General features: G+C 65.2%; 54 protein-coding genes and 1 pseudogene (1 of these 55 cut by a window edge). 20 read left to right on the top strand and 35 right to left on the bottom strand.

From position 1 onward, the window contains the following. Positions 1 to 261: 261 nt before the first annotated feature. From LH400_RS22230 to LH400_RS22250, 5 genes and pseudogenes are all read left to right on the top strand, one after another. Positions 262 to 1,216, top strand: a pseudogene (locus LH400_RS22230) (IS256 family transposase); the annotation flags it as partial. Positions 1,217 to 1,304: 88 nt separating this feature from the next. Beyond that, entirely contained in the window at positions 1,305 to 2,204 is a 900-nt protein-coding gene (locus LH400_RS22235) for a LysR family transcriptional regulator (RefSeq protein WP_229155660.1), read from the top strand. A gap of 159 nt (positions 2,205 to 2,363) precedes the next feature. After that, the gene (locus tag LH400_RS22240; RefSeq protein WP_229155661.1) at positions 2,364 to 3,077 is read left to right on the top strand and encodes a C40 family peptidase; all 714 of its coding nucleotides are present in this window, start codon (positions 2,364 to 2,366) and stop codon (positions 3,075 to 3,077) included. 278 nt (positions 3,078 to 3,355) lie between these two features. Beyond that, positions 3,356 to 3,541, top strand: a complete 186-nt coding sequence (locus tag LH400_RS22245; protein ID WP_229155662.1) for a hypothetical protein — start codon at positions 3,356 to 3,358, stop codon at positions 3,539 to 3,541. A gap of 14 nt (positions 3,542 to 3,555) precedes the next feature. Further along, entirely contained in the window at positions 3,556 to 3,993 is a 438-nt protein-coding gene (locus tag LH400_RS22250; RefSeq protein ID WP_229155663.1) for a hypothetical protein, read from the top strand. 93 nt (positions 3,994 to 4,086) lie between these two features. Here LH400_RS22250 and LH400_RS22255 read toward each other — a convergent pair whose 3' ends face one another. Next, on the bottom strand, positions 4,087 to 4,704 hold the full coding sequence (locus LH400_RS22255) for a trypsin-like peptidase domain-containing protein (RefSeq protein WP_229155664.1): 618 nt from the start codon (positions 4,702 to 4,704) through the stop codon (positions 4,087 to 4,089). A gap of 211 nt (positions 4,705 to 4,915) precedes the next feature. Next, positions 4,916 to 5,500, bottom strand: a complete 585-nt coding sequence (locus LH400_RS22260; protein WP_229155665.1) for a sigma-70 family RNA polymerase sigma factor — start codon at positions 5,498 to 5,500, stop codon at positions 4,916 to 4,918. A gap of 259 nt (positions 5,501 to 5,759) precedes the next feature. Between LH400_RS22260 and LH400_RS22265 the strand changes: the two genes are divergently transcribed. Next, a complete protein-coding gene (locus tag LH400_RS22265; RefSeq protein ID WP_229155666.1) occupies positions 5,760 to 6,605 on the top strand; it encodes a carbohydrate kinase family protein in 846 nt (281 codons plus the stop codon). A gap of 465 nt (positions 6,606 to 7,070) precedes the next feature. On the opposite strand, the gene LH400_RS22270 is transcribed toward LH400_RS22265, so the two are convergent. Beyond that, positions 7,071 to 7,577 (bottom strand): P-type ATPase actuator domain-containing protein, encoded by a 507-nt coding sequence (locus LH400_RS22270; RefSeq protein WP_229155667.1) that lies wholly within the window; start codon positions 7,575 to 7,577, stop codon positions 7,071 to 7,073. Position 7,578: 1 nt separating this feature from the next. Here LH400_RS22270 and LH400_RS22275 point away from each other — a divergent pair, with 1 nt between their 5' ends. From LH400_RS22275 to LH400_RS22285, 3 genes are all read left to right on the top strand, one after another. Next, positions 7,579 to 8,088, top strand: coding sequence for a hypothetical protein (locus LH400_RS22275; protein ID WP_229155668.1), 510 nt, complete (start codon positions 7,579 to 7,581; stop codon positions 8,086 to 8,088). Between the two features lie 149 nt (positions 8,089 to 8,237). Then, entirely contained in the window at positions 8,238 to 8,468 is a 231-nt protein-coding gene (locus LH400_RS22280) for a hypothetical protein (protein WP_229155669.1), read from the top strand. A gap of 91 nt (positions 8,469 to 8,559) precedes the next feature. Next, a complete protein-coding gene (locus LH400_RS22285) occupies positions 8,560 to 9,813 on the top strand; it encodes an MgtC/SapB family protein (RefSeq protein ID WP_229155670.1) in 1,254 nt (417 codons plus the stop codon). A gap of 88 nt (positions 9,814 to 9,901) precedes the next feature. Here LH400_RS22285 and ppsA read toward each other — a convergent pair whose 3' ends face one another. The 7 genes from ppsA to LH400_RS22320 form a co-directional block, all read right to left on the bottom strand. Beyond that, positions 9,902 to 12,322 (bottom strand): phosphoenolpyruvate synthase, encoded by a 2,421-nt coding sequence (gene ppsA / locus LH400_RS22290; protein ID WP_229155671.1) that lies wholly within the window; start codon positions 12,320 to 12,322, stop codon positions 9,902 to 9,904. 131 nt (positions 12,323 to 12,453) lie between these two features. Continuing rightward, a complete protein-coding gene (locus LH400_RS22295; protein WP_229155672.1) occupies positions 12,454 to 13,044 on the bottom strand; it encodes a hypothetical protein in 591 nt (196 codons plus the stop codon). 58 nt (positions 13,045 to 13,102) lie between these two features. Continuing rightward, positions 13,103 to 13,399: a hypothetical protein gene (locus LH400_RS22300; RefSeq protein WP_229155673.1), complete on the bottom strand. Its 297-nt coding sequence runs from the start codon at positions 13,397 to 13,399 to the stop codon at positions 13,103 to 13,105. A gap of 2 nt (positions 13,400 to 13,401) precedes the next feature. Next, complete coding sequence (locus tag LH400_RS22305) at positions 13,402 to 13,608, bottom strand: hypothetical protein (protein WP_229155674.1); 207 nt, start codon at positions 13,606 to 13,608, stop codon at positions 13,402 to 13,404. Positions 13,609 to 13,949: 341 nt separating this feature from the next. Continuing rightward, positions 13,950 to 14,540 (bottom strand): hypothetical protein, encoded by a 591-nt coding sequence (locus LH400_RS22310; protein ID WP_229155675.1) that lies wholly within the window; start codon positions 14,538 to 14,540, stop codon positions 13,950 to 13,952. A 253-nt stretch (positions 14,541 to 14,793) separates the two neighbouring features. Then, on the bottom strand, positions 14,794 to 15,414 hold the full coding sequence (locus LH400_RS22315) for a YeeE/YedE thiosulfate transporter family protein (RefSeq protein ID WP_229155676.1): 621 nt from the start codon (positions 15,412 to 15,414) through the stop codon (positions 14,794 to 14,796). A 6-nt stretch (positions 15,415 to 15,420) separates the two neighbouring features. Beyond that, positions 15,421 to 16,083, bottom strand: coding sequence for a YeeE/YedE thiosulfate transporter family protein (locus LH400_RS22320; protein ID WP_370638458.1), 663 nt, complete (start codon positions 16,081 to 16,083; stop codon positions 15,421 to 15,423). A gap of 452 nt (positions 16,084 to 16,535) precedes the next feature. Between LH400_RS22320 and LH400_RS22325 the strand changes: the two genes are divergently transcribed. Next, positions 16,536 to 17,372 carry a universal stress protein gene (locus tag LH400_RS22325; RefSeq protein WP_229155678.1) on the top strand — a complete coding sequence of 279 codons (837 nt, stop codon included), beginning with the start codon at positions 16,536 to 16,538 and terminating at the stop codon, positions 17,370 to 17,372. Positions 17,373 to 17,516: 144 nt separating this feature from the next. After that, positions 17,517 to 18,026, top strand: a complete 510-nt coding sequence (locus LH400_RS22330) for a cation-transporting P-type ATPase (protein ID WP_229155679.1) — start codon at positions 17,517 to 17,519, stop codon at positions 18,024 to 18,026. A gap of 869 nt (positions 18,027 to 18,895) precedes the next feature. On the opposite strand, the gene LH400_RS22335 is transcribed toward LH400_RS22330, so the two are convergent. The 5 genes from LH400_RS22335 to LH400_RS22355 form a co-directional block, all read right to left on the bottom strand. Next, complete coding sequence (locus LH400_RS22335; RefSeq protein WP_229155680.1) at positions 18,896 to 19,180, bottom strand: copper-binding protein; 285 nt, start codon at positions 19,178 to 19,180, stop codon at positions 18,896 to 18,898. A gap of 33 nt (positions 19,181 to 19,213) precedes the next feature. Continuing rightward, positions 19,214 to 19,702 carry a cupredoxin domain-containing protein gene (locus LH400_RS22340; protein WP_229155681.1) on the bottom strand — a complete coding sequence of 163 codons (489 nt, stop codon included), beginning with the start codon at positions 19,700 to 19,702 and terminating at the stop codon, positions 19,214 to 19,216. A 45-nt stretch (positions 19,703 to 19,747) separates the two neighbouring features. After that, positions 19,748 to 21,139 carry a multicopper oxidase family protein gene (locus LH400_RS22345; RefSeq protein WP_229155682.1) on the bottom strand — a complete coding sequence of 464 codons (1,392 nt, stop codon included), beginning with the start codon at positions 21,137 to 21,139 and terminating at the stop codon, positions 19,748 to 19,750. Positions 21,140 to 21,156: 17 nt separating this feature from the next. Continuing rightward, positions 21,157 to 22,611, bottom strand: a complete 1,455-nt coding sequence (locus LH400_RS22350) for a TolC family protein (RefSeq protein WP_229155683.1) — start codon at positions 22,609 to 22,611, stop codon at positions 21,157 to 21,159. Positions 22,612 to 23,014: 403 nt separating this feature from the next. Then, complete coding sequence (locus LH400_RS22355; protein ID WP_229155684.1) at positions 23,015 to 23,344, bottom strand: hypothetical protein; 330 nt, start codon at positions 23,342 to 23,344, stop codon at positions 23,015 to 23,017. 221 nt (positions 23,345 to 23,565) lie between these two features. Between LH400_RS22355 and LH400_RS22360 the strand changes: the two genes are divergently transcribed. Further along, positions 23,566 to 24,042 carry a hypothetical protein gene (locus LH400_RS22360; RefSeq protein WP_229155752.1) on the top strand — a complete coding sequence of 159 codons (477 nt, stop codon included), beginning with the start codon at positions 23,566 to 23,568 and terminating at the stop codon, positions 24,040 to 24,042. 409 nt (positions 24,043 to 24,451) lie between these two features. On the opposite strand, the gene LH400_RS22365 is transcribed toward LH400_RS22360, so the two are convergent. The 10 genes from LH400_RS22365 to LH400_RS22410 all read right to left on the bottom strand — a co-directional run bounded on the left by LH400_RS22365 (position 24,452) and on the right by LH400_RS22410 (position 37,375). Beyond that, positions 24,452 to 26,971, bottom strand: a complete 2,520-nt coding sequence (locus tag LH400_RS22365) for a hypothetical protein (protein WP_229155685.1) — start codon at positions 26,969 to 26,971, stop codon at positions 24,452 to 24,454. Continuing rightward, positions 26,968 to 27,498, bottom strand: coding sequence for a PadR family transcriptional regulator (locus tag LH400_RS22370; protein WP_229155686.1), 531 nt, complete (start codon positions 27,496 to 27,498; stop codon positions 26,968 to 26,970). The genes LH400_RS22365 and LH400_RS22370 overlap by 4 nt, the downstream gene beginning before the upstream one ends. Before the next feature lie 54 nt (positions 27,499 to 27,552). Further along, entirely contained in the window at positions 27,553 to 27,714 is a 162-nt protein-coding gene (locus tag LH400_RS22375) for a hypothetical protein (RefSeq protein WP_229155687.1), read from the bottom strand. Beyond that, positions 27,711 to 28,403 carry a hypothetical protein gene (locus LH400_RS22380; protein WP_229155688.1) on the bottom strand — a complete coding sequence of 231 codons (693 nt, stop codon included), beginning with the start codon at positions 28,401 to 28,403 and terminating at the stop codon, positions 27,711 to 27,713. Before LH400_RS22380 ends, LH400_RS22375 begins: the two co-directional genes overlap by 4 nt. Next, positions 28,397 to 31,387 (bottom strand): UPF0182 family protein, encoded by a 2,991-nt coding sequence (locus LH400_RS22385; protein WP_229155689.1) that lies wholly within the window; start codon positions 31,385 to 31,387, stop codon positions 28,397 to 28,399. Before LH400_RS22385 ends, LH400_RS22380 begins: the two co-directional genes overlap by 7 nt. Beyond that, positions 31,384 to 32,739, bottom strand: coding sequence for a DUF2254 domain-containing protein (locus LH400_RS22390; RefSeq protein WP_229155690.1), 1,356 nt, complete (start codon positions 32,737 to 32,739; stop codon positions 31,384 to 31,386). The genes LH400_RS22385 and LH400_RS22390 overlap by 4 nt, the downstream gene beginning before the upstream one ends. Then, entirely contained in the window at positions 32,736 to 33,935 is a 1,200-nt protein-coding gene (locus LH400_RS22395; protein ID WP_229155691.1) for a hypothetical protein, read from the bottom strand. The genes LH400_RS22390 and LH400_RS22395 overlap by 4 nt, the downstream gene beginning before the upstream one ends. Before the next feature lie 774 nt (positions 33,936 to 34,709). Continuing rightward, positions 34,710 to 35,321 carry a pseudaminic acid biosynthesis-associated methylase gene (locus tag LH400_RS22400; RefSeq protein WP_229155692.1) on the bottom strand — a complete coding sequence of 204 codons (612 nt, stop codon included), beginning with the start codon at positions 35,319 to 35,321 and terminating at the stop codon, positions 34,710 to 34,712. A gap of 35 nt (positions 35,322 to 35,356) precedes the next feature. Next, complete coding sequence (locus tag LH400_RS22405) at positions 35,357 to 36,970, bottom strand: hypothetical protein (protein ID WP_229155693.1); 1,614 nt, start codon at positions 36,968 to 36,970, stop codon at positions 35,357 to 35,359. Positions 36,971 to 37,084: 114 nt separating this feature from the next. Then, on the bottom strand, positions 37,085 to 37,375 hold the full coding sequence (locus LH400_RS22410; RefSeq protein ID WP_229155694.1) for a hypothetical protein: 291 nt from the start codon (positions 37,373 to 37,375) through the stop codon (positions 37,085 to 37,087). Between the two features lie 334 nt (positions 37,376 to 37,709). Between LH400_RS22410 and LH400_RS22415 the strand changes: the two genes are divergently transcribed. Next, positions 37,710 to 37,856 (top strand): lmo0937 family membrane protein, encoded by a 147-nt coding sequence (locus LH400_RS22415; protein WP_229155695.1) that lies wholly within the window; start codon positions 37,710 to 37,712, stop codon positions 37,854 to 37,856. A 338-nt stretch (positions 37,857 to 38,194) separates the two neighbouring features. Here the strand turns inward: LH400_RS22415 and LH400_RS22420 are convergent, their stop codons facing one another. From LH400_RS22420 to LH400_RS22450, 7 genes are all read right to left on the bottom strand, one after another. Next, positions 38,195 to 39,412, bottom strand: a complete 1,218-nt coding sequence (locus tag LH400_RS22420) for a site-specific integrase (RefSeq protein WP_229155696.1) — start codon at positions 39,410 to 39,412, stop codon at positions 38,195 to 38,197. A gap of 589 nt (positions 39,413 to 40,001) precedes the next feature. After that, a complete protein-coding gene (locus tag LH400_RS22425; protein WP_229155697.1) occupies positions 40,002 to 41,027 on the bottom strand; it encodes a P63C domain-containing protein in 1,026 nt (341 codons plus the stop codon). 354 nt (positions 41,028 to 41,381) lie between these two features. After that, positions 41,382 to 42,248, bottom strand: coding sequence for a hypothetical protein (locus tag LH400_RS22430; protein WP_229155698.1), 867 nt, complete (start codon positions 42,246 to 42,248; stop codon positions 41,382 to 41,384). A 66-nt stretch (positions 42,249 to 42,314) separates the two neighbouring features. Then, on the bottom strand, positions 42,315 to 42,770 hold the full coding sequence (locus tag LH400_RS22435) for an HIRAN domain-containing protein (RefSeq protein ID WP_229155699.1): 456 nt from the start codon (positions 42,768 to 42,770) through the stop codon (positions 42,315 to 42,317). Further along, the gene (locus tag LH400_RS22440) at positions 42,767 to 42,967 is read right to left on the bottom strand and encodes a hypothetical protein (protein WP_229155700.1); all 201 of its coding nucleotides are present in this window, start codon (positions 42,965 to 42,967) and stop codon (positions 42,767 to 42,769) included. Before LH400_RS22440 ends, LH400_RS22435 begins: the two co-directional genes overlap by 4 nt. Continuing rightward, on the bottom strand, positions 42,964 to 43,368 hold the full coding sequence (locus LH400_RS22445) for a hypothetical protein (RefSeq protein WP_229155701.1): 405 nt from the start codon (positions 43,366 to 43,368) through the stop codon (positions 42,964 to 42,966). The genes LH400_RS22440 and LH400_RS22445 overlap by 4 nt, the downstream gene beginning before the upstream one ends. 341 nt (positions 43,369 to 43,709) lie before the next feature. After that, the gene (locus LH400_RS22450; protein ID WP_229155702.1) at positions 43,710 to 44,426 is read right to left on the bottom strand and encodes a hypothetical protein; all 717 of its coding nucleotides are present in this window, start codon (positions 44,424 to 44,426) and stop codon (positions 43,710 to 43,712) included. A 391-nt stretch (positions 44,427 to 44,817) separates the two neighbouring features. Between LH400_RS22450 and LH400_RS22455 the strand changes: the two genes are divergently transcribed. The 4 genes from LH400_RS22455 (at position 44,818) to LH400_RS22470 (ending at position 48,596) form a co-directional block, all read left to right on the top strand. Further along, positions 44,818 to 45,399, top strand: a complete 582-nt coding sequence (locus LH400_RS22455; protein ID WP_229155703.1) for a hypothetical protein — start codon at positions 44,818 to 44,820, stop codon at positions 45,397 to 45,399. Between the two features lie 275 nt (positions 45,400 to 45,674). Continuing rightward, positions 45,675 to 46,004, top strand: coding sequence for a hypothetical protein (locus tag LH400_RS22460; RefSeq protein WP_229155704.1), 330 nt, complete (start codon positions 45,675 to 45,677; stop codon positions 46,002 to 46,004). 255 nt (positions 46,005 to 46,259) lie between these two features. Continuing rightward, a complete protein-coding gene (locus LH400_RS22465; RefSeq protein WP_229155705.1) occupies positions 46,260 to 46,622 on the top strand; it encodes a hypothetical protein in 363 nt (120 codons plus the stop codon). Positions 46,623 to 47,726: 1,104 nt separating this feature from the next. Next, entirely contained in the window at positions 47,727 to 48,596 is an 870-nt protein-coding gene (locus tag LH400_RS22470; RefSeq protein WP_229155706.1) for a hypothetical protein, read from the top strand. Between the two features lie 519 nt (positions 48,597 to 49,115). Here the strand turns inward: LH400_RS22470 and LH400_RS22475 are convergent. Then, positions 49,116 to 49,505, bottom strand: a complete 390-nt coding sequence (locus LH400_RS22475) for a response regulator (RefSeq protein WP_229155707.1) — start codon at positions 49,503 to 49,505, stop codon at positions 49,116 to 49,118. Further along, positions 49,505 to 50,944 carry a sensor histidine kinase gene (locus tag LH400_RS22480; protein ID WP_229155708.1) on the bottom strand — a complete coding sequence of 480 codons (1,440 nt, stop codon included), beginning with the start codon at positions 50,942 to 50,944 and terminating at the stop codon, positions 49,505 to 49,507. Before LH400_RS22480 ends, LH400_RS22475 begins: the two co-directional genes overlap by 1 nt. 421 nt (positions 50,945 to 51,365) lie before the next feature. Here LH400_RS22480 and LH400_RS22485 point away from each other — a divergent pair, with 421 nt between their 5' ends. Beyond that, positions 51,366 to 52,997 (top strand): ABC-F family ATP-binding cassette domain-containing protein, encoded by a 1,632-nt coding sequence (locus LH400_RS22485; RefSeq protein ID WP_229155709.1) that lies wholly within the window; start codon positions 51,366 to 51,368, stop codon positions 52,995 to 52,997. A 7-nt stretch (positions 52,998 to 53,004) separates the two neighbouring features. Here the strand turns inward: LH400_RS22485 and LH400_RS22490 are convergent, their stop codons facing one another. Next, a complete protein-coding gene (locus tag LH400_RS22490; RefSeq protein WP_229155710.1) occupies positions 53,005 to 53,913 on the bottom strand; it encodes a LysR family transcriptional regulator in 909 nt (302 codons plus the stop codon). Positions 53,914 to 54,021: 108 nt separating this feature from the next. Between LH400_RS22490 and LH400_RS22495 the strand changes: the two genes are divergently transcribed. Continuing rightward, on the top strand, positions 54,022 to 55,506 hold the full coding sequence (locus LH400_RS22495; RefSeq protein ID WP_229155711.1) for an aldehyde dehydrogenase family protein: 1,485 nt from the start codon (positions 54,022 to 54,024) through the stop codon (positions 55,504 to 55,506). 175 nt (positions 55,507 to 55,681) lie between these two features. Beyond that, on the top strand, positions 55,682 to 56,421 hold the 5' portion of the coding sequence (locus LH400_RS22500; protein ID WP_229155712.1) for an alpha/beta fold hydrolase. It continues 343 nt past the right edge of the window; only the first 740 of its 1,083 coding nucleotides appear in the window; the start codon lies at positions 55,682 to 55,684; its stop codon lies off the right edge, out of view.

The raw sequence follows: 56,421 nt of genomic DNA on the forward strand, positions 1-56,421 counted from the left end.
CCGGTCCGCGGGAAGAGCGATTCCGCCGGTCGGGAGGCGCCAAGACGTATATTCTGGAGTGCAAGCATTCCCGCGAGAGCGAAAGCTCGCACCGCGCGAATCTACAGAGGAAGAAAGTGGTGGGTGATGTAGGGATCGAACCTACGACCCGCTGATTAAGAGATAGCGGCTTGCCTTCCAGCGCCATCTTCGACGCCGTCGTTAGAACGCTTCAAGCACCTGTTTCAATTGCCCTTCCCGCCGATTTCTTACATCTTTATCACGAAGAGCCTCGATGCGCTGCTGCCGATCCTGTATCTGCGCGGGATCTCGACTGGCGACTTTCAGGAAGCCCTTGCGGCGCTGCTCGGCAAGGACGCGCCTGGCCTCTCACCCTCCGTCATTTGCTGCCTGAAGGACGACTGGCAGGGCGAATATGACCGCTGGCAACGCCGCGATCTCTCAGTGCGCCGCTACGTCTACATCTGGGCAGACGGTGTCTACCTCCAGGTCCGCATGGAAGACGCAGCCGCCTGCATGCTGGTCGTCATCGGCGCGACGCCCGAGGGCAAGAAGGAACTCGTCCGCTTCCAGGTCGGCGTCCGCGAGAGCGCCCAGAGCTGGCGGGAACTGCTCGTCGACCTGAAGGCCCACGGCCTTTCCGTTGCCCCGAGATCGCGGTCGGGGACGGCGCCATGGGCTTCTGGAAGGCGCTCGACGAGATCTTTCCCAGAACGAGGCATCAGCGCTGCGGGGTCCACAAGATCGACAACGTCCTCAACAGGGTGCCGAAGTCGGTACAGCCGAACATGAAGGTCGACCTTCGAGATCCGCGACGCGCCGGACCGGGCGGACGCCGAGGCGGCCATCGCGGTCTTCCAGGAGAAATACGGCACCAAACACCCCAAGGCCGTCGAATGCCTCGTCAAGGACCGCGAGCCGTTCCTGGCCTTCTTCGACTCCTGAGCTCGTCGAAGGGCCGGCCGAGCATTGGGACCATTTACGCACGGCCACCCCCATCGAGAACGTCTTTGCCACTGTCCGGCATCGAACGGTGCGGATGAAGGGTGCCCTGTCGCATAAGACCGCGCGGCTGATGGTCTTCAAGCTCGTCATGGCCGCCGCCAAGTACTGGCGAAGGCTGAAGGGCGAAAATCGCTTGCCGATGGTCATCGCAGGCGTCAAGCTCACCGACGGCGTCGCGGTCACACCGGACGCCGATCAACGCGCCGCCTGATCGACTCCATCACCCAAATCCGGCCATAGCTCCAACAATTGCACCCCAGTTTATGGAAGTACGATTGTGTTAAAGTCGGAGAGCGACTTTGAATATTGAACATCTGCGGGATTTTCTCTGCGTCTGCGAGACGATGAACATGACGGCGGCTGCCGCACGACGTCACACCACACAGTCCAATCTCAGTAAGCGACTCCGTAGCCTTGAGACCTCAATCGGTCAGGATCTCATCGATCGAACCAGCCGGCCTATGACATTGACCTCCGCCGGCGAGAGCTTCGCCAAGCGGGCGAGGCGAGCTCTCGATCAACTGGAAGGTCTGCGGATCGACGCACTGCCCTGGTGGGTAAGCGAAGGCGCCTTGCGGATTGCGATGCCGCATGGCGCGAGCGTTGACGTTTTCCCGCATTTCAAGTTGAGAGTTCAGGAAAAGCTGAACGGGACGTACCTCATTCCCTTGATCGCTAACGAGGATACGGCCGCGCAGATGATCTCCCGCTCGCAATGCGATCTCGCGCTCGTTCACCACCACGAGACGGTCGCTCATGCGGACGGTCTTGCCGTGTTCAAAGGAGCGAAAATCGCCAGCGACCGGCTTGTCTTGGTCAGACCGGGGCAAGGTCAGGCGCGCTCGGACGAGCGCTGCTTCATTCCGCACCGGGGTACATATCTTGGAAGAGTCTGGCAGGCTGCCGGATCGGCCACGCGCAAGCCCGAGATCGAACTGGGCATGGCGGTCGATATCAGAGCGAGTTGTCTCTCCGGCGCAGGGGCCGGTGTTCTGCCCTTCAGCCTGATCGAAGCCGACGTCGCGCTCGGCCGTCTCCTGATCGAGGACGACGTTTTGCCGATCGACTACGACTTGGTGCTTTACTGCGCGCCCGAGGCGAGCCCGAAGGCGCGGGAGCTTTGGCAGGCGATCGAACAGGATCCGAACCGGGCGCTCGCCCCGTCTTCGCGCCGGACGGGCGACATCAGTCCCGTTTGAACTTCTGTCAGTCGAACAATGACTTGGACGCGCTTCAGACCCCCCTGCTAAAGCGCGTGGGCCATCGCCTCTGTGCTTAGCTCCATGCGGCAGAGTTGCGGCCGGGCGAGAGCGAGCGTCGCGGAGAACCCGAAGCGGCGAAACGGAGGGAACGAAGCTTTGCATCCATGTGTCATACGAACGGCGATCGCCATCCTGTCGCTTCTGTCCTGGATGGCCCCTGCAAGTGTAGCGTCCCAAGAGCGTCCGGTTTCGGATTTCACGGATTGGGCCAACGGACAACTGATCTTTGAGGATGATGGACGCGCTATCTCCAAGGCGCTGAGAGCGGCTACGGGCCGGCCCTATACCCATGTCGGAATGGTTCGCATAACCGGCGGCGGAGCGGTCGCTCTCGACACCAATCCTAGCCTATGGGAGAACTTCGTCGAAGAATTTATCGCCAAGGCCGTCAGTGGCCGCTATGCCGTTTACGCGCTGCGCGGCCTGTCGACGAATGCGGCCTTCACGCCGCCGCGTGTCGCCAATGGCTACCTCAACACCCCGGACGATCCGTATCTGAGGCCGGGCCGCTCCGAACTGTCCGGCGTCGAACTGGCCAGGCTCTCCTTTGCAGCCTTGGGCATCAAGCTCGGAAAGACGACAACCTTCGGAGGTCTGGCAGTGAAAACACCTGCAATCCGAGACTGGTTCCACGGGGTTTGGCGGAATCATCCGGACTGTAAAGTGCGACATGCCAGCGAGACGGCGTGCTGGGACATCGTTCGTCGTCAGTCGGTCATAACCCCCGCAAGTCTTGCCGAAGATCCACATCTCGTCTGCGTATGGTCGAATTTCGAGGCCGATCGAAACCTGTGTCCGGGGCCGCGATGATACCGGATACCGTAAGCGGACCAACAGAGATCGAGCCGCATGCGCCGGTGGCGGTGGCGGTTAGACCGGTAGCCCCATATCCGCGGGCAACGGCACGGGCGGTATTCGGCAAGTTCATCGGTGCGAGCGCCGCCGCTTCTCTGCTTGTCGCCTCGTCTCTCTCCACGAAAGCCGAAACGAACCGAACACAAGGCGGCAATGCACACTTCAAGAGCGTGCCGGGCCCGACGCCAAAGCCGGATCGAAAGAGCCCGGTCCCCGGGGAGGGATGGATCGGCGTGGCGCTGACCACCGAAGCGGGAGACCGGATCGGTATCGTCGAGCGGATTGAGCGGCGCCCTGTTGGCGGATCGCAGACGGAAGTCCTTGTCCGACAGGCGGACTGGACGCTTCTCGGCATCGACATCAACCGCGTCGCCGTGTCAGGCAATCATCTCGTTTTCGTCGATCGGGAACCGGAGTGATGCGGGCTCGACGTTTGACTGCGCTGGTTGCGCTCAAGCCTACTTCAGCGGCAGTCCTTTTCGCGGTCAACGGCCTGTCGACGCTTGAAGCCTCGGCGGCGACAGGCTCGGGCAGCGGGCTCTTCGAGGTCTCGCAACGGCTTGTGTCGGCCTACAACCGTGGAAGCGCCGACCGCATCCGCCGCCTGATGTCGCCTGAACTGAAATCGAGATATTCCAATGCCGCCGTTCTTGATGTGATTGCTCAGTGCAAGCGGCGACAAATGCCGCACATTGTTCGAACCAGCCTGCCGGTCTCAGGGGGGAGAACCTATGGCTTCTTCGCGGTCTACGGTGATGACATCACATCGTCGATGATCCTGGAAGTGGATCAGCAGGATCGGATTGTCTTCTGGAAGATGGAGGACGACCCCTTTGGAGGGGACTTCAGCTGCTCGTTCAAGGAATTCTGACAATTGGCAGTTGGTGCCAGGCCTTCAAATGCGGTCGAGGCCCTCCTTCCCCATGTCGGTCAGGATGGACCGATAGCGGAATGGCATGCCTGGCTAGAGCCTCCGAGCGCGATGGCCGCCGCCGGCGAAGAGACAGGCGCCCGCCCCTGTCGCCGCACCGGCGGCACCGTCGAGATCGACACGTGCACCTCCGGAGCTTCCCGGGTTTATGGACGCATCGGTCTGGATGAACTTCTCGTAGGAATCCAGTCCAAGGTCGGCCCGGCAAAGAGCGCAGACGATCCCGAGCGTGGCACTCTGGCCGAGGCCGAAGGGACTGCCGACGGCGATCACATAATCGCCGACGCGGAGTTGTCCGGAATCGCCGAATGGAATCTCAGTCAGACCATCGGCCTCGATCTTGATGACGGCAAGATCGGTTTCCGGATCCGACCCGACGATTTCCGCCTGTACCGCTCGACCGTCGGAGAGGACAACAGCAATGACGATTGCCCGGTCGACGAGGTGACTGTTGGTGAGGATAAATCCCTTCGCCGCATCCACTATCATCCCGGACCCCACGCGCTGCGTCGGATAGGTCTGCGGCGGGGAGTTTTCCGGCAGATCAAAGAACCGGAGCAGGAGTGAATCGGCCGGCATCGGGCTTTCTGCGGAGGCTCCCTCGCTCACGGCATCGATGCTGACGACGCCGGGCAGAACGCCTTCGAGCATCGGCGCGAGCGTCGGCTGGACGAGACGGTGGGCGACGGCAGGCGGTTCGGCGCTCGCGATCCATGCTGGCGCCGCCGCCGCAAGGACAACCGCAGCGAGGAAACTGCGACATAGCGCTGTCATCCAACGACCCTTTCAGGGTGCGCGTGTGCCGCCTTGGCAGGGCATTCGCGATCATGGCCTGGAGCGAAGAAGCTCCGGCGAACGATGATCAGGCCGTTCCGGCAGCGGCGACCATGCCCGCCACAGCCTGCCGACCGTTCTCCAGACGCCGGCGAGCCCGGCCGGTGCGTAGTGCGGCCGGGCCGCGGAGCTGGAGCAGTTGCGCCAGCCGGTCACGGGCGCGGCTGACGCGGCTCTTCATCGTGCCGGCGGGGCAGCCGCAGATCTCGGCCGCCTCCTCATAGGAGAAGCCCGACGCGCCAACGAGGATCAACGCCTCGCGATGGTCGACAGGCAGAGTCGCGAGCGCCGTATGGAAATCGGAGAGGTCGAGCGCGCCCTCCTGGCTCGCTCGGACCGTCAGCCGTCCCGCCATCTCTCCGCCGATGTCCGCGACTTCCCGCCGCGACTGACGCAGTTGATCGTAGAACTCGTTCCGCAGGATGGTGAACAGCCAGGCCGTCAGGTTCGTCCCCGGCTCGAAGCTTGCCTGGCAGCCCCAAGCCTTCACCAGCGTCGCCTGCGTCAGGTCGTCGGCGCGGCTCGCGTCGCCCCGCGCCAGCCCGTACGCATAGGCTCGTAGGCTCGGAATGGTTGCGAGAAGCAGGTCCTTGAAATCGGCTGGCGCGGTCATGACTGACATTCTCCAAGCATCCGAGGTCGGGGAGCGCGACGGCGCTTCATTTCGCGCCGTTGAGGAAGACGGTAAGGCTTTCTGCCGGGCGGACTTTGACGCGCATCAACTTCCCGCGGCAAAAGAACGCGGGCAGCCTGTGGTGGCTCTCCATCACCGTTGCGATGCCGGCAACGGCGCCATCGATGATGGTGTCGATCCGGGAGGTCCGCCCGGCGATCAGGCCTCCGCCGCAAACCCGGAGACGAAAGGAACGCCCATGGCGCACGTCCTGGTGATCGGAAGCGCGAATGTCGACCGGATCTGGCGGCTCGACGAGCCGATCACTGTTGGCGGCCGCTTCACCTATCGCGAGATGCAGACTCGCTGCGGCGGCGGCGGCTTCAACACGGCGGCGAGCCTCGTCGCTCTCGGCCACACCGTTACCCTTTGCACGAGGCTGTGCGACGACGCCCTCGGTCGTGCCACCCTCGAAACGCTCCGCGCCTTCGGCATCGGGACAGAGGCGGTGCGCTGGGAGACCGGGTCGACACGGCCGCTGCAGATTCTCGTCGAGCCCTCCGGCAACCGGACCATCGCCGCGCCTGTGGCGGCGGAAAGCCATACGCTTGCCGAACTGCCGCCGGTCGCGGCGAACATTGCCTATGTCAATGTCCGGCGCGCCGATCCGGCTCTGCTGACGGAACTGTGTTCGCGCATGCCCGTCGTCGCGCAGATGCCGCTGGAGAGGGGCCAGCGCCGGCCGAGCCATGTCCTCATCGGCGCAGCCTCCGACCACGCGGTGGTGAGCCGGGAGGCCTTCGTCGAAGCGCGCCGGATAGCCGGAGATGGGCTTTCCTCCTTTATCTTGACCGGGGGAGCCGGCGCCGTCCGCCTCTGGAGCGAGGGCGGGGAGACACGAATCCCGGTGCCGCCTCTGCCAAGGGCGCCGGCCGATACGACGGGCGCGGGCGACGCGTTCGTGGCGGGATTGATCGACGCGCAGCTGACGGGCGCATCGCCAGTCGACGCGGTTGGCCCTGCCAACGCCATCGCCGCCAGATACCTCACCGACCGCGACGGCTTCTGGGGCGGATCGTCCATGCTGGCGGCGGTGGACGGCTGAAGTCTTGCGGTCCGCAAGGGGCTGCGGAGCGGGACCGGTGCGGCAAGCTCAGACGCCGATTGCGCTGCGCACGGCCTCCGACAGAAGCGTGCCCCAGGACCAGACCAGGGAAGACGACGAGGGCCGCCATGAGCGCCACCGTCAGCCCAGCCGGCACCGCCCTCCCCGCGATCCGCCGGCGCAGCCTCAGATGCAGCGGCCTTGCCAGCACCGCGAGGACGAGGGCCCAGACGATCGCCGGCAGGAACGGCACCGCCAGCAGGAGGCAGAGGTAGAAGCCGACCATCCCGGCTGCGATCAGGATCAGCGTCGAAAGCGTCTTCGGAGGAGGCGTATCGCGATCAAACACCGGCCCCACCGCGGCTCTTCCGGTTCCGGTTTGCGCCGAGGCGCGGTAGCACCGACTTGGCCAATCCTGCGTTCCCGCCGTCAGGCTTGCGAGCGAGCCGCGAGCGCAGCAGCTTGTCAGCCTCCATGACGAGGAGCACCGACAGCGCCAGCAGCACAAGCATCAGCCATTCCGACAGCGGCAGTGGCGAGAGCCCGAGGAGATTGCGCAGCCGGCAGGTGTCTCACGATCACGTTGCGGCGCGCCATACGCCGGGTGGCGATCGACAGGGCAATGGTGACCGCGACCGGCAGGCCTTCGGAGATCACCGAGACCGCGAGCGCGATGGGGACGATGAAGGTCTCGCGCAGCGTTGCTCCGGCGCCGAGCTGCAGCGCGATAACCGCCAGAATGAGGCCGAACGAGACGATCCCGAGGATCTGGGTGAAGCGGTCTAGGCGCCGCGTCAGCGGCGGCGCCGCGGCCGGTGCCTGCAGGGCGCCGGCGATGGCGCCGAGTTCGGTCCGGCTGCCGGTGGGCGACGACCAGCGCCCGCGTGCGGCCACGCTGAAGGTGGAGCCGGCAAACAGCATGGTCAGCCGCTCGGCGAGCGGCGTGTCGGCGGCAAGGGCTCCGTCCGCCACCTTGTCGACCGGCAGCGACTCGCCGGTGAGCGAGGATCGTCGGCCTGGACCTTGGCGGCGTCGAGGAGGCGCAGGTCGGCCGGAGCCCGATCGCCGCCTTCCGCGGCATGCGGCCGAGCAGCGCCGCGAGTTCGCTCCCGGCCCGCCGTTGCGCAAAGGCTTCCAGCGCCCCGCCGCCGGAAGACATCAGGGCGATCATGACGCCTGCCAGATACTCGTCGAGCAGGAGGGCGCCGCCCATGGCGAGAGCCGCGATGACGTCGAGGCCGAACTCGCCGCGTCTGAGGCCGACCAGGATCTCTCCCAGGAGATGGACGAGCACGAGCACGGTTCCCGCGGCCCACCGCGACGCGTCAAGTCCCGCACGATCGGCGAACCAGAAGAGCCCGCCGCTTGCGAGCGCCGCCAAGGTGATCGGCAGGAGCAGGGTCTTCGTGAAGGCGCCGAAGCGCCGCAGGACGGAAGGTTCGGAAGATGGCACGCGCAGACCCCTTCTTTGGAACGACTGTAATTCGTCCGCGCGATGCGCCTTGATCGGACGCAGTTCCTTGCCTCCACCGGTCCCGCGTTGATGTGGATCAATGCGGGACCGGCGGGTTCGAATTAGGGATCGAGCACACCCGCAGCCGATGCTCGCCCGCCGCAGATGGAGCTTGTCAGATGCGCGAACACTTCACCGTTCCCGATCGTCAGGCGAAGTTGGACCTGATGAGGGTCGGCGTGACGCTTGCCCTTCGGTGCGCCGATTGCGAGCGGCTGTTCGGCGTCGACGATGACTCGGCGGGTCGGCTGCGCAACTTCGCCCGCGGGCACGGCTGCACCTTCGCCCACATCCCTCAAGGCGCTGCTTTCTTCCGCATTCTGTTGCCGTCCCACCTCGCGGAGGGGTAAGCGGCTTGCGAGGCAACAAAGGCTGGGAAGCGGGCCGGTCGTCATTCGAGCCTACCCGTCCGGCCCGCCAGCCCGCCCGAAGGCCGTCCACATGAACGACCTCGATCTCCTCAGCCGCCTCGCCGTGTCGCTGTCGATCGGGCTTCTCGTCGGCCTTGAGCGGGGATGGCAGACCCGCGAGGAGGAGCCGCATCTTCGCGCCGCGGGCCTTCGCACCTTCGCACTGACGGGGCTGCTGGGCGGGATCTGCGGCGCCGCCGCCGCAGCTTTGTCCGCGCCGCTGGTAATTGGCCTCGGCTTTCTCGGATTCGCCTTCGCCTTCACCACCTTCCATGCGCTGGAGGCGCGGGCGAGCCGCAACTTCTCCGCCACGTCGGCGGTCGCCGGGCTCTTGACCTTCGTCCTCGGGACCTACGCGATCATCGGGTCCGTCCCGGTCGCGGCAGCGGGAGCCGTAGCCATGACGCTGCTCCTGGCGCTGCGCGAGCCCTTGCACCGTTGGGTGCAGGCGCTCTCCTGGACGGAGATCCGCGCCGTCCTGACGCTCCTCGCGATGACCTTTCTCCTGCTGCCGATCCTGCCCGATCGGAGCGTAGATCCGTGGGGCGCGCTCAATCCGGCGCGGATCTGGATGCTGACCATCTTCATCGCGGCGCTCTCCTTCGGCGGCTACGTCGCGATCAAGGCGCTCGGGGACCGGCTGGGCGTCCTCATTGCCGCGGTCGCCGGCGCCATGGCGTCGTCCACGGCAACGACGCTGACCCTCGCCCGTCTCGGATGCGAGCGGCCGCATTCGGCCGGGCTGATTGCCGCCGGAATTCTGATCGCCGGCGTCGTGATGACGGCGCGGATCATCATCGTCGTCAGCGTTATCGACCGTGACCTGCTGTTTTCCATTGCGCCGGAGCTTGCCGTTCTGTCGGTGGTCCTCGTCGCATTCGCGGTCGTGCTCCTGTTCCGGAACCGGGCGGCGGAGAAGACCGAGCTCAAACTTTCCAATCCTCTGCAGCTGGGCGCAGCCATGAAGATGGCGGGCTTCATCGCGCTGATCCTGATAGCGAGCGTGCTGATGCGGCAGGTGCTCGGCAATGCCGGTATCCTCGCTCTCGCGGCCGTGTCTGGTCTGGCGGATGTCGACGCGATCTCGATTTCCATGGCCGAGCTAGCTTCCCGCCCGGGCGGCCGCGGCGTCGCCGGACAAGCCATCCTCATCGCCGTCAGCGTCAACACCGCGGTCAAGGCGGCGATGGCGCTCTGGGTCGGCCGACGACCGGTCGGCATCCCCGTCGTCGCAGCCAGCGTCCTCGCGGTCGTCACGATGGCTGTCACGGCAGTCCTTTTCTGACGCCCTTCCACCTGCGCGATCAGATTCCGTATTCCAGGTTCATGCACCCGGTCGCAGCGGCTAGGCCATGGTTCGGCGCCGGCTGCGCTCAGGCCGACTTCAACGGCATCGGCGCCTCGCGCTGTCGCGCCTTCTCCGCTTCCGCCCGGGCGACGTGATCCTTCACGGCAAGAAAGCTGTCGGGCGTCACCGAGATCGAGTCGATGCCGCATTCGACGAGGAAGGCGGCGAAGCCCGGATTGTCGCTCGGCGCTTGGCCGCACAGCCCGACCTTAGCGCCCGCCGCATGCGCGGCGGTGATCAGGCTTCGGATCATCCACTTGACGGCCTCGTCCTCCTCGTCGAACAGCGTCGAGAGAAGATCGGAGTCGCGATCGATGCCGAGGGTGAGCTGCGTCAGGTCGTTGGAGCCGATCGAGAACCCGTCGAAGCGCTCGGCAAAGCCCTTGGCGAGAATGACGTTCGAGGGGATCTCGCACATCACGTAGACCTCCAGCCCGTTCTCGCCGCGAACCAGCCCGTTCTCGCGCATCACGGCAAGCACCTGGTCGGCCTCGGCAAGCGTGCGGCAGAACGGGATCATCACCACGACGTTGTCGAAGCCTATCTCCTCGCGCAGCCGCTTGATGGCCCGGCATTCCAGTGCGAAGCCTTCGCGATAGCGCGGCGAATAGTAGCGCGAGGCGCCGCGAAAGCCGAGCATCGGGTTGGCCTCCTCGGGCTCGAACTCCCGGCCGCCGATGAGATGCGAGTACTCGTTGGTCTTGAAGTCGCTCATCCGCACGATGCAGGGCGCCGGATGGACCGTCGCTGCGATACGGGCGAGACCCCGGGCAAGCCGATCGACGAAGAAGGCCGGCTTGTCGTCATAGCCGCGGGTGATCTCGGCGATCTCCGCTTGCGCCGCGGCGTCGGCGACCCGTTCGGGATGGATCAGCGCCATCGGATGAATCTTGATGGCATTGTTGATGACGAATTCCATGCGGGCGAGGCCGACCCCGTTCGCCGGCAGTCGCCACCAGCGCATCGCCGCGTCCGGGTTGGCGAGGTTGAGCATCACATGCGTCCGGGTCGCGACAACCTTGTCGAGGTCCAACTCCTCGACCTGGATCTCGGCCGCGCCCTCGTACACGAAGCCAGTCTCGCCTTCGGCGCAACAAACCGTCACGTCCTGCTCGTCATGCAGGATCTCGGTCGCGTTGCCGGTCCCCACGATCGCCGGCAGACCAAGTTCGCGGCTGACGATGGCGGCATGCGAGGTGCGCCCGCCGTGGTCAGTGACGATGCCCGCCGCGCGCTTCATGATCGGCACCCAGTCGGGGTCGGTGATCTCGGTGACGAGCACCGAGCCCTCGACGAAGCGATCGATCTCGCTGGCGTCGCGGATCAGGCAGACCGGTCCCGAGACCGCGGCCTCGCCAATCGACAGGCCCGTACAGAGCGCGCGACCATGGGCGCCGACATGGTAGCTCTTCAAGGCACCGGCCCGGCGTCGCGACTGCACAGTCTCCGGCCGCGCCTGGACGATGAACAGCGACCCGTCGCGCCCGTCCTTGGCCCATTCCATGTCCATCGGGTAGCCGTAATGCGCCTCGATGGTCACCGCCCAACGCGCCAGGGCGAGAATCTCGTCGTCCGAAAGGACAAAGCTGCGGCGTTCGGCGAGCGAGGTCGGCACATTCTTTACCGGCCGCTCCCCGCCACGCGCGTAGATCATCTTCTTTTCCTTGGCACCGAGCGCCTTATGGATGATCGGCTTCAGCTTGGGGTCGTCGAGGAACGGCTTGAACACCTGGAACTCGTCGGGATCGACGGCCCCTTGCACGACGTTTTCGCCAAGCCCGAATGCGGCGTTGATCAGGACCACCCGATCGCAGCCGGTCTCGGTGTCGAGCGAGAACATGACGCCGGAGCCCCCGAGATCGGAGCGCACCATGCGCTGCACGCCGATCGATAGCGCGATCTTCATGTGGCTGTAGCCCGTGGCCTTGCGGTAGCTGATCGCTCGGTCGGTAAACAGCGAGGCGTAGCAGCGCCGGCAGGCGTCAAGCACTGCGTCGGCGCCGGAGATGTTGAGGAAGGTCTCCTGCTGGCCGGCGAAGCTCGCATCCGGCAGATCCTCGGCGGTCGCGCTGGATCGCACCGCCACGTTTACGTCGTCCGTCCCGGAGCGGCGCCCAAGTTCGGCATATGCCGCCCGGATCGCAGCCGCAGATTCGGCCGGGAAGTCGCCGCGCAGGAATGCTGCGCGGATAGTCCGCCCGGCCTCGGCGAGCGGGATCTTGCCTGCAGCCTCGTCGGCAAGGACGCCCGCGATCATGTCGGCGAGCCCGTTGGTTTCAACGAAGCGGCGGAACATCGCCGCCGTCGTCGCGAAACCCGGAGGCACGGCAACGCCCCGCGACGCCAGCGTGCGCACCATCTCGCCAAGCGACGCGTTCTTGCCGCCGACTTTCGCGACGTCATGACGGCCGGTCTCTTCGAACGAAAGGATCTCACTGTCGGGCATGGTCTGCCTCCTACCGATTTGCCTCAAGGTCTTCGCCTGCGCGATGGCGCCGTGGCCGCGAAGCCGATGCTCTGGAGAGCAGGAATGCTCTTAGCCTCGCCCTTCCGCTCCGCTGCTTGCGCGGCCCGGGCCTACTTGAAGCCGCCCTCGAACCCGCGGATGACGCCAAGGATTGCAGCGTTGATCGCAATGGCGGGCGTCGCGCCGAGACCGGCGCCTACCGTCTCCTCGTCATCCCGCCCTTCCCGCAGGATGCAGCTCCACTGCGCCCCGCCGAGCGTCGTGCCGTCCAGTTGAAGGTTCCAGCCTGGAAGGGCCTTGACTGCCAGTTCGATCGCGCCATCCGTCGACGCGAGCGCGCGGCTTGCATCGGCCGCAGTCTCGACTGGCCGCACATGCTCAGCCAAAGCAGCGCGCAGGTCCCGCGCCAGCGCCTCGTCGGTTTCCGCGGCTTCCTTGCAGCGCAGGATCAGGATGTCGAGGTCGTTGGCCATGATGGGCTCCCGGCTAAAGTCGTCGGTCCGAAGCGGATTGTCGATCTGCGCAGAGAATGAACGAGACTTCGCGCTGCCGAATTGATCTGGCGCAACCGGCTTCCGGTCGATCGGGACCTGGCGGGCGTCCGGGCCAGCCGGCGCGTGCTCGGCGAGCGGTCGGCTGTCCTTGGTCAGCCGGTTCAGCGATCGGCTCGAAGTCCCGCGATCCCGCTTCAGCCGGTCCATCCGGTGGCCACCTCCGTCGCACCGCTTATGGTCCGAGTTTCGACCCCCAGCGCGGACACTAGCCCGCCTTGTGCGGCATTTCACCCTGAAAGGATTCCGACGCCCCCCCCCCGATGGCGATCACTTCGGGGCCGGCGCAGCGTAGCGCCGCCAGACGGCCTTGCGCATGCGTCGGCGGCTCTCCTCCGCCGGCAGGACGTTGTCGGCTTCGATCCGTTGGGCCCATGATCGCCACGAACTCGCCTTCCCTGAGATGCAGGGTCACGCCCCGTAGGGCGCTGACGGCGGCTGTCCCGCCCCCGTAGATCTTGGCGAGATCCTGGAGCCGGATCAGTTCGCCCGGCGTGCCGTCCATCGTCAACTCCCCTCGACCGAGCCGACGACGAGGGGATCGCCCTCACCGATGTCGCCGCCGACGATTTCGGTCCAACTGCCGTCGGTGAACCCGACGGCGACCACGACCGCCTCCGGCTGACCCTGCCGGAGAACGAAGACGCGCCTTTCGTTGGCGACCGCCTTGTCGGCCGTCTCGGGCTTTGAGGTAGCGCCGGGGCGCGGCATCATCCGCAGGAACAGTTGCCTTTTGTCGGACGTCGTCGCCTCTTCGGGCGGCGCGTAGCGCAGCGCGGCGGGAGGTCCGGCCGGAGCCGTTCAGCTCGAGGACAGTTTCGATCTCGGGGGTCGGCGCGAGCATCTGGCGTTGATCTTCAGTCGTTGCTCAAAGTCAGATTTTTTGCGTGCCGGCCCCCTTCACTGGCTCAACGCGTCCGCACCGTACGCGGCACGCGATCGAGACGCTGCTGGCTGTGGGCTCGCCCTGGAGGCTGGCCGAGCATTTAACGCCATACCGGCAGACGGACGGAGCGGGACATCGCCGATGCTTCGCGCGTCAGTCCCGCTCTCAGTCAATGCGGACCGCCCGCGGTGCTTGGGCTGAAAGCGGGTGCATCGCTGGCGGGGAAAGACTCCGCACCCGCCTCGTCGATGAGGTCGTCGATTCGCTGCCTCATGGCGGCGCCTTCTCGTGCCGCTGTCGTCAGTTCATGGACATGGACGTCCTGGCCGCCGGCCTTCGTGAGTATCGCAGTCGCGCGTTCGGCATGGGCGTCGTCACGCAGATGCACCCAAAGAAGCAGGCCACCGGCCGCGACCTGTTCCTCGATGCGCTGCAGGTGGCTCCTCTCGATCATGCGATCGAGCAGCAGGCCGAGCGAAGCGCAGACATAGCCGGATGCCGCCGCAGCCGCGATGGCGGCACCTAATGTGCCCCCCGAGGCGAGGATTGCGCCTGCGGTGGCCACGGATCCGACATAGATGAGGATGCCCGCCACCGCGCCCTCGGCGTCGCCGATGGACTCGTTGGCGACGTACGCGACGACCGGCACGGCGGCGTCGTCCTCCAACTCCCGCACCGACCGATAGCCATGACCGAGCTTCTCTTCGACCGTGGCCCGGCTCGCCAGAAGGCTGAGATCGGCGCGGTCGAACCCGGACATCAGGAGTTCGTCGATGGCGTTCTGGAACTGCTTGGCGTCATGAAAGACCCCGACAGCCTCGCGAACCGCGTCAGTCATCCTTACTGCCTCCCTGGAAGACCGGGTGCGCAGACACTGTGGTCATGCGCCGGGTCTCGTTGTTCGCCATCGCCCGTCCCGCGGCAACTCGTCGCCGGCACCGCACGCGGTCGCTTGGCGCGCTCACCTCATGGCGGCACCGTGCCGACAACGCGAGGCGGTCGATGAGCGTCTGTTATCCTGCCAATCCTGCACGGGTTCGGACACCGGGATCTCGACCGGCCGGGCTCGTCTTTCCCCGAATCCGATCGGGAATGAGGTAGGCGACCCCGATCAGCACCAGGCCGAGCACGATGCCAAGCACTTCGCCCGAGGCCTGTAAGACTGCGGGATAGCTGGTGCCGGCAATTGCGCCGATCGTCGTTTTGCCGCCGGCGATCGGGGCAAGAACACCGGTCGCCGCCACGCCGGCGTAAGTCGCCATATAGGCCGCTGCGCCGCCCAGTCCGCCAATCACGAAGAACATGGCATCCTTACGTCCCGTTGCCGCTGCGGCAAGGCCCGTCCCTGGGCAATAGCCGGCAACGGCGAAGCCGAGGCCGAGAAGCGCGCCGCCGGCGAAGACGCCGAAATAGGCCGTCTTGACGCCAAGGTGGGCTGGATCAATGAGGCCGGCCAGCAGACCGGCGAACATCAGTACGGAAGCGACGCCGATCGCGAGAAGGATCGTCTTCATCAGGTGCATCCGGCTCAGACGCAACATCCCGATGATGTAGTCGGGGTTGGTGGCGCCTATCCGGTCGAGCGCGAAGCCGAAAGCGGCGCCCAACACGATGGCGAGAATGATCATTGTCATGACAGGTCAAGCCTCTCTGCGGAATAGGGCGATCGCGGCCGGAATGCCCACGACGAAGACGCCAGCGGCGAAGATGTAACCGGACAAGGCGGTCTGCATCATGCCACTCATCATGTGCCCGCTCGTGCATCCGCCGGCGAGCCTCGCTCCGTAGAGAACGACGAACCCCGCGCCGAAGCTGGCAACGTATCGCTTCCACGCCGCATCGCCGAAGTTGGCCCGCCAGATCGCGGGCATGGTCCGATCCGCCCGCGGGACGCCGCCTCGCACGAGAGCCGAAAGCCCCGCTCCTGCGATGATCGCGAGCACGAATACGAGCCCGTAGTTGAGCGGCTTTGCCACCTCCTCCGCATAAGCCCCGCCGCTCTTGTTCAGGTAGGCATTGGTGCTCGCGAAGTCGGCCTCGTCTCCTGGCGCCGGCGTGACGATCGACGGGTCGACGGCGTTCCAGAGAATGCCATCGACGATTACGAATTGTGTCGAGACGCCAATTGGCTTGACGAGAGCAACGGCGGCAAGGAAGACGAGGCCAAGCAGGATGCCTCCGGATTTCCAGGAAAGTACCATCGGGCTTACGCCTTCTTCCAAGTTGAAGCGAACTCCCCCAACTGCAGGGCAGATCGTGATCCGTCGCCCGGCCCAATCGCCGCGCTGGCGCCCGGAGTCCACCTGTAGATGCAGGAAGCCATGAGGATCCCAGCACCGCTTTGATCGGGATCAAGTCGGAGCGGATTTCGCCCGGACCGGCGTCCATTCTCGCAATGGTCCTTGTCGCCTGGCGTGACCGCGCCGCCTCGGACGGGGCCGCGCTCGGAGAAATTGTCACTGTCGCCTGTTTGGAAGCACCTCATGTTGAAGGAAGCAGTGGCACCTGTGGCCCCGATGGCGTTCGACCCCGAGCGGGTCTGCATCGAGCAAAGATGCGGTCAACTCGGTTATTCCGGCGATGATAGAAGATCACTGCGACTGTAGACGCCGCTGGCGCCTCATCCCGCGCTGCCGGAAGGGTCCGTCTGGCGCCCTTGATCCGGCGCAATCCCATTTCGACCCGACGTTCGTAGACTGGCTTGCGAGCAAAGCTGAGCGGACTGATCGCCCGGCGTGATTGAGGAGGAATGACCATGCGATTCAGGACGGTACTCGGCGTCATCGGGACCGGCGGGACGGACTGCGATATTCAGGCGGCGCTCCGGCTGTGCGAGCAGGACGGCTCGCATCTGTCGCTCCTCCTCGTCGGCGAGGCGCCGCCGCCGCCCGTCGAGGAATATGCCGCCGTCGCGGACTATTGGGTGCAGGCGCGCGAGGAGGCGGCGAACGCACTCGGGGAGCGCGCCGAGGCGGTGAAGACGATCCTCGCCGGAAGCGACCTCTCCTCGGACCTCGATAGCGTCCTTGCCGAGAGGTCGGCGATTGCTGCAACGGTCGGGCTCCATGCCCTTTATGCGGACCTCATCTTCGTCGGGCCAGAGCTCGCGCCGACGGATTGGCACCTCAAGCGAGCCACTCTGGCGGGCGCGCTGTTCGAGGCCGAACGGCCGGTCCTGATGGCGCCCGAGAAGGGCGAGGCAACGCTGCGGCCGAAGCGCGTCCTCGTCGCCTGGTCGTCGCATGTCGAAGCCTCCCGGACCGTGCGCGAGGGCATCGAGATCCTCGCCGCGGCCGAGGCCGTGCACGTTACGATGGTCGATCCGCAGGCGAGCGAATGGGCCAATGGGCCTGAACCGGGAGCGGAGATCGCGACCTATCTCGCCCGCCATGGTGCCAGGGTCACGGTCGACCGTCTGCCGAGCGGCGGCAAGCCTGTCGCCGAAGTCCTGCGCCAGCATGCGACGGACTGCGGCGCGGAGATGATCATGATGGGCGCCTACGGGCACTCTCGCCTGCGCGAGTGGGCCTTCGGCGGCGTCACCCGGTCGATGGTCGAGAACCCAACCCTGCCGCTGTTCCTGGGACGATAGACGTTGCCGCCGCGCCGGGGCTCCGTCGGCTCATTGGAACCTGTCTCGGATCCCTCCCCGCAGGCTGCCCGGCCGGACGCCAGCCTGACGGACCGCCAGCCGCCGCGGAAGCAGCCCCTTTCTGGAGCTGCACCGCCCAATCTGTTGACGGAACTTGGCGGGACATCGATCGGCCTCAGCTCAAAGGAAGCGGCCGATCGACTGAAGCGGCACGCCGCCAACCTTGGCACCTCCCGCGAGACGCAGAGCGTCACCAAGCTGCTTCTCCGGCAGGTGGAATGCCCGTTGGTTCTCATTCTCCACTTTGGATCCTGCATCTCGTTGATCCTTCGCGAATGGGCCGACGCCGTCATCATCCTCGCCATCATTGCGGCGAGCACGATGCTCGGCTTCTTTCAGGAGTTCCGCGCCTCTCGTGTGATCGCACAACTGCGTCAACGCCTGGCGCTGAGCGCCCGCGTGCTTCGCGAGGGAACCGAGACCGAGGTGCCAGTCGCGGACAAAGTGCCGGGAGACATCGTGCTTCTGTCCGCCGGCAACCTCGTCGCGGCGGACGGGCTTATACCTCGCAGCAAGGGACTTCCTCGTCTCAGAGGCGAGCCTCACCGGCGATTCTTTCCCTGTCGAGAAGCGGCCAGGCGTCGTCTCGCCTGATGCGCCGCTCAGCGAGCGACGCGTGATCGGCGCGATGCTCCCGAACCATTCGGACAGTCCGCTCACGGACCTCCGGCGAATATCTCTTCGATGTCGGTTGCGTCATGATGATGGTCATGATCGGCATGGGCCTGTGGATGCCGGTCCGGATGCTGGTCTGGGGTGGCTGAGGATCGGCGTTCGAACGCTCTGCCAGTAGCGGAAATTCGGTGCGAAATCGTGTCGGCTTGCGACTGCCTCCTCGAGCCCCGGCCATTCTTCCCGCGTTGATATCGAGGGGTATCAGGCAAGCCGATTTGCCAAGGAGAGAGCTATGATGATGGATCAGCACGCGGATTACATGGGCTGGATGCCTCTCGGCATGGGGGTTTTGGGCCCTTCTCGTCTTGGTCATCCTTGTCGTTGTGATCGCGGCGCTGGTGAAATACCTGCGCCGCTGAGCGTAAGGGATCAGAAGATGCCGTTCGCCTTCTGGACCTCGCGGACATAGGCGACGATGTCCTCGACCTGGCGCTGACTGACTCCCTCGACCCGCGGCATGTTTCCAAAACGCCAGTGTCGACATCGACGGCCAGACGATCGCCTGCGCGAGCCCGAAGGACCGGACCCGGCGCGGTGCCGTTGAACGACCAGACAGGCGTTGGGCCTGCGGATCTCTCGGGTACGATCTGTGTCTGGCCTGGGGCTGCGACGAGACGGCGCCGCGGCGCGGCGGATGCGGCCGGTAGGGCGTGGCAAACATCGCGGCCGTTCCCAGCAGGAAGCTCCGGCGACTGATCGGAAGGGTCAACGGAGATTTTCCTATGGCGACGGACGGGTTGCGTGAGCGGAGCCCCCGAACGGCTGTGGCCGCCCGGCGGGAACGCTGCTTATTTCATTTCGATGACGGTCAGCTTGCCGCGGATCCGTTCCGCAACGAACTCGATCGCCTGACCTTCCTTTGCCTTTTCCAGCATCGACGGATCGGCGACAACGAACACCATCGTCATCGCCGGCATGTCGAGATTGGCCAGTTCCTCATGTTTGATCGTCAGCTTCTTGGCCCTGGCATCGACCTTCTGGACGGTGCCCTTGGTGTAGTCGGCGGCGAAGGCCGGCAGGGCCAGAGGGAGCGCAACGAGCACCAGGGCGAGGGATTTCGCGAATTTGGGCATGGATCTCTCCTGCGAATTTGTTCGGGTCGGCAGTTATTCGGCGGCAACGGTCAGCGGACCGTGCATGCCGGATTCGTAGTGGCCGGGGATCAGACAGGCGAACTCGAAGCTGCCGTCATTCGTGAAGGTCCAGGCGATCTGGCCGCTCTCGCCGGGCTCCAGGCGCACGGAGTTCGGATCGGCGTGCTCCATCTCCGGGAACTTCTCCATGAGCGCCTTGTGCTCCTGGATCATCTCGCGCCCGTCCATGACGAATTCGTGTTCGATCTCGCCATCGTTGCGGATGTCCAGAAGTATGGTCTCGCCCCGCTTGACCGCGATCGACGACGGCTCGAACAGCATCTCGCCGTCGTCGGTCTCCAGCATCCGCACGGCAATGGTTCGCTCCGCTTCCGCGGGCTCCGCCGGCTTGCCGAGCATCATCTCATCGTGGTGCCCCCCAGAATGGCTCCCGGCCGCCAGAGCGGTGGCTGGAGCAAGCGGCAACACGGCGGCGAGCAGCAGCATCGCAAGTTTGCGCATGAATGGTCCTCTCTGATTGTGGTTGGTGTCCCTTGCCTCCCGGCCTCAATGGCCGGAATGATCGCCGCCAGCCGGCATGACGCGTCTGGCGGATGGCGTGTGGGGGAGTGCAGCACCGTCGGCGCTGCCAGCCGGCGCGACAGGTGCTTCCGGGAGTGATCCGGTCCATTCGTACGCCACCGTTCCGGCGGGAAACTCGTAGTCGCCCGGATCGGCATAATCGTCGGCCGCAATCCCGTTCCGGACCTTCATCACGGTGAACATGCCGCCCATTTCGAGCGCCCCGAACTGCCCCCAGCCGGCCATCATCGGGATCGTGTTGTCCGGCAGTGGCATCGCCATCTCGGCCATTTCGGCCATCCCGGTTTCGCCCATCGGCATGTAGTCCGGTTGGATCTGACGGATCTTCGCTGCAACCTTGGCCTTGTTGGCGTTCATCGGCGTCGGGATGTCGTGCCCCATCGCGTTCATCGTGTGGTGCGACTTGTGGCAGTGCAAAGCCCAGTCGCCCGGATAAACCGCGTCGAACTCGTAGGCCCGCATCGCACCCACGGGAATGTCGATCGAGACCTCCGGCCAGCGTGCCTCGGGCTTCACCCATCCACCGTCAGTGCAGGTCACCTCGAAGTCGTAACCGTGCATGTGGATCGGATGATTTGTCATCGTCAGGTTTCCGACCCGCACCCGTACCCGGTCGCCGGTCGACGCAACGAGAGGTGCAACATCTGGAAAAACCCGGGCGTTGATCGCCCATAGATTGAAATCGGTCATCTCCATGACCTTCGGCAAATACGCACCGGGATCGATGTCGTAGGCCGACAGCATGAAAACGAAGTCCCGATCGACCGGCATGAAGGCCGGGTCCTTCGGATGGATGATGAACATGCCCATCATCCCCATGGCCATCTGGACCATCTCATCGCCGTGCGGATGGTACATGAAGGTCCCGCTTTTCATGGCGTCGAACTCGTAGACGAACGTCTTGCCCGGCGGGATTCCCGGCTGGGTCAGGCCGGTCACGCCGTCCATGCCACAGGGCAGGATCACGCCGTGCCAGTGAACGGTCGTGTGCTCCTTCAACCGGTTCGATACGAAGATCCGCACCCGGTCGCCTTCGACGCATTCGATGGTCGGTCCCGGCGCCTGGCCGTTGTAACCCCACAGATAGGCGGTCATCCCCTCGCCCATCTCCCGCTCCACCGGTTCGGCAACGAGGTGGAACTCCTTGACGCCGTTGTTCATGCGAAAGGGCAGCGACCAGCCGTTCAGCGTCACCACGGGATTGTAGTCCGGCCCGGCCGTCGGCATCAGCGGCGGCTGGGTGGCCGCCGTTTCCATGATCGGCGCTTCCGGAAGCCCCATGGCCGACGTCTTCGACCAGGCGGCGACGCCTGCAAGAGCCGCTCCGGCTCCAATGAATTGTCGTCTCGAAACCATCGTTCAGATCCTTTCGATCAATGGTCGCCAAAGGCGGACGCCATCTCGGCGCTACCAGCGGCTTCGGACGCATCTTCGCCACCGCCGTAAACGGCCGCGGTGAGGGCGGCGTCGGCGAGGTGGAATTCGCGCTTTGCGTTGAGGGAGAGCAGGATCGCGTCGAGCTTCGCCCGCGTATCGACGAGGAGATCAAAGGTGCTCGTGATCATCCCGTTGTAGGTGAGAAGAGCTTCCTTCTCGATCGTCGTACGCAATTGCACGACGCGAGAGCGGTAGTGGCGAGCGATCTCGCTGCGACCGCGATAGGCCTTGTAGGCAGCTCGTGCCTGGGACCGGATGTCGACCGCTTTGGCTGCCAACTGGTTGGCTGCCTTCAGGTACTGGAATTCCGCCTTTCGAAGTCGAGCCTGCCCACTGTCGAAGATCGGGATTTCGAGCCCTACCTCCACGGATGCGGACACGACGTTCTTTGCCGCTTCGGATCCGTCGTCGCGTTCCTCGATCTCGCGTTCGACTTCCACGCCAGCAGCCAACTCGAGGTCGGACACATATCGCGTGGCCTTGGTCAGGCCGTAGGACCGTGCAAGCGCCTCGAGTTCGAGACGCGCGACCTGAAGGTCGACGCGGTTGCGAAGAGCTTCCGCCTCGATGGCGTTGAAGCCCTTCAGCTTGCCGGGGAGTCCGGGCAGAGCGTTCGGAACCTCGAAATCGAGATTCTTCCCCCATACGCCCATTACCCGGGAGAGCTTCTCCTTCGCCAGTTGCGCGGTCAGTCGCGCTTCGGCCGTCCGCCCGGTCAATTCAGCATAGAAGGCCTGTTCGCGGGCCTGCTCGACCTTCGGCATCGCTCCGGTCCGACCCAGTTCGCTGGCCAGTTCCGCGGCAGCGTCCGCGGCGACCTTCGCACGGTTCAGAAAGGCGACCGTCTCCCAGGCCGCGACAGCTTCGATCCATGCCTCACGCGTTCTGGCCGCAAGCGCCAGCGTTGCGTCGACCGCCCGCAATTGCGCCTGGAGGACCCGAACCTCCGCAACGTCGAGGCGCTGTTCCCGGGTCAGCATCCGGATAATGTTGGTGGCGATCAGCCCCTCGATCGTCCGTCCGACACCAATCCCGCTGTAGGAGAGCGAAAGCCTCGGATTGACGGGGAGCCCTTCCTGCCAGAGTTCGGCAACCGACAATCCGACCTCTGCATAGTCCGCCTGCAATGTCTTGTTGCTGAGAAGGGCGACCTGCACGGCCGCGTCGGCGCCGATATATTTCGCCGCGAGCAGGTTCCGGACCCGCTCATTGGCCGCCGCAGCCTGCGCCTGATTTTGGACCCAGACCGTTTGCTTTCCCAGACGACGTCCGGCGTCTACCGACACGACACTGAAGCCGAGATCCGGCTCGAATGTCTCCGAAGCCGCGACGCAGCCGGACATGATCAGCGGCAGGAGAATGACGCTGCTCACCTTGAACAGCGGCCTCATCGTGCCGGCTCCCGGCCGGCAACGGGGGATATGTCCAGGCCAGTACCGCGCCAACCGTCCGGCTCGCGGACAGTGCGATGGGTATAGGCGCCGACGACGGAAGCACGACTGGGTGTTCCGCCAAGGATGCTCGGGTCCTCAGGCGAGGGGAATACGGTTGTTTCGGGCAGACCCCGAGCAGCGTCCGCACAGCCCGCCAGAAGCAGGCCGGGCAGGATGCCGGCAATGATGGAGAATCTCATTGTTGAACCTGAACGCCACACCGTTCGCAGCGAGATGCGCCTCGCGGCATCGGTCATGGAGGAAGAGGATCAGGCTTCGCCGTGGGCAAATTCCTGACGTCCACGCTTGCGACCAAGGGATGGCCGGAAGACGCAATAAGGCTGATGGAAGCCCTGGACGATCAGATTCGAGGAGGACGCTCGGTGGTGGGGCCGGACTGTCCGGTCAGATCCGTCGTGAGGATCGGATAGGCCAGATTGCGGCTGACTGGCATAGTGTCGGTCGGCCCGAAGGCCTGTGGGACCGCCGTCAAGCAGTGCGCCGCACAGTCACTTCCGCCGGCGGCCTCGTGATCATGAGCTTTCGCGGGCGCATGGTGGCCATCGTGCGCATGGCCAGGTTCGCCGGCCATATCCGCTTGGGCGACCATCGCCATGGCGAGGGACTGCGACGACATGATGAGGGTTTCCGCCCCTACCGACCCGACGGATGCGAACAGCATGCTCAGCATGACCGCGATAGCAGTCAGCAGCCGAGCAGGCGTCCGAGCATGGGATCGGTGAAACATCATCGAGCTGTGGATATCATGAACTCGAAGAGGCGTCCATTCTCAGGGCCCTGCCCTCGTGGGACGCGCCTGGCCCGGAGCTACAACTTCCCTACTCCTGAAACCGACCCGTGTTCGGGGAAGCCGGGGGGTCACCCACCGGCGGTGCCGGTCGGCCAGGCCGCGTGGTGGTCGTCGATCAAGACCCCGGCGAACTGCGAGACACTCACATACGCGATCACCTTGATCGCAAGCGCCGTCCCGAGCACCGCGCCGGCGTCGGCGCCGGCGACCCCGACGAGGTGAAGTCGCTCGTCCGTCGCGAGGATCATGGCGGCCTCGCCTTCCAGGTTGTCGAGAAGCGCATGAACTGGTCGACGCGCGTGCTGACGACATTGATCGGCGCCGGGCACCTGCCGTCGTCCGTGACGGTGAACCCGGTGAACAGGTGCCCGCAGCGCATCGTCTTGGAGGTCGACCTTGCCGCGTTCGACGAATCCTTTGTGTCTTTCCACTCGCTGGCCGACGAACGCGGGGTTCACTTTAAGAAGCTGAAGGCCGAACTCATCGCGAAAGGCATCGAGCCAGACCCTGCATTCGCCGACGTGCCAGCGACCTTCTACAGCCGGGCTGCAATCAGGGGCATCGACCACGCAGTCTGATCAGTGCCACCAGCAGCCGTTGACAAGCCCCGCCTCGAGCGGGGGCTTTTTTGCCTGGCTCCAGGAGCTCGTAATGCCCAACCGAGGCACAAATAACGTGCCATCCTGCCCAACCTACATGCGAATGCAAGGTTCGAATTAATATAAATCAGTAACTTAATGGGCGAACCGAGGCAAATCAAAATGCCGCTGGGACGAGTAGCTACGGCTTCTCGGGGGCCTTCTCGCAATGCGAACAAAAGGAGAGCGGCCGACATTAAGATTTAAGCTGAGCAGCAAGAAGAAGGAGCAGACGATCTGAGCGCACAGCAGACCGAGGGGATTACAAGGGCGTGGCAACTGAGTCTGACGGGCGAGACACCGAGAACTCATAAACGGGTCGACGTGGCTAGTCGCGACTCCAAGAGCCTCACGGCTTCTGCACGATCGCGTAGTCGCCGCCGCCTTTGGCGGGCCCGTCGAAATGGCGGCGGAAGACCTGGTTCGAGCCGATCTGCTCGATCGTGACGGAGTAGCCGCTGCCGCTGAGGGTCACGTCGACGCGGTGGCCGCTGCCGTCCTGTTTCAGCTTCAGCTTCAGCTCCTTGCCGTCGAGCGTCGCGCGCGCGGTGTTGGCCTCGCCGTCCTGTTGCAGCTCGCTCGTCAGGCCGCCGCCATTCCTGGCACTGGCCGTCACGACGATTTCGTTGTCCCTGCCGGTCTGCTGGACCACCGTCTTGATCGTGTCGCTCGGCCCGGACAGCGAGATCTCGGCGCGCGAGGCGGTGGCATCCTGCGTCACGGCGACGGTCCGGCCGACGCCGTCACCGCCGATGCGCACGCGCGCCGCGTTGTCGCCGCCGCCGCCCTGGTCGATGTCGGCCTTGTTGCTCGCCCGCTGCGGAGCGGCGTTCTTCGCCCTGATCTCGGCGCTGTTGCCGCTGCTCGTCTGGTCGATGGACGAGATGTTGCCGCCGGTCGCCTGCTCAATCCGCGCGCGATTGTCCCGCGCGCCGCTCCCCGTCGAGATCTGCGCCTTGCCGGCGGCTCCCTCGCCGGCCTGGACGACGGCGCCGTCGTTGCCCCGACCGTTCTGGCTGATCGACGCCTCGAGCGAGGGACCGTCCTGCGCGATCGAAGCTTCGTTGTCGCGGCCGGGCTGGCTGATGGTCGCCTTGGCGCCGGTACCGCCCCGATCGCCGTCCTGGCTGATCTCCGCATGACTGCCCGCCTGGGCCTGATCGATGTCGGCGGTGTTCAGGCCGCGCTGGCCGGACTGGGCGATGACCGCTTCATTGTTCTTCGCGTCCGCGGCGGACTGATCGATGGCCGCCTTGTTGGTGCCGCCATCGCCGCTCTGGGCGATGGTGCCGCGATTGTCCTTTCCGTTCTGGTCGAGATCGCTCTTGTGTCCACCCGAGCCCTTTTGTGAGAGATCGGCGCGATTTGCCGTTCCGGCCTGGCTGGCATTGGCGACATGGGCCTGACCGTTCTGGCGGAGCGTGACGTTGTTCTTCGTGCCGGGTTGGGCGAGCGTCGCGACGCTGCCCGTCCCGCCCTCGCGGCGCGTCTGATGCGCCTTTGCGCGATTGGCATTGCCGCCCTGGTCGATGTCGATCTCGTCCGTGCCGGTCGATGCGTCGATCTCCTGGACCGCCCTCGCCGCATTGTCGTGGCTGCCATCCGTCGACTGATCGATGGCGGCGATGCTTCCTCCGCCATCACCCGATTGTTCGACGATCGCCGACTGCGCCCGGCCGGTCTGGTCGATGTCCGCCTTGCTCGCCCCGCCCGGGCCGGATTGCCGCACCGTGGCCGAGAGCTGCGAGGACGCCTCGCCCTCCTGCCCGATATCGGCGACATTGGCGCTGCTCTCCGTCTGCTCCACGCGTCCGGAATTGCCGTCTCCGGCCTGATCGACGGAGGCCTTGTTGCCGCTCTTTCCGCCTTGGGCCCCGGTCTGATGGATCGCAGCATCATGACCGCTGCCCGCCTGAACGAGACTTGCGGTGCTGCGTCCACCCTCTCCGTCCTGGCGGATCTCGGCGCGGTGGTCCGCCCCGGTGACGTCGGCGTCGGCATTGTTGCCGGCAGGCCCCTTCTGGACGATCTCGCCGAGACGCCCTTCCCCGGCCTTGGCCGAATAGGACGCCTTGTGGCCGGCGCCCGACTGGCTGATCCGCCCGGCGTCCTTCCTGGCGTCGAGGAGGCTTACCTCCGCTTCGAGGCCCGTCCCGTCCTGGGCGATCTGGCTTTCATTGCCATCTCCGGAGAGCTTCTGGGTCTGCTTGTTCCCACCTTGCGAAACGGGAATCTCGGCCGCGTCCCTCGCCTTCTCGACGGCCTCCCGGTCGAAGGCGTCGGGACCGAGATTGCCGGTCTGGGCAGCATAGGAGCGATTGTCCCTCCCGTTCTGCTCGATCGTGACATTGCTGCCGTCGCCCTTCTGCTCGACCAGCACGAGGCTATCCTCGGCCTTGGCGCCGCTCTCACCCTGGAGGATCCGCACGATGGAGGCATCCGCCCCGCCGCCGACGGAGTCGGCTTGGCGGATCGCGGCGCGGTTCGCCGCTCCGAACTGCCGGATGAGCGAGTTCGAGCTTTCCCCGTCCTGATAGATCCCCGCGTCTTCCGGCGCTGTCGAAAGCTCCGTTCCGTCGAAGAAGACGAAGCCCGAGGCCTCGCCGATATTCCCATCGGCCCGGTTGCGGACGCCGGTCTGGTCGATGCGCGCGGTGCTGGCGGCGCGGGTCTCTTCGTCGGCCTGGACGATTTTCGCCCGGTTGGCCGCATCGCCGGTCTGACTTTCCTGAGCGGCAAGCGGTGCGGGGACAGCGCAGAGAGCGAAAAGCACGGCACCGGCGCCCGCCGATTTCGCCGCACGGCGCGCCCGGGCAAGGCTCATTCGTGGTGAGACCGCCTGGTGGCGGGAAGTCTGGATCATGCTCATGCCGCTCTCGCCTCCGTGCCCGTCGCGCCGGTGTTGATGGGGATGTCGACCTCGTCGGCCCAGAACCTGACGCACATCTCTTCGAAGCGGCGTCCGAGGCGAGCCGTCTCGACGGCCGAGGAAAAATCGTCCGCATGGCCGTCGAGCAGCGCATCGACGGCGTCGTATTTTTCCAGCCGATCCTGATGTCGCTGCCGTTGCTGGCGGGCGAGCGCCATCACGTCCGCCGGGCCGACGATGCCGGCAAAATAGAGACGGACCATGCCAGGATCGTTCATCGGCTCGCGAAGCCAGGTTCTGAGGGCGGCCTCCCCGGCGGGCGTGATCGTGTAGGACTTGCGCGGCCGGCCGAACGACGTCTCCTCCTGCTCGTAGAGAAGCCCCGCGGCCGCGAGCCGTCCCATTTCGGAAAAAAACGGGTCGCGGTCCTGATCGACATAGCTGTCGGGATCGTGCCGCCTGACGGCGGAGACCAGATAGATGATCAGAAGCAGCATGAAGGCGACGATGAGGATGATGACGAGCATCGGCTTCTCCTTTCAGTCGGTCTCGAAGCATTCCATCAGAGAGAGAGGCGAGCCTCAGTTCAGCGCGGGCGTCGAGAAGGTCGTGTCGAACCAGGGCAGGAGCAGGCCGACGGCGATCCAGCCGACCAGCAGCGACAGGAAGAGCATCGCGAGGAACAGCCAGCGCCTGACCTTGAAGCGGCTTTCCTTGTCGCGCCTCGGCGTGATGCGTTTCATCGCCCGTCTCCCCCGCCCTTTGAGGCGTCAGCGCCGCCGTTCTCCTTCCGGCTGTCACGGCCGCTTTGATCGTCGGTCTCTTGCCCGCCCTCAGTCGCCTGCGCGCTCGTGCCCTCCTCCGCCAGCCGGGCGGCTTCATCGGCATCGCTCGCCGCGCCTTCTGGCCTCTCGTCCATCCCGCCCTCGCCCTGCCGCTTCTCGAGCGAATCCTCGCTGCGGACCGCCGTCCAGAAGTCGAGGCACCGGCGTTCGAAGCGCACGCCGATGCGGGCGGCGGCGAGCGCGTAGCGCCATTCCGGCCGGTTCACGAGCAGGAGTTCGAGCCGCTCGTATTCGGCAAGGCGGGAGCGATGGAGCGCCAGGCGCCGCTCGACGATGCGGGCCTTGTCGAAGGGCTGGATCAGTCCGGCGAAATGGTGTTCGAGGAAGCCGGGATCGTTCGAGGGCTCCCGCAGCCAGGCCCGCAGCCCCGCCTCTCCGGCGGGCGTGACGGTGTAGGTGCGCTGCTCGTTCCGGTCCCGGTCCTTCTGGGAATAGAGAAGCCCGGCTGCGACCAGCATGTCTGGCTCGGCATAGAAGGGCTGCCGGTCCTGGTCGAAATAGTTGTTCGCGTCGTAGCGGCGCATCGCCGCCACCAGAACGGTCACGAGGAGGACCAGGAGCGCGACGACGAGGATCAGCGTCAGCATTGCGGGCACCTTTCTTCCTGGTCTTGGGGAGAGTCCGTTGAATGCGGCTCGTCGGGCGGCACGGCCGTGGCGTCGTCCTCGCCTGTCGTGGATGACCGCGAGGACTGCCTGCGCGACGGCACGGAACCCGATGCCGGCCGAAGGCCGGACTCGTCATCGCCGATGGCGGCGCTGAGCGCGGCCTGCAGCGTGTCGCGCATGACGATCCGGTCCCCGTAGACCACCACCACCTTCTTCAACTCGGGGAGCGACGAGAGATCGGCTCCGAGAAGTTCCGAGACGGAGGACTTGTCGGCCTGGACGAAGAGCGGCTGGACATAGAGAAGCGCATCGGCGACCGGCAGCGTGACGAGCTGTCCGCGCGAGACGCGCGAGCCGGATTGCATGCGCAGCGTCATCCAGGCGGAAATCCGCGTGTCCTGGTCTATGCGGGCCTGCGCCTGGGCGGGACCCAGCACCGGCGTCGTCGGCGGGAAGTCGTAGGAGACGAGCCGGCCGTAGCTCTCCCCGTCGCTGAAGCCGACGAGATAGCCGCTGAGGAGATTGCGCTTGTCCGGACTGAAGGGCTGGACGATCGCGAATTCATCCTCGTCCTCTCCGGGAAAGCGCGCGATCAGCCAGTAGGGCCTCAGGCCCTGGCGGCGTCTTTCGTAATCCGGTGTCTTTCGCTCGCTGCGCAGCGAGATGAAGGCGCTGTCCGGGGGGATCCGCCATGCGGCCTCCCGGGTGTAGTAGGCCTCCGGCGTGCGCATATGGTAGTCCGCCCACATCACGGACTGGATCCGGAAGAGGTCCTGCGGATAGCGCAGATGCGCCCTCAGCTCAGCGGAGGCCTCTTCGAGCGGCGTGAACGAGTCCGGGAAGACCTTTCTCCAGGCCTGAAGGACCTTGTCCTGCGGATCGACGACATAGAGCGTCACCGAGCCGTCATAGGCATCGACCACCGCCTTGACGCTGCCGCGGATGTAGTTGGCCGTTCCCGAAAGTGAGGCCTCCTTGCTCATGAACACGTCCGCGATCAGCCCGCCGGCGCCCTGCTTGGGCTGGTCGACCTGCGTCAGATCGGCAAGATTGATCCGCCGCGAATAGGGCATCATGTCGGAGACGGTGTAGCCCTCGACGATCCACTTGATCCGCCCGTCGACCGCGACGGGATAGGGATTGCGATCGAGCTTGAGATAAGGCGCGACGCGGTGGATGCGGTCGCGGATCTCGCGATGGAAGAGCACCTTCGTGTCCTGGTCGAGCAGCCAGGTCAGCGACAGCCGGATATCCCAGAAGCGGATGGCGAATAAGAGCCGGCGAAACAGGCCGTCGACCGCGACGCCGCCCGTTCCGGAATAGTCGGTGAAGGCGAAACCCACCCGCTCCGGGCGACAGTCAGAGCCGGCGGCCTCGTCCGGGGCGGCGTCGGCGCAGTCGCGCTGCTTGTCCGCGGTGGCCGGTCGGCCGTCCGGAGGCGGCACCGAACCGGCGTCGATCGGCCTGTCGAGCTCGATCGTGCTGGTGGTGACGATGGAATGATCCGGCGATCGTTCGCCATAATAGATGCGCGGGTTGACCGAGCGGACCGCCTCCAGCCCCGTTGCGGGCATGTCGCGCACGAGGAACTCCGGCAGTCCCGCCGGCGTGAATTGCGTGCCGGACGCGGCGGCGAGCCCGTATCCGTGGCTGTAGATCAGCTTGGCGGTTTCCCATCGCCGGGAATCTTCGGGCAGGCGATCGATCGCGACCTCTCTCGCGCCGATCAAAAGCAGCGTCTTCTTGCCATCGATTTCGTAGCGGTCCACGTCGACCGGGCCGAAGTCGAAATAGGTCCGAAGGGCCTGCAGCTCGCGGAAGTTGATCGTCATCGTGTCGGGATCCCAGAGCCGCGTCTGCTCTATGGCGGACCGGTAGGTTTCGAGATCCTCCGGGGTCAGCTCGCCGGTTCCGGCGACGTCCCGCCTCTCCACCCTGTCGAGGCCGAAGCCGTATCGGGTGAAGGTGAGATGGTCCTCGATGAAGGGATATTCGCGCTCGAGCTCCTGCGGCTCGACGACGAGGAGCTGGTAGATGTGCGGATAGAACCGCGCGACCGAGAGGCCGATCAGGAACAGCCAGATAAGAGCCAGGGTGGAGATGATCCAGCCCGGCTTGCGGATGTTGATCTGGAACAGGATAAAGCCTGTCACGACCGCCGTCGCCACGAATTTGTAGGCGACGAGGCTGGCATTGGAATCGGTGAAGCCGAGCCCGGTGATGACGCCGCGCTCCGAATAGCTGAGGAGATGGAGCTCGAGCACCATGCCCCAGCCGAGGAGAACCATCAGCCCGATCATCAGCGCGGAGAGATGGAGATTGACGAGGAACGGGATCTTGGCGCCCGGCGCCTGCGGGCGCAGGCCTCCGAAGAGGTAGCTCGTCAGGGAGGTGAGGACGAGCGTGACGAGGAGGCCGACGAAGGCCCAGCGATGGACCAGCGTGTACATCGGCAGCCGGAACATGAAGTAGCCGAGATCGCGCCCGAACTGCGGATCCTGGCGCCCCCATTCCGGCCCGTTCGACCACAGGAGATAGGTGTCCCAGTGGACGTAGACCGAGAGCGCGATGATCAGGCCGCACAGGAGCCCGATCGCCGTGATGATTGGGCGGGCGACCGGCGCGAGTATGCGCCGCCAGCGGTCGATCCGCCGTTCGCCTGCCGAGATCACCCGGTCGAGCGGCGCCGTCCGGCGGGCAATGTTCATGTTGACGATGACGAAGGTGCTCATCAGCACGAATGGGCAGATCGCCATCCAGAACTGCACCTCGAACATCGTCATGAGGACGTCGAGATAGCCGATCGCGTCGTACCAGAGGATTTCCGTATAGGCCCATACCGACAGGAGGATCAGGATGAGCGAGACGGCGATCCCGATGATCGTCAGGAGGACGCGGCTCGTCAGGTGGCCGATCAGGTAGACGAGAAGGGCGCGGATGGCGATCCAGCTTCGCAGCGTCATGGCGACCTCGGCGTCTGGCCTGTCAGGGCGGAACGGACCCGTCTCGCCGCGTCGGTGAGACGGTCGACATCGACGGATTGCTGGGCAGCGCCTTTGAATGCCTGCTCGATCCGCTCGAGCTGCGTTCGCACGGCGTCTCGCTGCTCCTGCGTCGCTGCGACGCGGGCGATGTCGGCGAGCATGTCGCAGAGGCAGACCCCGATGGTGATGTCGTCGGGCGCGGCCTGGCGGATCGGCGTAACGACGCGGTCGAGAAGGTCCGTGAAGGTCGGCTGGGGGACGATGACCCGAAGGACACCGTCCTCGTCGTGGAACCTGCGGTCCCCGAGGCGAAAACCCGTGAGCTTCACCAGGAGGATCTCCAGCGAGGAGATCGCGTTGCAGGCGGTCGTCGGATCGTTGATGGCCGGCGACAGCGCCCTCAGGGCGACGTCGGTCAGTTGGACGAAGCCGAAGGCGACGTCGTCCTCCAGCGAGCGATCAGCGGTCAGCTGGATCGCGACCGTGAACTCGTCTCGCGTGTCCTCGGCCGGCGGCGGCTTGCTCCCCTCGCCATTAGACCAGGTCCAGCCGATCGGCGTGCCGGCCGCGACATGCTCGCCGATCGTGCGCACGAGGCAGAGGACGACGTCGCGCTTCCTGGCAAAGCGGACGAGGTCCTTCCCGTCGATCCGACGCACGATACCGGATTTGTCGAGGACGATCGGCTCTGCCTGCTCCGGGATCTCGACGGCGCTCTCCGCGCCTTCGGCGCCGTCACCGTCTTCGTGGTCGTCGAGGCGCTCGAAGGCTTCGCCGATCGCCTTGCGGGTCTTGCGTTCGATGTAGCCGAGGATGCTCTCGACCCGGATCGACTGCACCACGTGGTGGATGAAGACGATCAGCGCGACGATGCAGCAGAGGATCAGGACGAAGGCCACCGTCACCGCAAAGCTCGGCACGAAGGACTCGTCGGCACGGATCGCCCTCACCACGGTCAGGCTGTAGACGAAGGTGAAGATGAAGATGCCGATGATGATCTGCGTCCCACGGCTGCGCAGGAACTGTCCCGGCAGCCGGGGCGAGTACTGCGAGCTGGCGAGCTGCAGGACGACCATCGCGATGGAGAAGACGAGCGTCGCGACGGTCAGCGAGGTCGTGGCGACCGTCTGGACGAAGTCGCGGGCGCCGGCCGCTCCTCCCGTCGAAAGGAAGAAGCTGAGCTGGCTCGGCATGGTGAACCCGACCTCGATCAGCGCCTGGGCGGCGCCGAGGGCCAGGAGCGCCAGGGTCACCGGCACCACCCAGACGGCGTTCGCGAAGGACAGCTTCAGCCGGGCGAGAAGCGTCTTTGCTCGCAGCCGAGTGATCACGACCCGGCTCCGGCGACATGTTCGAGCGGCTGCGGCCTGTCTTTCGGCCCGCGCGAAATGATCGAGACGAGCGACGAGGATCGGCCCGGCCGCAGCCGTTCCGAGTAGCCGAGATCCGCCAGCATCGCCTCTTCGAGATCGTGCATCGACACGGCGAAGCAGAGCCATTGGCGGTAGACGGAAAAGTCCTCCTTGAGCCCTTCACCTCCCTGCGCCTGCTGGCCGGCCCGGACGTCCGCGCGCTCGGTCAGGAACCGCTCGACCCAGGCATCGGGAGCATAGAGTTCGCCGCTGCGCGCTGCCGCGAAGCTCTCGAGCGAGACGGGGACCACCCGTGTCTGGCGGCGCACCGGCACGATCTCGTCGCGCAGATCGCCCGCAAGTTCGAGGAGCGACCGGCGCAGCGCCGACAGAAGAGGCTCAAGGCCCGCCGCCCGGCTCGCCGGGACCTGCCAGGTCAGTGCGGCGCAGGTCTGCGCAATACGCCGCAAGGTCTGGGGATAGCCGCGCTCCTTCCGCTTCGGGCGGAAGAAATAGACAATCGGATAGCGGTTCAGTCCCTCGTGCAGATCGACGACGAGATCCTGCATCTCCTGGAGCCGGGTCTGCAGGTCTGTCCCGTCGCGCGCGATGGCGAGGGAGACAGCCCGCGAAGACTGCTCGTCCGTGACATCCAGCCGCTGCGACAGGAGCGTGCCCGCGCGGCTGAAGGCGGAGAGGACGCCCTGGACGCCGAGATAGTAGGTGACGGTCAGCGTGATGATGATGCTGCCGAGGATCGCTTCCAGCGCCACCGTGACCGAATAGGCCATGTTGGACGGACTGATCTCGACGAAGCCGATTGTCGAGAGAGTGACGAAGCTCAGACGCAGGGCATTGGCGAGATCCGGCTGGGAGTTGCCGCCGGTGAAATAGTCGTCCGGCTGCAGCCCGCCGAAATAGACCAAGGCGAAACCGAAGACGAGACCGATCGTCCAGACGCCGATCATCACCGGGATCATCAGGGGCGCCGCGAAGCTCAGCATGTCGTGGTGGCCCTGCGGCGGCACCAGCCGGGCAAGCTGCCGGAATCCCCACCACAGGGACCGGTAGATCCTTCTCGAAAACAGGCTCCGCCCGTTCGTGTCGAGGACCGTCAGAAAGACGTCCAGAAGCACGAGCGAGATCAGAAACACTCCCGAGATCAGGACCAGCATGCGTCACCTTCAGATCTGAAAACAAGACCGAGAGATGAACACTGCCGACTAGATGATAAGAATGGCTTTAACCGAAAATTATGCTTTGAATTTAATTAAAACTTTATATAATTCAAAAGCTAATCGAATTTGATATGCGTTGATCGGCACTATTGTTCCGATTGCGGACTGTTCGCGACGGAACCGTCGATATGCCCGGCCCCAAGCGTTTCCCGACCGGGCCGTGTCGGCGAGCAATCAGTGTCGAAAATTCTCTGGGGCAAATTGGAGAAGGCGTGGCGTGCCCATTCTGGCGACTGACGCCCGCTTTGACGTCGGTCGAGCGGGATCTGCGTCTCGGACGGCCGCGGCCTCGGCGTGTCGCGGGCCAGTTACCCGCGGCTGTGCGCGGCATCACCCGAACAGCTTGCGGATGTCGCGATCAGCCCGTTCCGACTCCGGTGGGAGGCCTCGGCGCGGACGTTTCCATCGCCGGCTTCCTCTTCGATCAAGGCCGCCAGACCTGCGGCCAGTGCCGGGACAGACGTCCTGAATCGGCCATCAGGCGACGTGCAGCTGCGATCGGAGGAGCCGGCGAGACCCCTCCGTTCAATTGCCCGCCCTTCTCCGATGAGCCTCCGCCGGTGGACGCCTCAAGCCTCAAAGCAGGAACTCCGGTCGGCCTCGGCTTCCGGCACGGCGGGCGCACCGAGATGGGTGGCCGCCGCTACCGGAGGCGACTGCCGGCTCTGTCGAGGCCTGGAAGGGTGCGGGACATCCCTTTCCCGCCCTGCCTCACTTCTCCAGCAAGAACCAGGTCACGTCGTCCTGCGGCGCCCAATTGTCGCGGTGCCAGACGAAGCCATAGTCGACGAGCTTCAAGCCGTAGCGATCCATCAGATCACCGGCGAAGTCGCGCTTGAACAGACGGTCCTGATGCCCGCGATAGGGCACGGCCACCGGCGTCGGGTTGTAGTATTCGGCGACGACGACATAGCGCCGGGAGAGCGCAACGAGATTGTCGTAGGCTGCAGCGAGATGGTCCGGGCTGATATGGATAAGCACGCCGCAGGTGAAGGTGAGGTCGGCGGCCGGCAGGTCGAGCGGCGAGAGGATCGTGCCGGTGGTCACCTCCGCGACGCCGAGCTTTCGCGCTTCCTCGGCCGATTGGGAATTGATCTCGATAGCGCGCAGCGCGACGTCCGGCGCGATCTTGCTCAGCGCCTGGAGATTGAGTCCGATATTGCACCCGAGTTCGCAGATCGATTCGACGCCGTGCGCGCCCCGCAGGATCCGGCTCCACATCGCGATCTTCGACAGGAGCCACCGCTCCGATTGGTTGCGTTCGCGGTAGCCGGCACCGAAGTCGCCGGCCCAGAAGCGTTCCTGTTCAGTTTCAAAGGTCATGGCGTCAGTTTTCCGTTTCGGCGGCTGAGAGGACATCAGAACGCATGGTCGCCGCCGACCTGTGCGCCGTCGGTGGAGACGTAGAAGGCGTCGCTCATGTAGGATTCGGCCGTCACCGTCACCCAGCCGGTCTCGCCGCCCAGGAATTCCGCCAGCGCGCCATCCTTCGCCGGATCGAAGACCAGGCTTGCATTGGGCTTCAGGAGCGCCTCGCCCGGCATCTTCTCGCCCGCCTCGTTGATCACCTCCCAGCGCACCAGCTGGCCTTCCGGGTCGGGCTCGACCGAGAGCGAGGTGTTGGAGAACCAGGCAAGGACGTTGCGCGCCCCTCCGACCGGCATCCAGCGCCGGTTGAACGGTTTGGCGGTCGTCGCCGGCCCGAGCGCGAGAGGCGAGAAGCAGATATTGGTGCCGAGCGCTCCGCCGCGCCTGGCGATGTTCAGCCCGAGCTTGAAACGCCTGGGAAAGGACGAATCCGGCGTGCGGAAGCCGAAGAAGGCGCTCTTGACGCCCTCGGCGCCGCCAAATGCTTCGCCGACATTCCGCAAGCTGTCGAGGTCGAAGACGGCATGGGCCTGCAGAGGCGCGGAAGCATCATCCGCCCCCTCGCCCGTCAGGATCGTCCGGCTTTCCAGGAGCGTGCCGTCTTCCGCATAGAGCCGGACCAGGATTTCGCCGCGGAACGACTTGTTCGAGCCGTAGGAGACGAGCTCGGTGCGGAACTGCGCGGGATCGATCAGCGGTATCGCGAAGGCCGCATCGAACAGCGCGCCGTCCGACATGTTCGTGCAGGTGACCGCGTCCTCGGCGACGTCGAGCGCTTCCAGGATCTGGTCCGACGTGTCGAAGAAGCTGTGGGTCAGCGTCGGCACGTTGTCCCGGCTGATCTGCCCGCAATAGAGCCGCGGGAAGACGTCGACGATGTCATGCGCGATACGGACCTTGGCGAGACCGGGTGTCTTCGCCTCGGCCTCGAACAGGTCCTCGAGGAAAATGGTGTGCAGTCGCGCATAGGCGGCGTTCGCCGGCTCGAGCGTCGTCGTGAAGCACCGGCCATCGGCCCGGTCGAGATGGATCGTCAGATGGTAGCGTCCGGCATGGCCGCCGGGGAACGATACGTAGTTGCGAGTCGCCGCGGCGAAGACGACGTCGAAGCCCGTCTGCGGCGCCCCGATCGCGTAGTCCTTGATGGTCTCGCCGTCATTGTAGGTCCTGGCGCAGCTATGGACCGCGGACAGCCCGTCCGCCGACTGGTAGAACAGCGTGACGGCGGGATAGCTGTACAGCGGCGCCCGTTCGGAGAAGACTTCGACTTCGAGCGAGGCCGAGAAGCCGTCCGAGAGCCCCAACCCGCCGATCCCGAACAGGGCGTTGAGGTCGAGATTGTGCGACCGCACGTCCTCGATGGACAGGAGCCGGATGCCGAGTTCGCCGCCATCGGCCCTGCGCAAGGTCAGCTGGATGACGACGCAGGTGTCGTGTTTCCAGGCCCAGTAGCTCAGGAAACTCAGGACGCAAATCGTGTCCTTGCGCACGAAGATCGGAAAGATCGTCGACGCCCGGTGCCGCCGGTCGACGGCGATCGATTGATCGATCTCGCCGGACGTCGCCTGGGCGCTCTTCGACGCGAGGAAAACAGGTGCATTCATGGACGCCTCCGCAGTAGCCGGAAGCGTTTCTAGGTTGCCAAGCCTACTTTAAGCTGGTGTCGCGAACGCTGCGGGTTTGCGCTCGCCGCCGTCACGCAGGTCGCCGCACCCGATCTACCGGGGCTTGTCCCAGCGGCGCGCCGCCTCGCGGTCGCGACTGCCATTAGAGGCATGGGGCGCCAGGCCGACATGCCAATCCCGCCGGCAGTCTTGCGAGGTTTTCACCGATCGCGGCGCGCGCTGCGAGACGGCCGGCTGCGCCGCCGCCTGCAACCGATCCGCCTTTCGGATCCCGTCGAACCAGGCGGAGCGGAGCATCTCCAGCGGAAACGCATCCTGCGCCAGCGCGGACGAGACGGGGACCGCCAGGAGGACGAAGAACGCCGAAAGGCGAAGAAGGGACATCTGCCTGCCCTTGCTTGATCGGATCGGCACGCACCGGCTGCCAGCCGGGCGGTTCTCGGTATTGCCGGATGCGGCGAGGCGACACTAGCCTCCGCCGCAAGGCACGGCAAGGTTGTTTTCGCAATCGCAATAACGCTGTTTGAATCCGTCCGCGGGGATCGGTCTGGATCGAGCAGTGTGTCTCCTCGAAGCGACCCGGTGCCCGACCGTCCACCACAGGCCAGACGAGAAACCGCGCGCCAGAATGTCGCGATGAAGGGGAACGGGAGTAAGGTCCGCCCGTTTGCCAACCATTCCATCGGTCGATTCGACCCAACCTTCGAGGACATATCTGATGCTTTGGACGATTGCCGTCATTCTCGTGATTCTATGGGTACTGGGATTCCTGGCCTTCCATATCGCGGGTGGGCTGATCCATATCCTGCTGGTCATCGCGGTGATCGTCGTCATCTACAAGCTCGTGGCCGGACGCGGTCTCTGAGCTGAACCAAAGCGCGCGGGGCGCCGCCGCAAGGGCGTCGCCCGTCCGCCGCCCTGTTCCTCGGACGGGACCACACCACGGGCCCTATTTTTCGACAGCCCATGCGCGATGGGGTCGAAACGACTCTGGCGCCCAAAGCACCCAAATTTTCAGAAGAACGCGGCCGCGCTTGCAGGACAAACGTCCGCGGCGCCGGGTGGTGCAGCCAAGCCGAATTGCCTGCGATGTCGGGAAATCGGCCGAAGCCGAAGGTGCTGGTCGGAGTGGCAGGATTTGAACCTGCGACCCCCTCGTCCCGAAGGAGAAGCCGCAACGCCGAAATCCTTGCGGCACAGGGCTTACGCCTCCTCCCGAATGCCCCGGTTTCCCCGTTCGTTCCCGGCGTTTCTGTCGGAAACTGTCGGCCGGCGTCCGGCGCGGCCCGTCGAGAAGATCTCGCCGACGGCGCGATCGGCGTCGGGATGCTCGTGTCCGTAGACCTCGACGACCATTTCGCGCGTCATGCTGAGATAGGCCGCGATATCGCCGACGTCGGCTCGAGACCACATCAACCACGTCGCGCAGGTATGCCTGAAGCTATGCGCGACGTAAGGATGGTCCTCGCCGAAGACCGCGTCCATGGCCTTGGCGACTGCCTTCTTCGGGTTCGACGGCCTCCCGCGCCATTCGACGAGGTACGACGCCGGCGCCCGCGACCATTCCTTCGTCTTCGTGTCCTGCCTCATCACGCCCCGGCGCCACCGACGCATATGCGCGAGTAGCCGATCGGGGATACGGACGCTGCCCGCTCGCTTCTTCGTCGCCCGCTCGCCGGCCGGCCGACGATGATAGACGCCGCCCTCCAAGTCGAGCCACGGGCGCCCAACCTCGCGCTCGAACGACGCGTTCCAGATGCGCGCCGATCTTGACCCGGTGTAGACCGCCGTAAGGATGTACCGGCAGACATGCCGAAGGTGCCGCTTTCCCGTCTCCTTTCCCTCCTGGATTTCCTTCGCCCGCCAGCAGTACCAGAGGAGAGCCGCTATCTGATCGCGGGTGAAATACTCCAACCTGGCGTCTTCCTTGTCCGGAAGCGTCACGACGATGTGGTCGCGCAACAGCCCGTCCGCGGCATAGAGCCGGACCGCGGCCCGGAAGTCCGCGAGTTCGCGGCGGGCGGCGGAGGGCGTCGAGCGCTGCTCGGCGTAGGCGCGGCAGGAATAGCCCGTCACGTCGGCGAGCGTCTTCTCGCCCCAGAAGTCGAGGAGTCTCTCTGCCCGGGCGCCGAGTTCGGTCGGTCTGGCGACGGTCACCTTCTGGACGTAGTGCGCGATGACGTCCGCGCAGTAGACGTCCTCCGCCCGCTGCCGAGGCGTCGGGGCCGCCGCCTGGTGCCGGGCGATCAGGTGCTCGCGGAGCGCCCTCTCAGCGCCATCGCGGTCCTGCGCGCCGCAGCCAGTGCTGTGCTTCTTTCCGCCGTCTCGGATGACCCAGACGGCAGCCTGACGGAGTGTTCCGTCCGGCCGGTATCGGGCCGGTTCAAGCCAGAGTCTGGCCGGTTTGCGCTCACGCGGCATGCGGTTCTCCATTCCTCGACGCCGCGTCTCGTCACGAAGAGCGTCCGCACATGCCTTTCGGCCGGCAGAAGTCCTTCCCCGATTGCGGTCCTGAGCATCTTTTCGGAGAACTGCCCGCCCAACTCCGGCAGCCACGCCGCCTCGGCGAGACGCAAGGGCGCGTCGAGGTGGGCGTCGGAAGGATTCGGGAGGAACGTCGTCTCGACGACGAGTTCGAACATCGCGGCAGTCTCCGGTTCGGGACGCGCCGGCGAGAGCCGGTCATGTCCGTGCCGCAGACTATGCGGGTCGCGGGACAGCAATCAACGTGCGGTGTCGGAGCATGGTAAACGAAAGCCCCTCGCGCCGGCGCCGGCGGAGGGGCTGATATCGCATCGGCGAAAGCCGGCAGAGGGCTGGGCCCCGTCACTAAACGACACCGCCGTTGGCGATGCATGGAGATGATACGGCCGGCCGCCGCGAGGATCAAGACGCGATCGCCGGCACGGTAAAGGATTTCCCCACGCCGGCGGGCGATTTCACCACACAGTTCTCCCACTCGCATGTGGGGATAGCGTGGGTGAAATTCGTCGCCGGCGGTGGGGAAACCTCAGGCCTCCACGCCGACCAGCATATCGCCTTGGGTTCCTCGCGTCGGGAAGGCGGCATCGAGGTGCCGCTTGAACGTTGCCCAGTCTTTCGAGATCCGCATCAGCGGGATGATCTGAAGGATGTGATCGCGCAAATCCGGCTGGCCGACGTCGGCCGAGAGGAACTGGTGGTGCTTGTACTTGCGCCGCTTCGTCGCCTCGTCCGTGGGATTGAGTTCGCGGAGCTTCTCGAGGACGCCATCAGGCAGGCGGTCGTAGACGACGTCGTTGGTGATGCGCCCGAGGTACGGAGACTTCGCGTTCGTCACGGGCCAGTCCCATCCCATCAAACGGTAGACCTGCTTATAGAACTCGTCCGGGAATCTCTTCGCCCACGCCAGCCTCTCTTCGGCGAGGTAGACGGAGAGAAGCCGATGCAGTTCGTCGCGGGCCCGCTCATCCTGGAAGCCGGTCGCCTCGTCGACGAGCGCGTCGATCGCCACGTCGGCCAGGGCCCGGATCAGGATTTCCGCCTTATAGGCTTTCTCCTGCTGCTGCGGCTGGAGGGCATTGGCATCGCGGGCCCTCAGCCAGACGTCGCAGATCTTGGTGAGAGCCCTTGCCTCGTACCCAATCAGGGTCCGGCGCGCATCCTTGTAGATCACGGGCTTCAGGGGCCCGTCGAGCAGGTCCTGCGTAATGAACGGCCGAAGCGCTCTGGGAGCGAGAAAGATCGGCGTTGGAAGATCATCCCCGGGGTTGGCCACCTGCGCCGCTTTGATCCGCTTCGACGCACCACTCCGGGACCCCAGCGCCTGCGTGATCCCGAACTCCGACAGGATGCGGCGCCCGTCCTCGAGGACCGCGCAGGGAATCTCCGAGGATCCGATCCGGACCGTGCCTCTATGAGTCGCCTTTGGAAAGGGTCCTTCAGCCTTCTCCTTCGCCCACCGCGACCGCGCCGCCGCCGACGCATTCTCCTTCCGCTCCTCCGCCGTCATCGCTTCCGCCCTCGCCTTCCCGCCCTTGCTCTGCTTCGTCGTCATGATTCGCTTCCATGCGTGCTTGAACTGCGCGGACCTTATGCGTGCTAGAGCGACTTAGCAAGCATTCGACACGGAAGGCATGGTTGCCTGTGGGCCCCAACCCAGAATGTAGGCTTGCGCTGACCTACGTTATGCTGCAATCTGGCGATGCGGTCCCGCCGGGATCGTGCATGGAAGAGCGATTCAGAACCGACTTGATCTCCGAGCATGACGGGAGGCGCCAAATTACCTCCCGTGCCGACGGCGAAAATGCCGGCGGCAGCCGCGGCCAGGACGGCAATCCCCCGCGGAGCAAATCCTTGCCGGACTGCAATCTGGCAAGTGCCCCGCGAGCGCCAACTCGCGGGGCGTCCTTCAAAGCACGAGGTCGTCGAGTGCCAGTCCGGACTCTTCGCGCATGGCTTCTGCTACGATATGCTCTTCATACTCGCGTATGAGATTGTCCGGGATCCACTCGCCATCGCTAGCCCGCCCTACCCTGATGTCCTCAGCACGGGCGATGTCGTTCCAGCGGCCCGAGATAGTGACCCCCGGTGTCTCGCCGACGTCGACGAAAACGTTCGTCACCGTGAACGGCTGCGGCGACCAGTCATTTCGGCATTCACTGCGATTGGAGCCGGGCACCAGCCTGCCGCCTTCAAGTCGCGGTGGATAATACGTGAAGAGCCTCCTGCCCCGATACCGAACCGCCTGCCAGTCGACGTCGAGACCGCTGCGGTCATGTCGCGTCGCCACCGTGCGGACGCCGCGGAGAGTCTGCGCCCACACCAGGGCCTCTTTCGAAGTCCTCGCGACGTAGGAGATGTCGACGGCGCCGCCGTGATGGCTCTGTCGTAGACCGACGAAGGCATAAATGGTCCGGTCCCTCGTCGCCTCGATGACAGTGGCGCCGAGGATTATCCGACGGCCGACCGTCTGCTCGCCGACCGACTCCCACGCAGCCCTGACCCGATCGAGGTCGCATCGAAGAACGTGCCGAAGCGCATAAGCCCCTCGCCGCTTCGGCGTCTTCGGGTGGTGGCGCGCCTCGACCCGCATTTCGGGCCCCTCCCCCGGAACGCCCTCTACGGTCGCTGGAACGAAGGCGGGCGCCGTCGGAGAAGCCGGGGGAACGAAGAAACCGTCGACGAGATCGCGGAGCCTGCCGGAGATCTCGTCGTTTCGCGTGCTCAAGGTCATTGCTGCGATCTCCCGAATCGGGCTTGGTGTCGTCACGGCCATGCCGACGAGGTCCTCGCTGAAGGGCTGGCGAAGGGCTCCGGACGCACCACGCCGGAGCCCGTTCGTTCAGAACGAGACCTCGCCGTCTTCGGTCGAGTATTCCGCCGCCCTCTCCGTCTCGATCGCCGCGAGCGCCATCCCGACGCCGGTTCCGACCAGAACGACGGTCGCGCTCCACGCTGTCCCGTTGCCCGGGTTGCCGCAGTAGGCCCGCACCGCGCCGCCGGCGTCGAGGATCGGCGCGAGATGCTCGGCGTCCTCGCGCGGGATGTGCCCGATGTGATGCTGGTTGCCGAGCCATATCTCGATCGCGTTCGGGTCCGACGGGTTGTCCGGCCGGCGGACGAGGCTGAGGCGCTGCCCGACGCGGGGCATGACGACGCCGTCCAGGCCGTCGCTGCGGCCGTAGCCGTAGTACTGGAGCCCGGCGATCCGACACCAAGCGTCGGGCTCGCCGGCGTCGAGGCGCGAGGCTTCGATTTCGAGATCGGTGCCGAAGAAGTCGGGATGGAGCGTGGTCATTCCGCCGTCCCCGTCGGGCCCGCGTGCGGCGGGTTGCGCGGCGCCCCCGTCCCGCCCGGCTGGTGTCCGCCGCGGATCACGGACGGCTTCGGCTCGACGACGTCGTAGCGCTCGCCGAGCGTCTGCCCGCACGCGAGGAGCACGCTGCCACCGTCTATCACCTCCCCGGTGCGCCGGTTTCGAAGAAGGAGCGTCATGCGGCTCTCGTCGGGCGCTTCGAGATGTCGATTTGGAACCGCTCCGCACGCTGCCGGAACTGTTCCTGCATCTCCTCGTCGACGACGACGGTCTGGACGTTGTGGTCGTCGACCGCAGGATCGAAGTCGGGGATATCGGCGAAGATCCGGGACCCGACCGGCGGGATCCAGTTCGGCACGCGAACGTCCTCGTTCCAGTCGACGTGCTGCCACAGGATCGGCCGCTCGCCCTCGCGCGGCGACCGGCCGGCCTGCTCGCGATCGAGGACGCAGAACGGCGTGATGCCGTCGCGCGAGTTCCAGATCCATTCGACGCGGCCGCCATCGACCGGTTCGCGGTACTTCATGAGGCAGAAAGCCTCGCCGAAAGCTATGGTGTGCTGACGCTTCTCAACCTTCATGGGATTCCTTTCCTGCCGGCGTCTGGCCGGTCCCTGGACGGGCCGCCGGCGGCGACCCGCATTCATGCTACTCGCGCGGTCGCAAGAACCGAGCCGCTAGAACTGCGGCCGCGCGAATCGCCGAAGGGCGTAGTGGTACCCGGGCTCGCCGGGCCAGACGCGGTCTGCGATCGTCTCGATTCGAGGGTCGCAGTCGTAAGCGGTGCACTGGATCCCGAACTCGTCCTCCGCGCCCGAGGGATCGCAAGCGCGGTTCCAGAACACGCGTCGGAGCGGCTGACCGCACGAACGGCATTCGCATGCGTAGACCGCCGGCACGGCGGCGTGGTCGCGATTTTCGGTCATGCCGCCGCCCTCCCCTCGATCTCGGCGAGCCGCGCCCGGAGCGAGACGATCTCATTCTGCATCGCGCAGGTCACCGCGTTCACCTCGCGCGCCATCATCTCGAGGTGCGCGGCGTCATAGCCGGCTGTGGTCAGCGCGATCTGACGCTTTGTGACGCTGTTCCCCAACCGAAACGTTGAGCCGCTGCCCTTCGTCTGGATCTCCCAGCCGCCGGCGAGCGGGATGTAGTAGCGGGGCGGATTGGCGCCGTCGTTCTCGATAGGTCCGATCTCGACCTCGTCCTCACGGGCAATCGGCCAGTGTCGCAGGACGACCTTGAGCGGGTCCTCAGCCTTGCCGTCCCCGAACGTCGGCACGATGCGCCCATAAGCGCCGGTCTCGGGATGCATGTCGCCGGGGATCCAGGCGGCCGCGGCCGGCCGCAAGCGCGGCTCGAGGCCGGCCTTCCGCAGCAGGCGCTCCACCACCGGCGGCTTGACGCCGTGCTGGCGGGCGATCCGCGACACCGTCCAGCCTTCGACGTGGCGCTCGACGATGCGCTCGCGCGCCGCCGATCCGATCCTGTCGACGAGGCTCAGCCGCGACGTCCGCAACTGGGCGCTCGCCGCCGACCTGCCGACGACCGCGGCGATCTGGCGTGCGTCGTCGCCCGCTACAAACCGGGCGACGTGCACCTCGTCCTCTTCTTCCGTGTAGCCCCCGAACTCCGTCATCTCGCTGCCCCTGCCTGCGCGTCTTCGGCGACGTGCGAATCACGTAGCCTAGAACAAAATGCCGAGCATGAAAGACGCCTTCAAGAGCCTCTGAAAAACTTGCTTAACGGCGAGACCCGTGTTGTAAATCAGATTTACAATACGACAATCCTTCCTGCCGCCGATATCGTGCAACTTTCGTACGATTTCTTGCGGTGCGGACGGGCGCTCCTTTCTTGCTACGCGGGCCGCTATCTTGGTTGCATACGGCGACACGCAGCCAGCAAGGAAAACCGGGAAGGATTGGAGCATGCTGAGAAGGATCGGAAGGATTGCGGCGGCGATCGCGAGGTGGCTCGCCAGGCTCACCGATTGGATGGCGTCGCCGTTTCGCGGCACGACGCCGCGGCCGGTGCTGGAGGCCGCGGCGGAGGTCGTCGAGGTCGAGGAAGAGTGCGATGCGGAGCGGTGGCGGCGAGAGAACCCGCGGCCGGTCGTGGAGGCCTCGCTCGCGGAGAAGACCCGGCGGGCTGCCGCGATGATGGTGACGGCGGACAGCACGGCCGTCACCGGGCCGCTCGATCCGTCGGTGCCAGCGGAGGCGCAGATCCTGGAATGGCTACGTGGTCCGGCCGCGTTTCATCTCGGCGCTATCGCGGCGGCGCGGGTGCACGTGATCGAGCCGCATCTCGAAGGCGTGCGGCTGATGCCCGGCGTGCCGTCCGTCGTGCCGTCCGAAGACGACGAGCCGAGATGGCCCGGCGAGCCCGCGACGCTGCGCGAGATACACGACGCCGTGATGCTCCGCATGATCTTGGAGCACGACGGCGACGGCGGCGCGGTCGATCCCGAGGCATTCCACGAAGAGGTCGATCGACACGCCGAAGCCGAGGTCACTGTCGCCGATCTGGTCTGGATCCGGACGCCCGGTCCTAGGCCTGACGACGAGGACGGGGGAGCGGACGAGACGCCAACGCCCGACGAGCTTGATTGAGTTCCTCGATGAGCATGTTGCGCTCCTCCTCGACCGCCTGGCGGGCCAGCCGCTCGCGGCGAAGCGCGGCGGCGAGGCGAGCGACGGCGGCGGGGCCGGTATCGTCGATGGGCGCCGCGGAAGCCATCCTGTCGAAGCCATCCTGGATGGCGCTCGCGAGGCAGGAAGTCGCCGCGAGGCCGCCGAAGATCACGCGGTTTTCGAGAGACATGCGAACCTCCGAGGGACGGGCTGCGAGGGAAGAACAATGGCACGAAAGGATTAAGGAGACGTCAATGTCGGACGAAATGGACGTCATGCGCAAGCGCGTCGAAGCCGCGGATCGAACGCGACGCTGGCGCGAAACCCACGAGCACAGACCGGACACGAGGAGGTGCGACCGCGTGATCGTGGAGGCGCTCGTCGAGTACCTGCGGACGACGCCCGGCAGCGAGCACCTAATGAAGCGGATCCTCGACGACGCGACCAGCGGGCTCGTCTTCCAAGGCTTCCCGACCGGCGACGCTCGGCGGGAGGTCGCGCGGAGGCTGCGGTATCTCACGGCGGGGCCTGGCGTCGGCTCGGGGAGCGTGCGGGCTGCCAGGAAGCGCGGCGTGTCGGCGTAAGCGGGTGGTGCCAGGACGCTCCCGTTACTCCCGCATACGCCGTACCAGACTCAGCGTTTCGAATCGCTTTTCCAGACCGCCGTCGCGCCTGACCGGGCCGGCGGCGGTCTGCGTTCGAGGTGTCGGGCGGAGAGTCTGGAAAAGCGTTGCACATTTCGCTGATACAATTTTCTTGTATCAGTGGCTAATACAAGAAAAATGTATTAGGGCCTCTCCTATCGGCGCTCGCGAAGTCGACGCCGGACAGGAGACGACATGACGAAAGTGGCTTACGAGGAATACGGACCGGCGGCGGATTTCCTGAAGCGGATGACCATGCAGCCGAACTTCGAGATCACCGCCGTCACGCAGCGTGGGAATGACGTCGTCGTTTCGGCCGCTGGGCACCGCATCCGAATCGAGATGACGGTGCATCCCGCGCCGTCGACGCGCCGGATCGACGTCGTCGCGAGGTCGGAGCGGGTCGATCATCAGATCGAGTTCTCGATGCTCGATTTCATGCCTGTCGAGTACTGGCTCATCAACGCTTGGGTCGTCGCCAGCGACATCGCGGCGGCGGCGGTGCAGGCGTACCACCACGGGTACGGCGCGGGCTTCGACCGGGCGATCGCGGCATGAGCGGCACCGTTTTCTCATCGATGCTGGGCGTCCTCGGCATGACGATTCCCGACGCCGCCGCGTTGCTTGGGTGTTCCGAAGCGCATGCCGCGAGCATGTCGAGCGGCCGCGCGAAGATCTCCCGGCAGGACTTGCGGAGACTCCGGCTGATCTACTCGGAGATTTCTGCCGGCCGGGGCGAACGATACCACGCCGGCGCCGTTATGGCGTCCCACGCCCTCCGAGCGCTCCGCGGGACGGACGACATCCCCGGTCTCGTCGATGGCCGCCCCGGGAGGCGCGGAGAACGCCGGAAGTAGGCCGACGCCGCCTGACCCGCGACGATACAATCCACGCCATGAGAGGCCGTCTGGACACGTTCCGGGCGGCCTCTTCGCGTCAACCGCCTGCTAACCACCTTCAACAGTCTCGCGCCGCCCCACCCGGCGGTGTTGTAAGCCGTGCCGTTGCCCCCGATTGCCCTCCAGTCGCGTCTGGGAGCCTTCTCAGCCGCAAAGCACGGGATTTCGCTATTCCCGCCGGCCTCGACCTTCCCTGCCATCTCCGAGCGTCTCTACCCCCTCAACGATTTTGCGCTAAGGCGCGCTCCACGCAACTCCGCATCACTGCCGTCCGCGGCGCGAAGGAAGGATTCGGCCGGCGGCCCGTCCTACCGCCGAAGGAATCCTTCCCAAAGCGCTACAAACGTCCGTTCCTGTTCCTCGGCATGCAGAACGCGAAGGACACGATGGCACGCACCCTGAAGATCCCGACCCCGGCGCCGGAGCGACGCGTGAGCGAGCGGCCTTCCATACGGCCCGGGCGATCTCGTCCATGTCGACGGTGGCTCGTTCGCCAGACCGCGCCCCTCTTCATATAGATTCAGCCATTTCCCCCCACGCCTAAGCCTCTGGAATTACTTGCCTTTTAGATGCCATCTTTCGATTTCCCCCCAAAAAAGGTGCCTCCACCCCACAACTTGAACCGCATTCCGTGCGAGATTTTCGTACTATCTTTGGCCAATTTGAAGTAGCATCATGTCTTCAAAGCAATTTTTAGTAATTTACCTGAAGTTGATTTCTGCCTAAATGAGGAAATTATTGCGCCCCCCCGATTGAATATGCAATGCCGTCATTTCTCCACGGTCCATTGCAAATTCAGTACGAATTTCTCGAACAAAACAAAGGAGGAGATGTGGCTATCTCGAATCTGGCTGCTCTGCCAGATCCCAAAATCGGGGTGTCGAAGCGGCCTCCAGTCGCACCCATAGCAGTCCTCGCCGGCAATATGCCTGTACAAGAATTTTGCACAGAGTACTCTCTCGATGGAGACCGAATCAATTTGGAGGGGAGAATGAACAGCGACAGGAGCCGGAAACTGCAGGACCTCTCGGTCTCGGACCTTATTGTCGTGCTGTTAGTCATCGATTTGAGCGACGAAGTTGGAAGTTTTGAAAGTGCATCTGAGCGGCTTCATATAAAAAAAACCACACTGTCCTCCAGAATCGCTCGTGTAGAGGAGATCTTCGGGCCAATATTTTTTAGAGGACCTGGTGGACGCAGGCTTCCGACACCTACATCTAAAGGTACCGTGTTCTACGGTTATGCGAAGAAAATATTGAAAAATCTCGAAAAACTTGTCGATATCCTCAACGACATGGATCATGTTGTAAGCGAAGAAGAACTTGAATTCGTCAGGATGAATATCAAAAAGCTTCGTGGCGCGGAGCGGGATGCGTTGCTATGGGATCGCATAAACACCATCATGAGTAAGCTTCCACCGGATACCAGAAATAAGCTCGACAGAAAGAACCTAATGGGTTTTGTACAAGAAATTCCTCGACGGGATCCGCTAAGCAAACACGAATTTCAGCCGGTAATCGATCATTCCCTCGGGTGGAAGCCTAGTAAGTCTGGTACCGGGCGTAGCAAATCGGATGCCCTGTCATCGCAGGTGCAGGCGGCTGGCGCCGCCAAAACTCAATCACGACCGTGACTCCGGACGTGAAATAGGAGTTCTCGCCATCGAGGAGCTCGTCCCGGAGCCGGGCGTTGAAGCTATACCATTAGCCGTTCTTTCAGACACCGTCGGCTCGATGAACGCGGTTCGTGCCCCGACGTCGTCGATCATCGGCGCACCGCCCTTGCGAAGAATTCCGAACGTGGTCGAAACGGACGTATCCGGGGATGCTAGGCAGGATGAAGAGGTCCGTCAGGACGCCGGTGACGCTTACCGAGCTTATCTTCCGCTCGACCCGGCTTGCTAGGTGTGTATTGGCACAGGGTCTAGACGCCGATCGGTGTGACAACTCCTTGACCAATCTGAGGTCGGCAGGGGCAGCGTGCCACCCAAGGACATAGGGCGACTTATGCCGTTCAGGCCTGACTGGGGTGATCGACCCTCGGGGAGCCTCCGCGCCCCATCACGGCTTATGCGAGAGCCCGCCCGTTCATCAGGCCGGCACAAATACGCGGCTGCGCCGGCGTCGTCCGTGGAACGGTCGAGAGCGGGTATTCAGGGATCTTCGTCCACCGCTCGGGACAGTGCCATCTTCAGAGCGCTCAGCAGCTCCCGCTCCGAATAGGGCTTGCCGACGAACCCGATCGGCGCCCACTGCATCGCCCGGGTACGCGTCTTCTCGTCCAGATTGCCGCTGACGAACAGCGAAGGGATGTTCCAGCCTTCCCGAAGACGACCTGCCGTCTCCACGCCGTTGGTGCCTCGTGCGAGATTGACGTCCATGATCGCGGCGTCGATCAGGCTGCCGTGGCGCTCCGCGAAAGCGATGGCCTGATGCATGTCGACGGCGTTCCCGATCACCGAGTACCCCGCCTCGACGAGAACGTCTTCCAGGTCCATCGCCAGCAGCATCTCGTCCTCGACGATGAGGATGGTGCAGGGCATCACGCATCCTTCGCGAATACGACGGCGGCATGGTATCCCTTAGCCGTGGCACGCTCCTCGAACCGGCCGCCGAGTTGCGCCGCCATCGTCCGCACGAGGCGGGAGCCGAGCCCCGGTTTGATCGCCTGTCCGTCGAAGCCGACGCCCTCGTCGGCGACGCAGAGTTCGAGCATGCCGTCCGGCACTTCCTTGAGCGTCAGAACGATCGGTCCTGCGGTCCCCTCCGGGTACGCATACTTCAGGGCGTTGGTGACGAGTTCGTTGACGATCAGCGCAATCGGGATCGCCTTCTCGGTCCGGAGCCGGATCGGCTCGACCTCGGTCCGGACTTGCTCCTTCAGGTCTGAAGTGTCAGCGAGATCGCGGCAGAGGCCGTCTAGATAATCCTGCATGTCGACGACGAGGGGGTCGTCGCTCCTGTAGAGGCGCTCGTGAACCGACGTGATCGCTCTGACACGGGATATCGCCTGTTCGAATGCCATCTTCGTGACGGCGTCCTCGACGCGCCGACTCTGCAGGCTGAGGGTGCTAACGACGAGTTGCAGGCTGTTCTTGACCCGGTGATTGACCTCAGCGAGGAGCAGATCCTTCTGTTCCAGCAGGCTTTTCTGCAGCGAGAGGGCCTCCTCCAGGGCCTCTTCCCGCATTTTGTCCGCAGTGACGTCCATGGCGACGCCGATCAGGCGCGACTGACCCTTCGACGTTCGGAGAACCTCGCCACGCGACGCAAGGTGCCGGATGTAACCGTCCGGACGGATCACGCGGTAGTCGAAACGCAGCGACGTCCTATCGGGGCTATCGATGGCGGCCTCCACGATTTCCCGGACGCGCGGAAGGTCGTCCGGATGCATCCGAGCAAAGAATGGCGCCGCGACGGGACCGCCTTCCCCCGGCGCAAAACCGAACATCTCGTCGACGACGGCATTGCGCCGCCAGATGTCTGTTTCGGGCTCGTATTCCCAAGATCCCAGCGAACCCGCATGCATCGCGATCCGCAGCCGCGCATCGGCTTCGCGCTCCTTCAGGACGCTCTCCGTCACGTCCATCGGGGTCTGGACGATGTAGCGCACCGCGCCGTCCTCGTTCAGGATCGGCGTATGGATCGGTGTCCAGTAGCGCTTCTGAAAGCCGCCCCCTTCTTCCGTCGGCCGGGGGATGTCGTACTGGATGACGTTCATTTCGTGCGTCTTGCCGGTGGCCAGCACGTGGCGAAGCGAGACCTCCAGCGGCCCCTGCTCCACCGCGCCGGCCTCCTCGGGATTCTCCGGGAACGCCTCGAGGATGTGCCGGCCGACGATGTCGGCGCGAGTCCGGTCCGTCGTCTTCAAGTAGAGGTCGCTGGCGGCGACGATCGTCAGGTCGGCGTCGAGGACGAGATAAGCCTGGGGGAGCCCGGCGAAGATTTTCGCGACATCCGCAGGCGGCAGTGAATGAGGCATGTTCAAGACCGATCGGACGAAGCTGACGAAAGAGGAATTGGCTACTCTGCTGCGATCTCGGACGGACTCTGGCAACGTCCGACGACCAGGGCGGTGAAATTGGTCAGTCGCTCGTGCCGGCAAGTTCGTGGATCGTCACGGACATGAGCGCGGAATGGTCTCGAGCGGGCAACCGCGGCCGTGTTGTCCAGTCACCGCGTCGGCCGGCGATGCGATCCTGACAATTTTGCCCGCTCTGCCGAGCAAGGACATTATTGAGACCAGCGTCAATCTGTGGATCCTGCGAAAGGCGGGCCGGTTGATTTTGCCCTGCAACGGGCTTACCTCGCTTGCCGCGACCGAACGCAGAGGATCACCGCCGCGATGGATTTCCACCTGACCGCAACGCAGATTTGCCTTGCCATCAGGGATTTCCACACCCATGCCTGCGACGATCTCACTGTCCGCCCTCTCGCTCTCCACGCCTGACGGACGCATCCTTTCCACCGACCTCGACCTGACTTTCGGCTGCGAGCGAACCGGACTCGTCGGCCGCAACGGCGTCGGCAAGACGACACTTCTTCGGGTGCTCGCCGGCGATCTGCCGGTCGCCGCCGGCAAAGTCGCCGTCGGCGGCAGCGTCGGGCTGCTCAGGCAGGCCGTCCAACATCGGCCCGGCGAGACGATCGCCGATCTGTTCGGGGTTCGGGCAGGCCTTGCGGTGCTGCGCCGGGCAGAGGCGGGAACCGCCTCGGTGGACGAACTGGCGGATGCCGACTGGACGCTGGAAGAGCGCGTTGCCACGGCGCTCGTCGCCGTCGGCGTCGAGGCGCCGCTCGATACGCCTATCGCCGGTTTATCCGGTGGCCAGGCCACGAGGGTTCGCCTTGCAGCCCTGACCTTCGCCTCCCCCGACGTCCTTCTCCTGGACGAGCCGACCAACAATCTCGATCGCGAGGGGCGCCAGGCGATGATCGCGCTCCTCGCCGGCTGGAAGGGTGGTGCGATCGTCGTCAGCCACGATCGCGAACTATTGGAGGCGATGGATGCGATCGTCGAGCTGACGTCGCTCGGCGCGACACGCTATGGCGGCAACTGGAGCCACTTTCGCAGGGAGAAGGCGATCGCGCTGGAGGCTGCCAAACATGATCTCGCGGATGCCGAGAAGCAGATCGCCGAGATCGACCGAGGCGCCCAACGCAGCGTCGAGACGAAGGCGCGAAAGGACCGCCGCGGCCGCGGCGCGGCGGCAAAGGGCGGGATGCCGCGCATCATCGCAGGCCTGCGCAAGGATCGGAGCGAGGATTCGGGCGGCGTCGATGCCCGGATCACCGCTCGCAGACGGGAGCGGGCCTTCGGCGCGCTGTCCGAGGCCCGCGAGCGGATCGAGATCCTGCAGCCCTTCGCGGTGACGCTCGCGCCGACCGGACTTGCCTCCCGCAAGGAGGTCCTGAAGCTCGACGACGTGTCTGCCGGCTACGATGCCGCCGAGCCGCTCCTGCAAAACGTCTCGCTATCGATCGTCGGGCCCGAGCGCGTGGCTTTGACAGGGCCGAACGGTGTCGGCAAAACGACGCTTCTGAAGCTCCTCGTCGGCGATCTCCGGCCGCGATCGGGGCGCATGTGGATCACGGCGGACGTCGCCATGCTCGACCAGACCCTCGGCCTCCTGAACCCGGAAACGTCGATCCTGGAGAACTTCCGCTGCATCAATCCGGAGGTCGATGCGAATGCCTGCCGCGCGTCCCTCGCCCGCTTCACCTTCCGGGCGGGGGCGGCCGAGCAGATTGTCGGGACACTGAGCGGCGGCGAGATGTTGCGGGCCGGGCTTGCCTGCGTGCTCGGGGGGCCGCGCCCACCTTCCCTCCTCATCCTCGACGAGCCGACCAACCATCTCGACGTCGCTTCCCTCGAAACGATCGAGGCCGGACTTCGCGCCTATGACGGGGCATTGCTAGTCGTCAGCCACGACGACGCGTTCCTCGACGCCATCGGCATAACGCGGCGATGGCGACTGCGACGATCCGAACGATCCTACGGCGTGCATGCCTTGATCGAAGCCGGCGGCGAATGATTGTGGCCTAAGCTCGATTACTGCGCCGGCGATGCTGCCCGATCAACTCGACCAGGGCCCGTAGTCCCGCTGGCACGTGCCTGCGACCCGGATAATACAGGCAGAGATCATAGGCGGGCGGCATCCAGTCGCCGAGCACCTGCACCAGCCGACCCGTCTTCAGATCGTCGGCGCAAGTCTTGTCCGGCAGGTAGGCAAGGCCGAAACCGGCGCGCGAGCCTTCCAGCATGACGTTCGGCTCGTCCAACGTCAGTCTGCCGGGGACGTCGATCGTCTCAAGCTTCCCGTCCCGCCAGAATTCCCACGGCGAGAGAGCCCCGCTCGGCATGCGAGCCCGGATGCATTCGTGCCGCAGAAGATCGCCGGGAGATGCCGGCACGTCGCGTGCGGCGAAATATTTGGGTGTTCCGACCACGACGAACCGCACTTCGTCTCCAAGCGGGACCGAGACCATGTCGCGGGGCACGACCGCCGCCGGTCGAATGCCCGCGTCCCATCCTTCGGCGACGATGTCGACGAGGCGCCCGTCGGTGGCGATGACCACCTCCATGTCGGGGTAGGCCCGCAAGTAGTCGACGATCACCGGCGAGAGGATCCGGCGCGCGGCACCCGACGAGGCGTTGATCCGCAGCGTTCCCTTCGGGCTGCCGCGCCGCTGGTTCAAGACGTCCATGGCAAGATTGATGTCGGCGACCGCTGGAGCCACCTGCTCGACGAAGGTCTCGCCGGCTTCGGTCAGGCCGACGCTGCGGGTCGTCCTGTTGAACAGCCTGATTCCCAGCCGCTCCTCCAGAGCGATCACCGCGTTGCTGAGCGCCGACGTCGACATGTCGAGCTCACGGGCGGCTGCGCGAAAGCTCCGGTGCCGCGCAACGGCAAGCACGGCTTCCAGTTCGACAAGCCCGGTTTTGTGCATCGTCCGGATTTCCTGGATAAGTCATCGCGCAACGTCCCGATTATCGCACATCCCCTCCTCCATTACATCGGCCGCATCCCAAGCCAACCGCTCGAAGAGGAGCGTCCGATGCGTTCGATCGACACCGCCTACATCGATGGGGCCTTCGTCCCGGTTTCGGGCGACGAGATCCTCGAGATCGTCAATCCGGCCAACGGTGAACCGATCGTCCGACAGCGGCTCGCCGGCCGGCAGGACGCAAGACGCGCGATCGCCGCGGCAAGCCGCGCACAGGCAGCGCTCTCGCAAAGCACGAAGGCCGAGCGGCTCGACATGCTGAGAAGCCTCCAGGCTGCCGTCCTTCGCCGCGCCGACGAGATCCGCGACGTCACGATCGAGGAATACGGCGCTCCGATCAGCCGGGCCCGCTGGATCAGCCAGTACGCCTCAGACTGCTTCGGCTATGCCGCAGACGCCCTGCAGAGATACCAGTTCAGCCGCAGGATCGGCGATGCGACCGTCCGCATGGAACCGGTCGGCGTTGCCGCCCTCATCGCCCCCTGGAACGCTGCTGCCGGCACGATCTGCAGCAAGCTCGCCTCGGCGCTCGCCGCGGGATGCGCCTCGGTGATCAAGCCGAGCGAACTCAGCGGACTGCAGTCGCAGATGGTCACGGAAGCGCTGCATTCCGCCGGACTTCCGGCCGGCATCTTCAACGTCGTCGTCGGGCGCGGCAGCGACGTCGGCGACGAACTCGCCACCAATCCCGACGTCGCTCGCATCTCCTTCACGGGGTCGACGGCAACGGGCAAGGCCATTGCGCGGGCTGCGAGCGAGACGATGAAGCGCGTCAGCCTGTCGCTTTCCGGCAAGTCGGCGGCGATCCTCCTCGACGACGCCGATTTCGAGACAGCCGTTCCAATGGCGCTGAGCAGCGGCTTCCAGAACAACGGCCAGGCCTGCATCGCGGGAACCCGCATTCTCGTCCCGCATGGCCGGCTGGAGGAGGTCGAGGCGATCGTCCGCGCGGCGATGGGCGCATGGAAGGTCGGCGATCCGGCCGATCCCGGAACGACGCTCGGCCCGCTGGCGAGCGCCGCCCAGTTCGACCGCGTCCAGCGATACATCGCCCGGGGCATCGAGCAAGGCGCGACCCTGATCGCCGGCGGGCCCGGCCGGCCGGAGGGTCTCGCCCAAGGCTATTTTGTCCGGCCGACCGTGTTTGCCGACGTCGGCAACGACATGGACATCGCCCGCGAGGAAATCTTCGGGCCCGTCCTCTCGATCATCGCCTATAGCGACGACGACGATGCGGTCGCAAAAGCCAACGACTCCGCCTACGGCCTGCAAGCCTACGTCTATTCCCGCGACGTCGAGCGGGCGAGCCGCGTCGGCGAACGGCTGATGGCCGGATCGATCCTGATCAACCGGGTGACGCCCGACCTGCGGGCGCCGTTCGGCGGCGTCAAGCAGTCCGGCATCGGCCGCGAATTCGGCCTCTTCGGCCTGGAGTCCTTCCTCGAACCGAAGGCGATCGTTCGCGAACACGCGAAACCCCAGGACGCCGCGGCGCAGCCTTGGCGGGGCCAGGGCTGCATCACGGATTTCTACTGAGACGATCCACCCGCCCACGACGATCCGGCCGGACGAGCGGCGCGACCGGAGACCGCGCCGGCGGCAACGTCTGGACGCGTTCGCGGCATGGGAGGCTCGGCCGTCCCGCAGTGGGAGCCGGATAGCCGCAACCGACCTCGTCCACCAGAGAACTGGCACCACAGGAGACCTGAACATGGAAGAGCGACATCTCGCCGGTCCTGGCACGGCCGAACCCGTCGATCGAAACAGGCGCGGACTGATCGGCGTCGCAGCGGCGGCGATGGCCGCGGCACAACTCGGGAGCATCGTCGATGCCCATGCGCGCAGCGCCTCCACGGAGGCGGCCGCCGAGAATCCAGCAAGGCCCGGTCCGGGGGCATCCTTCGCGGCGATCCATCAGATCGAGGCCGGCGTCCTGAATGTCGGCTATGCCGAGGCCGGCCCCGCCGACGGCCCGGCGGTGCTCCTTCTGCATGGCTGGCCCTACGACATCCACAGCTATGGCGACGTCGCCCCGATCCTCGCCACCGCCGGCTACCGCGTCGTCATTCCCTATCTTCGGGGTCATGGCTCGACCCGCTTCCTGTCCGAGGCGACGATGCGCAACGGCCAGCAGTCGGTCGTCGCGGCGGACGGCATCGCGCTGATGGATGCGCTCGCCATCAAGACGGCCATCATCGCCGGCTACGATTGGGGTGCGCGGACGGCCGCCATCATGGCGGCGCTTTGGCCGGAGCGCTGCAAGGCTCTCGTCTCGGTCAGCGGCTATCTGATCGGCAGCCAGACGGCGGGCGCCGAGCCTCTACCGCCGAGGGCCGAGCTGCAATGGTGGTACCAATACTACTTCGCCACCGAACGCGGCCGCGCCGGATACGACAAGTACCGGCACGACTTCGCCAGGCTCATCTGGCGGATCGCCTCCCCCGACTGGCA

Source organism: Jiella soli (genome assembly GCF_020615385.1).
Taxonomy (GTDB): Bacteria; Pseudomonadota; Alphaproteobacteria; order Rhizobiales; family Rhizobiaceae; genus VKMB-3413.

What these genes read in the sequence shown, in the direction of transcription:
- LH400_RS22255 (WP_229155664.1), bottom strand. Translation starts at nt 4,704, where the DNA reads ATGCTCGAAGGCGTTCTGCCCGGCGTCGTCAGCATCGATGCCGTGAGC.
- LH400_RS22260 (WP_229155665.1), bottom strand. Translation starts at nt 5,500, where the DNA reads ATGACCGCGCCAGCCGATTTCAAGGACCTGCTTCTCGCAACCATTCCG.
- LH400_RS22265 (WP_229155666.1), top strand. Translation starts at nt 5,760, where the DNA reads ATGGCGCACGTCCTGGTGATCGGAAGCGCGAATGTCGACCGGATCTGG.
- LH400_RS22280 (WP_229155669.1), top strand. Translation starts at nt 8,238, where the DNA reads ATGCGCGAACACTTCACCGTTCCCGATCGTCAGGCGAAGTTGGACCTG.
- LH400_RS22285 (WP_229155670.1), top strand. Translation starts at nt 8,560, where the DNA reads ATGAACGACCTCGATCTCCTCAGCCGCCTCGCCGTGTCGCTGTCGATC.
- ppsA (WP_229155671.1), bottom strand. Translation starts at nt 12,322, where the DNA reads ATGCCCGACAGTGAGATCCTTTCGTTCGAAGAGACCGGCCGTCATGAC.
- LH400_RS22295 (WP_229155672.1), bottom strand. Translation starts at nt 13,044, where the DNA reads ATGGACCGGCTGAAGCGGGATCGCGGGACTTCGAGCCGATCGCTGAAC.
- LH400_RS22300 (WP_229155673.1), bottom strand. Translation starts at nt 13,399, where the DNA reads ATGGACGGCACGCCGGGCGAACTGATCCGGCTCCAGGATCTCGCCAAG.
- LH400_RS22305 (WP_229155674.1), bottom strand. Translation starts at nt 13,608, where the DNA reads ATGATGCCGCGCCCCGGCGCTACCTCAAAGCCCGAGACGGCCGACAAG.
- LH400_RS22310 (WP_229155675.1), bottom strand. Translation starts at nt 14,540, where the DNA reads ATGTCCGGGTTCGACCGCGCCGATCTCAGCCTTCTGGCGAGCCGGGCC.
- LH400_RS22315 (WP_229155676.1), bottom strand. Translation starts at nt 15,414, where the DNA reads ATGACAATGATCATTCTCGCCATCGTGTTGGGCGCCGCTTTCGGCTTC.
- LH400_RS22325 (WP_229155678.1), top strand. Translation starts at nt 16,536, where the DNA reads ATGCGATTCAGGACGGTACTCGGCGTCATCGGGACCGGCGGGACGGAC.
- LH400_RS22335 (WP_229155680.1), bottom strand. Translation starts at nt 19,180, where the DNA reads ATGCCCAAATTCGCGAAATCCCTCGCCCTGGTGCTCGTTGCGCTCCCT.
- LH400_RS22340 (WP_229155681.1), bottom strand. Translation starts at nt 19,702, where the DNA reads ATGCGCAAACTTGCGATGCTGCTGCTCGCCGCCGTGTTGCCGCTTGCT.
- LH400_RS22345 (WP_229155682.1), bottom strand. Translation starts at nt 21,139, where the DNA reads ATGGTTTCGAGACGACAATTCATTGGAGCCGGAGCGGCTCTTGCAGGC.
- LH400_RS22350 (WP_229155683.1), bottom strand. Translation starts at nt 22,611, where the DNA reads ATGAGGCCGCTGTTCAAGGTGAGCAGCGTCATTCTCCTGCCGCTGATC.
- LH400_RS22355 (WP_229155684.1), bottom strand. Translation starts at nt 23,344, where the DNA reads ATGCTGAGCATGCTGTTCGCATCCGTCGGGTCGGTAGGGGCGGAAACC.
- LH400_RS22365 (WP_229155685.1), bottom strand. Translation starts at nt 26,971, where the DNA reads ATGAGCATGATCCAGACTTCCCGCCACCAGGCGGTCTCACCACGAATG.
- LH400_RS22370 (WP_229155686.1), bottom strand. Translation starts at nt 27,498, where the DNA reads ATGCTCGTCATCATCCTCATCGTCGCCTTCATGCTGCTTCTGATCATC.
- LH400_RS22375 (WP_229155687.1), bottom strand. Translation starts at nt 27,714, where the DNA reads ATGAAACGCATCACGCCGAGGCGCGACAAGGAAAGCCGCTTCAAGGTC.
- LH400_RS22380 (WP_229155688.1), bottom strand. Translation starts at nt 28,403, where the DNA reads ATGCTGACGCTGATCCTCGTCGTCGCGCTCCTGGTCCTCCTCGTGACC.
- LH400_RS22385 (WP_229155689.1), bottom strand. Translation starts at nt 31,387, where the DNA reads ATGACGCTGCGAAGCTGGATCGCCATCCGCGCCCTTCTCGTCTACCTG.
- LH400_RS22395 (WP_229155691.1), bottom strand. Translation starts at nt 33,935, where the DNA reads ATGCTGGTCCTGATCTCGGGAGTGTTTCTGATCTCGCTCGTGCTTCTG.
- LH400_RS22400 (WP_229155692.1), bottom strand. Translation starts at nt 35,321, where the DNA reads ATGACCTTTGAAACTGAACAGGAACGCTTCTGGGCCGGCGACTTCGGT.
- LH400_RS22405 (WP_229155693.1), bottom strand. Translation starts at nt 36,970, where the DNA reads ATGAATGCACCTGTTTTCCTCGCGTCGAAGAGCGCCCAGGCGACGTCC.
- LH400_RS22410 (WP_229155694.1), bottom strand. Translation starts at nt 37,375, where the DNA reads ATGTCCCTTCTTCGCCTTTCGGCGTTCTTCGTCCTCCTGGCGGTCCCC.
- LH400_RS22415 (WP_229155695.1), top strand. Translation starts at nt 37,710, where the DNA reads ATGCTTTGGACGATTGCCGTCATTCTCGTGATTCTATGGGTACTGGGA.
- LH400_RS22420 (WP_229155696.1), bottom strand. Translation starts at nt 39,412, where the DNA reads ATGCCGCGTGAGCGCAAACCGGCCAGACTCTGGCTTGAACCGGCCCGA.
- LH400_RS22425 (WP_229155697.1), bottom strand. Translation starts at nt 41,027, where the DNA reads ATGACGACGAAGCAGAGCAAGGGCGGGAAGGCGAGGGCGGAAGCGATG.
- LH400_RS22430 (WP_229155698.1), bottom strand. Translation starts at nt 42,248, where the DNA reads ATGGCCGTGACGACACCAAGCCCGATTCGGGAGATCGCAGCAATGACC.
- LH400_RS22435 (WP_229155699.1), bottom strand. Translation starts at nt 42,770, where the DNA reads ATGACCACGCTCCATCCCGACTTCTTCGGCACCGATCTCGAAATCGAA.
- LH400_RS22440 (WP_229155700.1), bottom strand. Translation starts at nt 42,967, where the DNA reads ATGACGCTCCTTCTTCGAAACCGGCGCACCGGGGAGGTGATAGACGGT.
- LH400_RS22445 (WP_229155701.1), bottom strand. Translation starts at nt 43,368, where the DNA reads ATGAAGGTTGAGAAGCGTCAGCACACCATAGCTTTCGGCGAGGCTTTC.
- LH400_RS22450 (WP_229155702.1), bottom strand. Translation starts at nt 44,426, where the DNA reads ATGACGGAGTTCGGGGGCTACACGGAAGAAGAGGACGAGGTGCACGTC.
- LH400_RS22460 (WP_229155704.1), top strand. Translation starts at nt 45,675, where the DNA reads ATGTCGGACGAAATGGACGTCATGCGCAAGCGCGTCGAAGCCGCGGAT.
- LH400_RS22465 (WP_229155705.1), top strand. Translation starts at nt 46,260, where the DNA reads ATGACGAAAGTGGCTTACGAGGAATACGGACCGGCGGCGGATTTCCTG.
- LH400_RS22470 (WP_229155706.1), top strand. Translation starts at nt 47,727, where the DNA reads ATGCCGTCATTTCTCCACGGTCCATTGCAAATTCAGTACGAATTTCTC.
- LH400_RS22475 (WP_229155707.1), bottom strand. Translation starts at nt 49,505, where the DNA reads ATGCCCTGCACCATCCTCATCGTCGAGGACGAGATGCTGCTGGCGATG.
- LH400_RS22480 (WP_229155708.1), bottom strand. Translation starts at nt 50,944, where the DNA reads ATGCCTCATTCACTGCCGCCTGCGGATGTCGCGAAAATCTTCGCCGGG.
- LH400_RS22485 (WP_229155709.1), top strand. Translation starts at nt 51,366, where the DNA reads ATGCCTGCGACGATCTCACTGTCCGCCCTCTCGCTCTCCACGCCTGAC.
- LH400_RS22490 (WP_229155710.1), bottom strand. Translation starts at nt 53,913, where the DNA reads ATGCACAAAACCGGGCTTGTCGAACTGGAAGCCGTGCTTGCCGTTGCG.
- LH400_RS22495 (WP_229155711.1), top strand. Translation starts at nt 54,022, where the DNA reads ATGCGTTCGATCGACACCGCCTACATCGATGGGGCCTTCGTCCCGGTT.